We start from the raw sequence: 57,671 nt of genomic DNA, 5'->3' as shown, positions 1-57,671 counted from the left end.
CAGGAATTTCGGCGGCATCAGCTTGTCCTGCACGCCTTTTTCCATCTGTGCGCGGGTCTCGTCGAACAGCTTGGGCAGCGTGTGCAGGCGGACGATGTAGTCCTCATAGTCCTTGACGGTCTCGAACGGCAGCGCCGACACCAGCTGCGGCGCATCGATGTGGATGCCGGAGTTTTGCGCCAGCGGCATCTCCCATTCCTTGAAGCGGCCGCCGTCGACGTTCTGGCGCAGCTGGCGCACCATCAGGTCGCGGTTCAGCTGTTCCTGCAGCGGGAAGCCGCTGGTGTCCACCGCTTCGAAACGCTTGAGGAAATCGGCGGTGATTTTCAGATCGCTGTCGATGCCGGCCTGCGAGAAGTCGGACCATTTGTCGTTGTAGCGCTTGTCGCCCAGCAGCGACGCCCATTCCGGGCTGGAGCGCATCGTGTATTCCCACTGCTCCTTGATCAGGCTGTTCAACGCTTCGCGGCGGCCGGCCAGGTCGGGCGCGGCGCCGCCGGACTGGGCTTGGGCCGTGCCCAGGATCAGGGAAAACAACAGGGCGCTGGCGACGCCGATACGGGTGGTTGCGGTTGTCATGTTCTAGGCCTATCAGGAAAAATGGTGAGCATGCACTGTAGGCCGGCGCCCGCCCCGGCGCGTGCGAATTGCGCTGGAATGTTGAAACAAGGGCATGAAATGCATTTTCCCGCGACAGACGAAATCAGTGCTCCAGCAAGTCCCCGGCGGCGCGGAACATCCGGCAGGGGTTTTGCGCCATCAGCGCGTCGACCGTATTGAAGCCCCAGGCCACGGCGCCGAAATCGATGCCGGCTTCGGCCGAGACCTTGGCGTCGCGGATTTCGTCACCGACCAGCAGCGTGTGCTCGCGGGCGACGCCGGCGCAGCGCCTGCGTGCGGCTGCGGTCCATGCGCTTGAAGCCATATTTGTCGGCGGCCTGGTCGAACACGTCGACGAATACCGGCAGGGTGTCGGCCAGCGTGCCGTCGAAATCGAAGATGATCAGTTTGCGGTTCAAGCGGTCCTCAGAACAGTACGAAATCCTCGTTGCAGCTGGGGAGCGAACGCAGGATGCACCACAGCGGGCTGCGGTAGGCGAAGTATAGTCCGATCGGTATCAACATCAGCAAGGCGGCCATCATATTCTCCTTTTCGCACATGTGTGCGAAATTAGTTTCAAGAAAACCGCAGACGCGCTGCGGCCGGGTTTATTCCATGTCGTTGAAGCTTTTGTAGGTCGAGATCAGCCGGCTGAAGGCGCGCTGCATATGGCGCCCGGCCTGCTCGTCGCGCAGGAATCGGGTATCGTGCATCAGCCCCACGATCAGGCTGTAGATTTCGTAGACCAGCTGGCCGGCGTCGGTGTCGGGCCGCAGGTGGCCCAGCTCCATCGCCTGCAGGATGGTCTTGCGCAGCGATGCGCGCCAGGCCATCACGCCCTGCTGCAGCCGGTCGCGCAGCGGTCCGTCCTGGTCGTCGAACTCGAACGCGCCGGCGCTGTACAGGCAGGCGTTGTTCAAGCCTTCGTTGCAGGCGCGCCGCGACCAGGCGCTGACCATGGCCATCAGGCGCGGCAAGCCCTTGGGCTGCTGCAGCGAGGGCAGGAAGATGTCTTGCGAAAAGCGGCGGTCGTATTCGTCGAGCACGGCGGCCTGCAAGGTCTCCAGCGAGCCGACGCGGGAAAACACGCCGCTCTTGCTGATGCCGGTGCGCTTGGCCAGCTCGCCGAGCGACAGCTTGCCGATGCCGTCGGCCGCCGCCATGTCCAGCGCGGCGTCGATGATGGTGGCGAAAGTCGCTTCGCTTTTTGCGGTCAGGGTGTCCATGGACTGCACTTTAGCACACCCGTGCGAAACTGCAAGCAAAAAGACGGCGCGCAATGGGATCACCCACGCGCGCCGCTTTCGGTCTCCTCCGGCCGGCTTATCGTGCCAGGCGCTTCTCCAACTCAGCCTTGACGGCGGTCAGTTCGGTAGGCAGATGGTAGGCCAGCTTGGCGAACAGTTCATCGTGCAGTTTCAGCTCTTCGCGCCAGGCGTCCTTGTCGATCGAGGTGATCGTTTCGAACTCTTCCGGCGAGAACGGGATGCCATCCCACTTCAGGTCGCCGAAGCGCGGGGTGGTGCCGAAGATGTTCTCGACGCCGCCGGCCGTGCCTTCGATGCGCTCCAGCATCCACTTCAGCACGCGCATATTGTCGCCGAAGCCAGGCCAGACGAAGTGGCCCTGCTCGTCGGTGCGGAACCAGTTGACGCAGTAGATCTTCGGCAGCGTGGCGGCGTTGACCTTGCCCAGCTTCTCGCCCAGGTTCAGCCAGTGCTGGAAGTAGTCGCTCATGTTGTAGCCGATGAAAGGCAGCATCGCGAACGGATCGCGGCGCACGATGCCCATCTGGCCGGCGGCGGCGGCGGTGGTTTCCGAACCCATGGTCGCGGCCATGTAGACGCCTTCCACCCAGTTGCGCGCTTCAGTGACCAGCGGCACGGTGGTCGAACGGCGGCCGCCGAAGATGAAGGCCGAGATCGGCACGCCGGCTGGATCGTCCCAGGCCGGATCGATCACCGGGTTCTGGGTCGCGGCCACGGTGAAGCGGGCGTTCGGGTGGGCGGCCTTGGTGCCGGAGGCCGGCGTCCAGTCCTTGCCCTGCCAGTCGATCAGGTGCGCAGGCGCTTCCTTGGTCAAGCCTTCCCACCAGATGTCGCCGTCGTCGGTCAGCGCGACGTTGGTGAAGATGGTGTCCGAACCCAGCGATGCCATGCAGTTCGAGTTGGTGCGGGTGTTGGTGCCCGGCGCCACGCCGAAGTAGCCGGCTTCCGGATTGATCGCGTACAGGCGGCCGTCGGCGCCCGGCTTGATCCAGGCGATGTCGTCGCCGATGGTGGTGACTTTCCAGCCATCGAAGGTGGTCGGCGGGATCAGCATGGCGAAGTTGGTCTTGCCGCAGGCCGAAGGGAAGGCCGCCGCGACGTAGTGCTTCTTGCCCTCTGGCGATTCGACGCCCAGGATCAGCATGTGTTCAGCCAGCCAGCCGGTGCCGCCCGCTTGCGCGTCCTGGTGGCCCATGTTGGAAGCGATGCGCAGCGCGAAGCACTTCTTGCCCAGCAGCGCGTTGCCGCCGTAGCCCGAACCGTAGGACCAGATTTCGCGGGTCTCAGGGAAGTGCACGATGTATTTGGTGGCGTTGCACGGCCAGGCGACGTCCTTCTGGCCGGCGGCCAGCGGTGCGCCGACGGTGTGCACGCACGGCACGAACTCGCCGTCGGTGCCCAGCACGTCGTACACGGCCTTGCCCATGCGGGTCATGATGCGCATGTTGACGGCCACGTATGGCGAATCCGACAGTTCCACGCCGATGTGGGCGATCGGCGAACCCAGCGGGCCCATCGAGAACGGCACCACGTACATCGTGCGGCCGGCCATGCAGCCGTCGAACAGCGGGTTCAGGGTGGCGCGCATTTCCGACGGCGCCATCCAGTTGTTGGTCGGGCCGGCTTCTTCCTTGGTGTTGGAGCAGATGTAGGTGCGGTCTTCGACGCGCGCGACGTCGGTCGGGTCGGAGCAGGCCAGGTAGGAATTCGGACGCAGTTCCTGGTTCAGCTTTTTCATGGTGCCGGCGGCAACCATTTCGCCGCACAGGCGGTCGTACTCTTCCTGGGAACCGTCGCACCAGTAGATGCGTTCCGGTTTGGTCAGGGCCGCGATTTCCGCTACCCAGTTGATCAGCTTTTGCTGCTTGATGTAAGCTGGGACGTTGAGCAGTGCTGCAACGCCACCCATGACGGGTTGATTCATACTACCTCCAATGCTAATTAAAATTCTGCTCTGCATGCGGCAGGATCGTCGTCAGCTTTTGGCTTGCGCTCAGATGCCCATTCGAAATGGGTCGGCGGTATCACGGCGGTCTTGCGCGGCCCGGATTCATGATCGACAGGCCTGTTTTTTGAGGCGATTGTACACCCGTCAATAGCTGTTTCAGTCAAAAATGTAGGAGAATTAGTTGAGTAAAGTAGTAAGCTATTCAGGTTCTTTTGCTAGCCGTTATTTCCCTACGAAATTCCTCATAAAATCGGTTATCTCCCATGAAAATTGCGATTCTTGACGATTATCAGAATGCCACGACCACGCTGGCCTGCCTTGATCTATTGCGCGGACACGACGTCAAAGTGTTCAATAACTCGACCCGGGGGCTGGGCCAGTTGGCGATCCGGCTGGCGCCTTTCGAGGCCCTGGTGCTGATCCGCGAACGCACCGCGCTGAACCGGGCGCTGCTGTCCAAGCTGCCCAATCTGAAGCTGATTTCGCAGACCGGCAAGCTGGCCGGCCACGTCGACGTCGAGGCCGCGACCGAGCTGGGCATTGCCATCGCCGAGGGCGTCGGTTCGCCGACCGCGCCGGCCGAGCTGACCTGGGCGCTGATCATGGCGGCGGCGCGCAAGATCGTGCCCTACGCGTCCAACCTGAAGGATGGCCTGTGGCAGACCGCGTCCATCAATCCGCAGTTGAACGGGCTGGGCGTGGCGCTCAAGGGGCGCACGCTGGGCATCTGGGGTTACGGCAAGATCGGCCAGATCATCGCCGGCTACGGCCGCGCTTTCGGCATGCAAGTGGTGGTGTGGGGCAGCCAGTCCAGCCGCGACAAGGCGCTGGCCGACGGCCATGCAGCGGCGGCCTCGCGCGAGGCGCTGTTCGAACAGGCCGATGTGCTGAGCCTGCACCTGCGCTTGCATCCGGACACGCGCGGCATCGTCAACGCCGAGGATCTGGCGCGCATGAAGCCGACTGCGCTGTTCGTCAACACCAGCCGCGCGGAGCTGGTGCAGCCGGGCGCGCTGGAGCAGGCGCTGCCGCAGGGCCGGCCCGGCTACGCGGCGCTGGATGTGTTCGAATCCGAACCGCTGGCGGCCGACAGCCCGCTGCTGCGCATGCCGACCGTGCTGGCCACGCCGCACCTCGGTTATGTGGAGCAGGATAGTTACGAGCTGTATTTCCGCCATGCGTTCCAGAACATCGTCGACTTCGCCGCCGGCAGCTGCGACAAGATCAACAACCCCGGCTACCAGGCCAACGCCCGCTAGCCCCTAGTCGGCCTGTTCGGGGATTTCCGGCAAGCCGGTCAGGTTGATGCGCGGCGCGGGCATGGCGTGCACCTTGCTCCACAGGCCAGCCCAGCCGGGCGGCCAGGTGATGTCCGGCCCGGCGTACGGCGCCAGGCTGGCGCGCACCGGCACCACCGGCACCGGCGGCATGTCGACCAGCGGGCCGCCGTCCGGACGCTGCATGTCCAGGCTGTACATATACCCCGGCAGCAGGGCGTCGCACACGCTGGCGAACCAGGCGGTGTGGTCTTCGTCGCGCCCCAGCGCCTGCGCCAGGCCCTGCGGATCGAAGCGCGCCAGCGCGTGGATCAGCTCCTCGGTGCTGGCGCCCGGCGTGTCGCCCCAGCCCATCACCGGATTGACGTTGTAGTCGGCGCCCGAGCCATACCAGCCCTCGCGCCACGAACGCTGCATCCAGTCGCGCCGGCCGGTGAACAGATGCCAGCGCCAGTGCAGCCCGGACGGCTTGGGCCAGGAATACAGGTAGAGCCGCTCGTAACCGGCCCGGTGCAACTCGCGCACCACCGCCATCAGGCGCGCGTGCGGCATGCGGTCGGGCGGGGCGCGGCGGAACAGGATGGCTTCGCCGTCGGCGAACTGCACCTCGTCGGTGGACAGGTTCAAGTCCAGCGTCCTCGCCTCGCTGCCGAAACGGGCCGAAATCCAGCCGGTCAGCAAATTGACCGACGTGATGACGCCGTAGCCGCGATGGCGGTGGAAAATGACGGTTCCGGGGGCGAGGGCTTTCATGGTATCGAAACGAACAAAGAAACCAGTGTAGCCATAGTATGCCCAAGTTTCCAGCCCGCCGACGGACTGTTTTCGCGTTCTTGGGCGGCTGCGGTTTGGGTTATGATGCAGATCATTTTAATCTGCCTGAGCTTTCATCATGACCCTGCGCATCCTCGCCACCGGCGGCACCTTCGACAAACACTACAACGAACTGAACGGCACCCTGGGCTTCGCCGACAGCCACCTGCCGGCCGTGCTGGCGCGCTGCCGCCTGACGGTGGACGTGGCGCTGGAACAGTTGCCGCTGATGGATTCGCTGGACATGGTGGACGCCGACCGCGAGCGCATCCTGGCCTCGTGCCGCGCCGCCGGCGAAAAGGCGATCGTCATCATCCACGGCACCGACACCATGCCGCAGACCGCCGCCGTGCTGGGCCCTGCCGGCCTGGGCCAGACCATCGTGCTGACCGGCGCCATGATCCCCTACGAGATCGCCAATTCGGACGCGATGTTCAACCTGGGCTTTGCCGCCGGCGTGGCGCAAACCCTGCCGCCTGGCGTGTACGTGGCCATGAACGGCAAGATTTTCGCGTGGGATAACGTGCAGAAAAACAAAGCGGCCGGAGTGTTCCAGCCGCTGTAACGCCAGCCCCTTACTTGCGCGGGGGCGCCAGCAAGTCTTTCGCCTCCGGCAAGAGGGTAGTCAAACGCAAGCTGTCCGGTGCGGCCAGCATGCCTGCCGCCTCCTTCAGCGCGCCCGGCATGGCCAGCGACGACGAGCCCGCCGCCTCCGGCTGCCCGGCCGCGTTGAAGGCCGCCAGCGCCTCCACCATGCCGCCCACCTTGATCCGCAACGACGACGGCCCGCCCTGCGCCACCAGGTGCGGCAGCTTGGCCGCGGCCAGCGCCGCCATCTGCGCCGTGCTCAGGCCGGCCGTCTGCGCCGTCGTGAACACCACCGCCTGCGCCGTCGTCAGCGCGCTGATCTGCGCGGTCGACAGCACCGCCAGCTGCGCGCTGCCCAGCGCCAGCAGATCGCGCGTCTCGATCGCCGCCAGGTCGTCCGAACCCAGCGCCGCCAGCAGCGGCTTGCTCAACGCCCCCACCTGGCTGGACGTCAGCGCCACGATCTGATCGGTGGTCAGCACGTCGAAGCCGGCCAGGTGCGCCGTCGGCAGCGCGCCGATCTGGCGCAGCGTCAGCGCGGCGATCTGCGCCGTGCCGAACGCTTGCAATTGTCCCGGCAGCAGCTGGGCGATGGTGGCGGTGGTCAGGCCGATCACCGCCGATGTGTTCAACGCCGCCAGCCCGTCGCTGCCCAGGCCGCGCAACTGCGACGCCACCAGCGCGGCAGCCTGCGCCGCGCTCAGGGCGCCGACCTGGGTGGTCGACCAGGCCGCCAGTTGCGCCGTGTTCAGGCTGGCAATCACCTGCGACGACAGCGCCGCCAGCTGGCCGGTGCCGATCGCCGCCACCTCATCCGCGGTCAGGGCCAGGTACTGGCGCGAGCTGAGCACGCCGAACTGCTGCGCGCTCAGGCCGAGGAATTGCTCGATGCTCAGGCCGGCGAGCGCGGCAGTGGTCAATGCCGCCACCTGGCGGCCGGCCAGCGCGCCGATCTGGCGGGTGGTCAGGGCCGCCAGCGTGGCCGGCGACAGCGCCGCGATCACCGACGTGTTCAACGCCGCCAGGTCGCTCAGTTGCAGGTTGGCCACCACGTCGGCCGACAGCGCGGCGAACTGCCTGCTGCTCAGCGTGGAGATCTGCAGGGGGCTCATGGCATTGATCTGGTCGCTGCTCATGGCTTGCAGCTGGTCGGTGCGCAGGCCGCCGATGGCCGCCGGATTGAGCGCGGCGATTTCCGCCGTCAGCATGTGGCCCAGCACGTCGGCGGACAGGGCGGCGATGTGCTGGCTGCCCAGGCCGGAAGCCTGGGTGGTGGTCAGGCCGAGGATCTGGTCGCTGCCCAGCACCGCCAGCTGCTCGGTGCGCAAGCCGTAGATCGCCACCGCGCGCAGGGCGGCGAAGTCCTGCGACTCCAGCGCCGCCACCGCTTGCAACGACAACGCGGCGATCTGCGCGCCGTTCAGCGTGGCCGCCTGCAGCGTGGTCAGGGCGATCGCCTGCTCCACCGTCATGCCGGCCAGCGCGGCCGGCTTCAGCTGGGCGATCTGCGTGGTGTTCAGGGTGCCGATCTGGTGTTCCGCTCCGCCCAGCACGGCAAACTGCGCCGAGTTCAGCGCGCCGTACACCAGCGCCGGCAAGGCCGCCAGCGCGGCCGGCGTCAACGCCGCCAGGTTGGTGGTCGACAGGCCGCCGGCCGCCGCCGGGTTGAGCTTGGCGATCTGCGCCGTGCTCAGCGCCTGGAACTGCTCCGCGCTCAGCGCGTTCAGGCTGGCCGAGGTCAGCGCCGCGACCTGGCGCGTCGACAGCGCGGCGATGCGGTCCGGATCCAGCACCGCCAGCAGGCGGGTCGCCAGGCCCGCGATGGCGTTCAGGCTCAGCGCGGCCAGGTCGGTGGTCTCGATGACGGCAAAGGTATCGTTGCTCAGCGCATTGATCTGGCTGCTGCTCAGCGTCGCCACCTGCGCCGTGCTCAGCGCGGCGAACTGTTCGCCGTTCAGCACCGCGATCTGGCGCGTCTTCAGCGCGGCGACGGTGGCCGGCTTCAGCGCCGCCAGGTCGCCGGCGTCGAGCTGGGCGATCGCCTGGGTCGACAGCGCGCCCACTTGCAGCGCGCTCAGCGCGGCGGCCTGGGCGGCGGTCAGTTGCGACGCCTGCTCCACCGTCAGGCCGGTCAGCGCGGCGCTGCTCAGCGCGGCCACCTGCGCCGTCGTGAACTTGCCGAAATCGCCGTCGCCGCCGGCGCCCAGGGCCGCCAGCTGGGCCGAGTTCAGCGCCGCCATCACCGCCACCCGCAGCGCCGCCAGGCTGGCGCCGTCGAGCGCCTTGATGTCATCGGTCGACAGCACGCCGAACTGGCGCGCGTTCAGGGCGCCCAGCTGGGCGCTGCTCAGCGCGTGCAGCTGCCCGGCCTGCAGCGCGTTGATCTGCGCCGTGCTCAGGCCGGCGATCACGCCGGTGCCCAGCACGTGCAGGCGATCCGCGTCCAGCGCCTGGATCTGGGCGCTGCCCAGCGCCGCGATCTGGCGGCTCTGCAGCGCGTGCAACTGGTCCAGGCTCAGGGCCAGCAATTGCGCCACGCTCAGCACGCCCATCTGGCGCGACGTCAGCGCCGCGATGTCGGCCGTTTCGATGGCGCCCAGTTCGGTGGCGCTCAGCTGCTTGATCAGCGCCGTGCTCAGCGACGCCATCTGCCCGGTGGTGAACGCCGCCAGCTGTGCGGCGCTGAACATGTCCTCGCCTGGCCGGCGCGTCAGCGGCAGCGCCGCCACCTGGCCGGCCTTGAGCGCGGCGATCTGCCCGGCGCCCAGCATGTGCACCTGGTCCAGCGACAGGTTGCCGATCACCGACACCGCCAGCCGGCTGACCTGCTGCGTGCGCAGCGCCGCCAGCGCCTCGGGCGACAGCCCGCGGATGCCGTTGGCGCTCAGCATGGAGGCTTGCGCCGGCGTCATCGCCGCCAGCTGCGCCGGCGACAGCGCCGCCATGAATCCGCTCGACTTCGACACCAGGTTGATCGCGTACGCCTGCAGGGCCGCGAAGTCCTGGGTTTCCAGCGCGGCGATGCTGGCGGCCGGCAGCGCCGACAGCTGCGCGCCGGTCAAGGCCTGGGCCTGGGCGGTGGTCATCGCCGCGACGTATTCGACGCCCAGGCGGGCGATGTCGGCCGTGGTCAGTCTGGTGATCAAACGCGTGCCGCCGGCGGCAAACTGCGCCGTGGTCAGGCTGCTGTCGAAGGTCATGATGTTTCCTTTTTGATGAAGTGGTCACGCATATGAGTTGAGGGTAAAGGAAATATTGAGGAAATGCTATCTCGCACCAGCAAAAAAAGCCCGCAAGCTGCGGGCTTTCCTGGCGCGGTGGCCTGAACTATTTGGGCACCGCCAGCATGCCGTGGCCGGCGGACGCCTGCAGCGCCTTCAGGCGCAGCGTGTCGCAATCGGCCTGGCCGGCGGCGGCCTGCTGGCCCGTGTCATGGAACTGCTGCAGCACATCGGCCATGCGCGCGGCCCTGGCCGCCAGCGGACCGGCCGGCGGCTGGCCGCCGCCGAGGTCCTGGCCAATACGCGGCGCCTGCTGCGCGGCCGCGTCGAACGCGGACAGCGCCTGCGCCATGCCGCTGACCTGGGCGCTCAAGCCCTGCTGGAACCAGACGTCGGCGGCCGCGTGCTGCCCGCCGTCGGTGCTGGTGTAGCTGGACGTCAGGCCGATGATGTTGCCGTGGTCAACCGCGCCGTCCTGCCGCACATCCAGGTTCAGGCTGGCGATATGCAGTTCGGCCAGCGTCTTGAGCTCGCCGGCCTGGCTGACGCCGTCGGCATTCGCATCGACCCACACGCGCAGGTCGCCAAAGCCGGCGTCGAGCGCGCTGACCATGCCGTCGTGGTTGCTGTCGAGTTCCGCCAGCGCCTGGTAGCCGTTGTCGGCGGTGCCGCCGCCGGCCAGCCTGGTGGCCGAGCCGAACAGTTCGCTGCCGTCGTTGATGACGCCGTCGTGGTTGCGGTCCAGCGCCAGCAAGCCGTCGCCCGGTCCGACCCAGCCGGTGGCGCGTTTCTGCCCGCTGGCCGCCAGGTCGAACTGCACGCCGGCCTCCAGCCCCAGCGTGCGGATGCCGTTGCCGTCGAGGTCCAGCACCAGCGGCGTGACGAAGGGCATGGCATGCAGCTGGGCCGTGCTGAAGGCGTCCTTCTGGGCCTGGCTCATGCCGTTGTACTGGGCCGACGACATCGCATGCGTCTGCGTGGTGGTCAGCGCCGACAGCTGGGCCGGCAGCATGGCCTGCATCTGCGTCGGCGACAGCGCGACGATCTGGCGCGTGCTCAGGCCGGCGATGTCGCGGGTTTCGATGGCGGTCAGGTTGGCCGCCGTCAGGTCGGCGATCAGCGTGGTGCTCAGCGCGCCCACCTGGGCCGACGACAGCGCCGCCATCTGCGCCGCCGTGAACTGGTCGGCGCCGGAAGCGCTCGCCCGCAAGGCCGCCACCTGCGCCAGCGTCAGCGCGGCGATCTGGCCGGTGCCCAGCGCCAGCAACTGGTCGTCCTGCAGCGCGCGGATCGCGGCGGTGGACAGCGCGGCGATATCGGCCGTTTCCAGCAGGCCGATGACCGAAGCCTGGATCTGCACCAGCGCCGCCGAATTCAGCGCCGCATACTGCGCCGTCGTCAGCGCGCGCAGCTGGGCGGTGTTCATCGCCGCCAGCAGATTGCCTTCGCGCGCGGCGGCGTTCAGCAGCAGCGGATTGATCGCGGCCAGATCGACCGGACTCAGCGCCGCCACCTGGCTGGCGCCGAGGATGCTCAACTGGTTGCTGCTGAACGCGGCCATCTGGCCGGTGCTCAGCGCCGCCAGCTGGCCGGGCGTCAGGGCCAATACCTGCTGGGTCTTGAGGCCGGCGATGGCCGAGGTTTTCAGGGCCGCCACGTCCGCCGTTTCCAGCGCCGCCACCACCGTCAGCTGCAGCGCGCCGAGCTGGGTGCTGCTCAGCGTTGCGGCCTGGGCCGTGGTCAGCGCGATCGCCTGCGCCGCGCTCAAGCCCTGCAGGGCGGCGGTGCGCAAGGCGGCGATCTGCGCCGTGCTCAGCACGGAGATCAGCTGCGCCGCGCTGCCCAGCGGGTCGGCGCCGAGCGCCGTCATTTGATCCGACGTCAGGCCGCTCAGCGCGGCCGTGCTCAGCGCGCCGAGGTTGGCGCTGCGGATGGCGCCGATATCGTCCACCGACAGGCGGGCCACTTGCTGGGACGTCAGCGCGTGGATCTGCAGCGAGCTGAAGCCGTAAATCTGTTGCGTGACCAGTCCGTCGATCTGGGCGCTGCGCAGCGACGCCACCTGGGCCGAGGTCAGGCCGGCCAGCTGCGCCGTCGTCAGGGCGCCGATATCGTCGCTCGACAGGCCGCCCAGCGCATTGGTGCTCAAGGCGCCGAGGTCGGCGCTCTCCAGGCCGGCCAGCGCCGCGGCGCTGAGCGCCGCCACCTGGGCGCTGTTCAGTACAGCGGCCTGGGCCGTGGTGAGCGCGGCCAGCTGGCTGCTGCCCAGCACCGCGGCCTGGGCCGTCTTGAGGCCGGCGATGGCGGCCGTGCGCAACGCCGCCACATCCGCCGTCGACAAGCTGGTCAGCAATGCCGGCGACAGCGCCGCCAGTTGCGCGCTGCTCAGCGCGCCCGCCTGCTGGGTAGCCAGCATCATCACCTGCGCGCTGGACAAGCCCTGCAGCGCGCTGGTGCCCAGCGCCGCGATCTGCGCCGTGGTCAGCGCGGCAAAGCGCGACGGGAAGCCGAAGAGGTCCATGCCCAGCAAAGGCAGCTGGTCCGAGCTCAGGCTGGCGATCGCCGCCGTGTTGAAGGCGCTGACGCGGGCCGAGTCGAAGGCGCCGAAGTCCGCCGCCGACAGGCCGGCCATCTGGCGCGAACCGAAGGCGCCGATCTGCGCCACCGTCAGGCCGCCCAGCTGGTCGCTGCCGAGGGCGGCGATCTGCTGGCTCAGCAGGGCCGTCACCTGGCGCGTGCTCAGGCTGTTGAGCTGGACCTGGGTCAGGTGGGCCAGCAGTGTTTCATCGAGGCCGGCAATCGCTTGCGGACTCAGGGCCGCCAGGTTGGCGGTGGTCAGGCCGGCCACGGTCTGGCTGCTGAGGGCGGCGATTTGCCGGCTGCTCAGTGCGGCGAACTGGGCCGTCGTCAGCGCGGCGAACTGGGTGCTGGTCAGCGCGGCGATCTGGTCGCTGCCCAGGCCGGCGATGGCGGCGGTCTTCAGCGCGGCCAGGTCGGCCGTTTCGATGGCGGCGATATTCTGGGTCGACAGCGCGGCCACCTGCTGGCTGGACAATACGGCAGCCTGCAGGGTGCTCAGCGCGGCCACCTGGCGCGTGCTCAGGCCGGCCAGCGCGGCGCTGCGCAGCGCGGCCACCTGGGCCGTCGTCAACACATCGATATGGCTGGCGCCGGCGGCATCGTTGCCCAGCGCGGCCAACTGGTCGGAGCTGAGCGCGGCGATGGCGGCGGTGCGCAGCGCGGCCAGGTCTTCCCCTTCCAGCGCGGCGATCTGGGCGCTGCTGAACGCGGCCAGCTGGCGGCTGCTCAACGCGGCGGCCTGGGCGGTGGTCAGGGCGATCACTTGCGGACGGGTCAGGCCCTGCAGGGCGTCGGTGCTCAGCGCGGCGATCTGCGCGGTGCGCAGCGAGGCGAACTGGGCGCTGGCGACGCCGGCGCCGAGGGCGGCCAGCTGGGCCGACGTCAGCGCGGCGATGACGGCCGTGCTCAAGCCCGGCAAGCCGCGGCTGTCGAGCGCGGCCAGGTCGCTGGTCGACAGGCCGGCGATGTGTTTGGAACCGAGCGCGGCCAGCTGCGCCGAACTGAGGGCGACCAGCTGCAGGGTGCTCAGCGCGACCAGCTGGTCGCTGCTCAAGGCCGCCACCTGCTGCGATTTCAGCGCCGCCAGTTGCGACGGCGTCAGCTGCGAGATCACGCGCGTGCTCAGGCCGGCGATCGCGGCCGTGGTCAGCGCCGACAAATTCGCGGTCGACAGGCCGGCCAGCGTATCGCTGGACAGCGCGCCCAGCTGCTGGCTGTTGAGGGCGGCCAATTGCTGGGTGGTCAGCGCGGTCAGCTGCGTGGCGGTCAGCGCCCGCATCTGGTCGGTCGACAGGCCGGCCAGCGCGGCCGTGCGCAGCGCCGTCACGTCGGCGCCTTCGAGCGCGGCGATATCGGCGGTGCCGAGCGCGGCGATCTGCGCGCTGCTCAGCGCGGCCGCCTGGGCCGTGCTGAGGGCGACGATCTGGCGCGTGCTCAGGCCGCTGAAGGCGGCGGCGCGCAGCGCGGCGATCTGCTGCGTGGACAACAGGTCGATATGGCTGGCGCCGGCGGCGTCGTTGCCCAGCTGCGCCAGCTGGGCGGCGCTCAGCGCGGCCAGCGCGGCGGTTTTCAGGCCGGCCACGGCGGCGGCGTCAAGCGCGTCGATGCCGGACGGCGACAGCGCGACGATCTGGCGCGAGCCGAAGGCGCCCAGCTGCGCCGAGCCCAGCGCGGCCAATTGCTGCGCGCTCAGGCCGGTCAACTGGTCGGTGCTCAGCGTGGCGATCTGGCGCGTGCTCAGCGCCGCCACTTGCGCGCTGCTCAGGCCGGCGAGCACGCTGACCGGCATGGCGGCGATCACCGCCGTGCTCAGCGCGCCGATGTCGTTGGTCTGCAGGCCGGCGATGGCCGACGATTGCAGCGCCAGGATCTGGCTGCTGTTCAGCGCGGCGACCTGGGCGCTGGTCAGCGCCGTCACCTGGTCGCTATTGAGCGCGGCCACTTGCTGGTTGCTCAAGCCGGTCAGCGCATTGGTCTTGAGCGCGGCCAGGTCGGCCGTTTCCAGCGCGGCGATATCGTTGGTGGACAGCGCGGCCAGCTGGCTGCTGCTCAGCACGGCCGCCTGCGCGGTGCTCAGCGCCACCGTCTGGCTGCTGGTCAGGCCGGCCAGGCTGGCCGGACGCAGCGCGGCGATCTGCGCCGTGCCCAGGCTGCCGAAGGCGCTGCCGGCCGGATCGTTGGCCAGCGCGGCCAGCTGGTCGGCGCGCAGCGCGGCCAGCGCCGAGGTGCTCAGCGAGCGCAGCGTGGCGGAGTTCAGCACGGCCACGTCGGCGCTCGACAGGCCGGCGATGTTGCGCGAGCTCAGGCCCAGCACCTGCGGCGCGGCCAGGCCGGCGACCTGCACCGTGCGCAGCGCCGCCAGCTGGTCGCTCGACAGCACGGCGAATTGTTGCGAGGTCAGGCTGGACAATTGCAGCACGCTGAGGTTGGCGACTGCGGCCGGGCTCAGCGCGGCGATATAGGCGGTGCCGAAGGCGGCCATATTGGCGCTGGAAAAGCCGGCGATGGTGTCGGACGACAGCGCGCCCAGCTGCGCGGCATTCATCGCCAGGAATTGGCCCATCGTCAGCGCGGCCAGCTGGCTGCTCGACAGCGCGGCCACCTGGGCCGGGCTGAGGCCGGGGATGGCGGCGGTGCGGATCGCGGCCAGGTCCAGCGGTTCCATGGCGGCGATGGCCTGCGTGCTCAGCGCGCGCAACTGGCTGCTGCTCAGGGCGGCGACCTGGCCGGCGGTCAGCGCGACCGCTTCGGCGGTGCTCAGGCCGCTCAGCGCGGCGCTGCGCAGCGCGGCGACCTGCGCGGTGGTCAGCAGCTGCACCATGCCGCTGCCGCCGTCGGCGGCGCCCAGCACGGCCAGCTGGTCGGAATTGAGCGCGGCAATCGCGGCCGTGCGCAGCGACGACAGCGTGGCCGACGCCAGGCCGGCGATGTCCGCGGTCGTCAGGCTACCCACCTGGAGCGAGCTCAACGCGGCGACCTGGCCGGAAGTCAGGCTGTGGATTTGCGCGCTGCTGAGCGCGTTCAACTGGGCGGTGCTCAGCGCGGCGATCTGGCGCGTGCCCAGGCCGGACAGCTGGGCCGTGGTCAGGCCGGCAATGCTGGCGGTATCGAGCACGGCGATCGCGCCGGCGCCCAGCGCGGCGAAGTCGGCGAATTCCAGGCCGGCCAGGCCGTCGCTGGTGAGGGCGTCGAACTGGCGGCTGCTCAGCGCGGCGATCTGGGACGTCGTCATGGCGCGCACTTGGGCGCTGCTCAGCACGGCGACCTGCTGGGTGGTCAGCGCGGCGATGGCGTTAGTTTTCAGGACCGGCACGTCGTCCGTAATGAACCAGGAGATTTGATCCGTGGACAGGCTGCTCAACTGCGCGGCGCTCAGCGCGGCGGCCTGCGCGGTGGTGAGGTACTGCAAGTGCGAAAAATTCAGGCCGGTCAGGGCGGCCGTACGCAAGGCCGCGATCTGGGCCGTCGTGACGTTCTGGAATTGCGCTCCGCCTGCGTTGGTGAGAGCGCTCAGCTGTGCCGACGACAAGGTGGAGAACGTCGCAGTGCTGATTGCCTGGCCGTTTACCGGGGAAACGCCTGCCTTGAAGAACACCGCAAAGACATCGCCCGGCGACATTGCCGCGAGCTGTGCCGTGCTGAGGACGCCGAGCTGCGCGCTGGTGAGGCTTTCAGCCTGGTCGGTGGACAGCGCCGCGATCTGGGCCGTGGTCAGGCTGGCGAACTGGCGGGTGCTCAAGCTGCTGAGCTGAGTCGTCGTCAGCATGGCCAGCACGGCCGGACTCAGCGCCGCGATGGCGCCGCCGCTCATGGCCAGCAAGTCGGCCGCCGGCAAGGCGGCGATCGCATCGCTGGACAGCGCGCCGATCTGGCGGCTGTTCAATGCGGCGAACTGGGCGGTGGTCAGCGCGCCCAGCTGGTTGTTGTCGAGCGCCGCCATCTGCTGCGTCGTCAGGCCGGCGATGGCGGCGGTCTTGATCGCCTTCAGATCGGCCGTGCCCAGCGCCGCGATCAGCGCCGTCGACAGGCTGGCCAGCTGCGCGCTGCTCAGCGCGGCGGCCTGGGCGGTCGACAGATGGGCCAGCTGCGCCGTGTTCATGCCCGCCAGCGCGGCGGTGCGCAGCGCGGCGATCTGCGCCGTGCCCAGGTCGGAAAACACCTGGTCGGTATTCTGGATGGAGCCGGTGCCCAGCTCGGCGAACTGGTCCGACGACAGCGCCGCCATGAACGCAGTGCTCAGGCCGGCCAGCGCGGCATAACTGAGGTCGGCGATATCCTGCGCCGACAAGCCCGCCACCTGGCGCGAGCCGAAGCCGGCGATGCGCACCGCGCTCAGCGAGTGGATCTGGTCGGAGGTCAGCGCCGCCACCTGGTTGCTGCTCAGCGCGCCCAACTGGCCCGAACCGAAGCCGGCCAGTTGCGCGGTGCTCAGTGTCGACAACAGGCCGGTGCCCAGCGCCGGCAGCGCGTTCAGGCTCAGCGCGGCCAGATCGCGGCTCTCCAGCCCGGCGATGCCGGCCGCCGACAGCGCGCCCAGCTGGGCGCTGCTCAAGGCGGCGAAATCGGCGGTGGTGAAAGCGGTCAACTGGGCCTGGCCCAGCGCGGCCACCTGGCGCGTCGACAACGCGGCGATGGCGGCGGTTTTCAGGGCGGCGATATCGGCCGTTTCCATCGCCGCGATGGCGTCGGTGGAAAAGGCGTTCAACTGCGCGCCGCTCAATGCGGCGGCCTGGGCCGTGCTCAGCGCCACGACCTGGTCGGAACTCAGCGCGGCCAGCTGCGCCGTGGCCAGCGCAGTGACGCCGCGCGTGCCCAGCGCGGCGATGCCGCCGGTGCCGATCGCCAGGATTTCATCAGCCGTGAAGGTCGCCAGCTGGCGCGTGCTCAAGGCGCTCAATTGACCCGTGCCCATCAGGGCCACCTGGTCGGACGACAGGCTGGCGATATTGGCGGTGCTCAAGGCGGCCAGGTCGGCCGTTTCAAACGCGGCGATGGCCTGGCTGCTGAGACTGGTGAAGGCTTTGGTGCCCAATGCGGCGGCCTGGGCGGTGGTCAGCGCGGCGACCTGGGCGCTGTTCAGCGCGCCCATGAAGCCGGACGGCAGCGCGCCGACGGCGTTCAGGATGGCCGGCTTGATCGCGGCCAGGTCTTGCGTGGTCAGTACCGCGACATTGCTGGCGGCCAGGTAGGCCAGCTGCTGGCTGGTCATGACGGCCAGGTGGTCGGTGCGCAGGGCGGGAACTTGGAGCGAACTCAACGCCGCGATATCTTCGCTGGTCCAGCTCAAGACATCCTGCGTGGAGAGGATGTTGGCGATCTGGTCAGTGGAAAGAATGGGGACGAAGGTGCTCATGACGAGTTCCTAATTTGATAACATCTTTCACTATAGCAGAAATCGCGCTAATTTCTACAGAGCAACGAAACTATTTTCCCTGGTTTTTATCAAAAATTACATGAAAAAAGCCGCAAAATCAAAGACTTTGCGGCATCTTTAACCAACAGGCAACGGCTTTGTTGTAGTCCGATTAAGCCTTCGCTTCGCCGCCCAGGGCCTCGACCACATCGGTCATCAGCTTGGCCAGTTCGCCGGTCATCAGCATGAAATCGCCGTCGAAACGCTCGTCGTCGTTCTTGGTGCTCGATTCCTTTTCAGCGATCACGTCCAGCGGCTTGATGCCCTTGATCGCCAGCGATTCGGTCAGCACGAAGGAAATCTTGCTGTCCCAGGTCATCGCCAGGCGGGTGCACTGCTTGCCGGCCGCGATGTGGCGGCGCACTTCGTCCGCTTCCAGCGTGTGGCGCACGTAGCGCACGGCCGCCTTGCTCTCGCCGGTGGCGCGCAGTTCGGTGTCCATGTCGACCGTGAAACCGGCCGGCGCATCGTCGGCCTGCAGCCATTCGGTCATCACGCCCACCGGCGAGCGCTGCACGCGCAGGCTTTCCAGCGGCAGCTTGTCGACCGCCTTGAGCAGCAGCTTGATCACTTCGTCGGCCTTGGCCGGGCTGGCGGCATCGACCACCAGCCAGCCGTTGACCGGATCGATCCAGGTCCAGACATTGCTGCGGATCGAGAAGGCGCGCGGCAGCAGCTCGTCGGCGACGCGCTCCTTCAATTCCTTCATGGCCTTCTTGCCGGGTGCGAAGCCTTGCGCCTCTTCCATTTCGGCGGCGCGGGCCTTGGCGACCTGGTTGATGACGGTGTTCGGCAGCAGTTTTTTCTCGGTGCCCAGCAGGATCAGCATTTGTTTGTTGACCACGTGCACCAGGCCACCGTTCGGGCGCGGCGTGTCCCAACCCTGGCGCAGCAGCTCATTGCTGCTGGCCGGGACGAAGGCGTGAGGAGCCAGCGCTGCTTCCAGTTGTTCGGGGGTGAAGGCCCAAGGGGCCGGCAGACGGTAAATCTGTAGATTCTTGAACCACATGTATTGAGCCTTGTTTCAGTAATGCCAGGGGAGCGCCATTTTACACGGTGATGGCGGCGCCGGACCGAATCTGTTGCTGACCTAGGCGAACAATTCGCCTTGCCGGGGCAACGCCGGCTGCGGGCCCGAGCCGGGCGGCTCCAGCGTGCTGGCGCGCACGCCCAACAGGCGCAGGCGGCGTTGCAGCGGCACCCGCTTCAGGCACTCGCGCGCGGCGTGCAGGATGCCGGTGGTGTCGGCCACCGGCTGCGGCAGGGTGACGTTGCGGCTGACGATCTGGAAATCGTCGTAGCGCAGCTTGATGCTGATGGTGCGGCTGACGTAGCCCTTGCGTTTGAGGTCGTCCGCCAGCCGCGCGCACAGCTGGGTCAGGATGCCGGACAGCGTGTCGCGGTCCTGGCGCGCATGCAGGTCGCGCTCGAAAGTGGTTTCGCGGCTGATCGACTTGCTCTCCGAGCTGGTGGAGATTTCGCGCCGGTCGATGCCGCGCGCAGCCTCGGCCAGCCAGGCCGAATAATGCGCGCCGAAATGGTCCTGCAACAGGCCGGCGTCGGCCGCCGCCAGCTGGCCTATGGTCGCTATGCCCAGCGCCGCCAGTTTCTCGGTGGCCTTGGGGCCGATGCCGTTAATCTTGCGCACGCCCAGCGGCCAGATGCGCGCCGGGATGTCGTCGTAGCCGAGGATGGTCAGGCCGTTGGGTTTTTCCAGGTCCGAGCTGATCTTCGACAGCAGCTTGTTGGGCGTGATGCCGATCGAGCACGACAGCCCGGTGGCGTCGCGCACGGCCTGCTTGATGCGCTGCGCCAGCTCGCGCGTCTCGCCTTCGACATGGGTCAGGTCGATATAGATTTCATCGATGCCGCGGTCCTCGAAATCCGGCGCGATGGCGGCCACGGCGTTCTTGAACAGCCGCGAGTAATGGCGGTAGGAGTCGAAATTGACCGGCAGCAGGATGGCGTCCGGCGCCAGCTTGGCCGCCTTCATCATGCCCATGGCCGAGCCCACGCCCAGCGCGCGCGCCTCGTAGGTGGCGGTGGTGATGACGCCGCGGCCGACATAGTCGCGCAGCCGCGAGAAGCTGTGGCTGCCGTCCGCCTGCGCCACCGGCTGGGCGTCGCGGCCGCCGCCTATGACCACCGGCAAGCCGCGCAATTCCGGGTAGCGCAGCAGCTCGACGGACGCGTAAAACGCGTCCATGTCGAGGTGGGCGATGCGGCGCAGGTCTTCAGCCATGGTGCGGGAACGATTACTGTGAATACATACAGTATCTACGGAAATCCCGCCGCCTGCAAGCATGCACTTTTCCGCGTGACCAAGTGTTACACTGAGACAACTACACCGACACCGCATCGCCGCCATGACCGAAAGACTGAGCACCGTTTTGCTGGCCATCCTGCTGCTGGCCGCGCCTGCGGCCCGGGCGGCGGCCGCGCCATGCGCGCCGGCGCGGGCCGGCCTCAGCGACCTGGGCTACTCGGCCTACCGCGAGGGCGGCGTCATCCACGGCAGCACGGCCGACGTGCTGGAAGAAATGCACCGGCGCAGCGGCTGCGCCTTCCAACTGGCGTGGTATCCGCACGGCCGGCTGTACGCGCAGTTCTTCAACGGCAGCCTGGACATCACCGGCGCCTCGCTGCGCACGCCCGAGCGCGACCGCCATGGCCTGTGGCTGCCCTACACCTACACCCACTTCGAACTGCTGCTGCTCAACAAAGACGCCGGCAAGTTCCGCAGCCTGGCCGATTTCGTCGACCACAGCAGCGCGCACCTGAACGTCACGCGCGGCATCTCGTATTCGGCCGCGACGATGGTGCAGATGGAGCGCCTGCAAAAGCTGGGACGGCTGGAATACGTCAACGACTACGGCGTGGTGTTCCGCAAGATCCTGGCTGGACGGGCCGAAGGCACGCTGGCGCCGCCCGCCATCCACGTGCTGCACCAGCGCCAGTTCCACATGCTGGGCAAGATGACCGGCACGCCGTTCGCGGAATCGCCGCGCGCGATGGTGGGCATGTATGTGTCGAAGCAGGTGCCGGCGGCGGCGCGGCGCCGTTACATCGACGCGCTGCGCGCCATCGTCGGCGACGGCACGGTGCAGAAAATCTACGAGCGCTACCTGGGCGAGGAAATCACCCGCCGCATCTTCAGTGGCGGCGTGCGCGACATCCTGGAGGCGATGCCGGACAGCTAGCAATGCCGGGCGCGGAACCACGCCGCGCTGGCTTCGTCTGCCGGGAAAAACGATTCGACCCGCAACTCGTGCACGGTCACGTCATGCGGCGTGCCCAGCGTGGCGATGGTGGTGAACAGATTCAGTTCGACGCCATCCTTGCGTATCGTCACCGGCAGAAAGGGCAAGGCGCGGCGGTCCAGGTTGGGCGCCAGATGGCCGACGCCCTGCATGCCGGCGACGCCGGGCAGCGCCAGCAGTTCGCCCAGCAGCACGGTGGCCGCGCTGCCGGGGCCGTCGCCCATCGCTTCGCGCTGTATCCAGTGCAGCAGGTCGGCGCCCACCTCTTCCCAGTTGTGCAGGTACTGGCGCACGCCGTGCGGATCCAGCATCAGCTTGAGCACGTTAACGGAGCCGTCGGTCGGCAGGGCCGCATCGTCGGGCAGGCCCAGCAGCCAGCGCATCATGCCGGCCGCCGGCGCGTTGGCCATCGCCAGGTTCCACAGGCGGTCCACCACCAGCGCGGGATACGGCGCCTGCTGCGCCAGCATGAAATCCAGCGCCTGCCGCACCGCGCCCAGTTCGGGATCGGACAGCTTGCGCTCCTGGTAGGCCGGCGCGTAGCCGGCCGACAGCAGCATGACGTTGCGTTGCCGCAGCGGGATCTCCAGCACCATGCCCAGCTTCAGTATCAAGTCCTTGCTGGGCTGCGAGCGGCCGCTTTCCAGGAAGCTGATGTGGCGCTGCGAAATCTCGCTCTCGGTCGACAGGCGCAGCTGGCTGTAGCCGCGCTTGCCGCGCCAGTACTTCAGCGCGGCGGCGAAGTCGCTGAAGTAATCGGCCGCGCCGCTCATGGGCATTCCGCCAGGCCGAGGCCATCGTTGGTTGTGCTGGGTGCAGGCATGATGATCTCCTTGAACGGCAATGATAGCCCGGCTGTGATCAAGGCGCGTTCAGGAAGCCGGTGACGCGGGTCAGGCGGCCGTCGGCGCCGAGTTCGGCGACATCGGTGCCGTGCGCCACCGGCGCGCTGCCGGGCACGGCCAGCGTCCACGAAAAGCGCACCACGTCGTTGTGGCCGTCCGGCGTGCCGTCCAGTTCGAAACGGTAGCCGGGGAACTGGCCTTGCGCGCCGGCGATCATGGCGTCGATGCCGTCGTGGCCGGCGCCGCGCATCATCGGATCGAGGTAGCTGGCGTCCAGCGCAAAGGCACGCGCCACCAGCGCGCGGCGGGCAGCGGCGTCGCGTTCGTTCCAGACGGCCAGGTATTGGGTAGCGATGTGGGATGGGGTGGTCATGGCGATCTCCTTGAGTGGGTTATGTCGTAGCGACAGAAACCATTCTCCGGATATCGCTGTGCGGCGGCGATTACGTCCCAGGTAATCGTCGCGTGACCACCAGCACGGCGCCGGCCACCAGGCTGGCGGCCAGCAGGTAGATGCCGTTGGCGGTGCTGCCGCTGGCGTCCTTGATGGCGCCCACCAGATACGGGCTGGCGAAGCCGGCCAGGTTGCCGACCGAGTTGATCAGCGCGATGCCAGCCGCCGCCGCCGTGCCGCCCAGCAGCGCGGTCGGCAGGCTCCAGAAGATCGGGAAGGTGGTGAGGATGCCGGCCGTGGCCACGCTCAGCGCGGCCATCGCCAGCACCGTGTTGTCGCTGTAAATGGTGGCGGCCACCAGGCCCAGCGCACCGGCCACGGCGGCAGCCGCCGCATGCCAGCGCCGCTCGCCGCTGCGGTCGGAATGGCGCGCGGCCAGCACCATCACCACCGCCGCCACCGAATACGGGATCGCCGTCAGCAGGCCGATATCGAGCACGTCCTTCACGCCGCTGTTCCTGATCAGCTGCGGCAGCCAGAAGCTCACGCCATACAAGCCCATCACGAACAAAAAGTACACCAGCGCCAGCAGCCACACCGTGCCGCTGCGGAACACCTGCGCCAGCGGCAGGCGTTGCTGGTGTTGGCCGTCGTCGGCGATGGCGCGTTCCAGTTGCAGCTTGTCGTCCTCGCTGAGCCACTTGGCGGCGCGGATGCCGTCGTCCAGGTAGAACAGCGTCCAGACGCCGATCAGCACCGACGGCAAGCCCTCCAGCAGGAACAGCCACTGCCATCCGCTCAGGCCGTAGCGTCCGCCAAAGGCTTGCATGATCCAGCCCGACAGCGGCCCGCCCACCACGCCTGCCACCGCCACGCCGCTCATGAACAGCGCCACCATGCGCGCGCGGCGCCGCGCCGGATACCAGTAGGTCAGATACAGGATGATGCCGGGGAAGAAGCCGGCCTCCGCCGCGCCGAGCAGGAAGCGCAGCAGATAGAAGCTCGCCACGCTGTCGGCGAACATCAGCGCCGACGAGATCAAGCCCCAGCTGATCATGATGCGGGCGATCCAGATGCGGGCGCCGGTGCGCGTCATCAGCAGGTTGGACGGCACCTCGAACAGGAAGTAGCCGATGAAGAAGATGCCGGCGCCGAGGCCGTACACGGTATCGCTGAAGCGCAGCTCGGCCAGCATCTGCAACTTGGCGAAGCCGACGTTGACCCGGTCCAGGTAGGCGGCCACGTAGCACAGGAACAGAAATGGCATCAGCCGCCAGCTGACGCGGCGGTACAAGGGGTCGAGCATGGCGTCGGAAATAGTTGTTTTCATTTGCTTAATTTGCAATACAATTTGCGGCTGACAATCAGCCCGGATTACCCATGATACGCATCCTGCCCGCTTTGCTTGCCCTGCCCGCCGTTCTGGCGCTGGCCAACCCCGCCGTGCCACCGGTCGCGGCGCAGAAGCCGTGGAGCGATCGCTATCACGGACAAGCGCTGGCCGACGAATACCACTGGCTGCAAAACCGCAACGATCCTGCGGTGCTCAGCTACCTGAAGGCGGAGAACGCCTACACCGAGGCCGCCACCGCCGCCATCGCGCCGCTGGCGAAAAGCCTGGCGGCCGAACTCACCGCCCGCACCACGGCCAGCGACCTGACGGTGCCGTGGCGCCAGGGCGATTTCTACTACTACGCGCGCATCGTCGCCGGCCAGCAATACGCGCTCAACTGCCGCCGCCGCGCGGCAGCCGACGGCAGCTACGACGACAGCGCGCCGGAAGATATCCTGCTGGACCAGAACCGCTTGGCGCAAGGCAAGAAATTCTTCGCGCTGGAAGGCATGATGCCCAGCCCCGACGGCCAGCTGCTGGCCTATCGCGCCGACACCAGCGGCAATCACCAGTTCCAGCTGCACATCAAGGACTTGCGCAGCGGCCGCGAGCTGCCCCTCAGCGTAGCGCGCGTGACATCGATGGAATGGGCCGCCGACAACCGCACCATCCTGCTGACGCAAGCCCATCCGTCCACGCTGCGCCCCGACCGCCTGCTGCGCGTGTCGACGGCGGGCGGCAAGCCGGTGGAAGTGTACCGCGAGCGCGACGGCAATTTCCTGCTCGGCGTCGGCCGCACGCACGACGGCCGCTTTCTCCAGCTGATGGCCCTCAGCTCCGACACCAGCGATACCTGGCTGCTGCCGCGCGACCAGCCGGCCGGCGCGCTGCGCCTGCTGATGCCGCGCACCACCGGCCACCGCTACGACGCCGACACGCGCGGCGACCGGCTCTACCTGCGCACCAACAAGGACGCGCCCAACTTCCGCGTGGTCAGCGCACCGCTGGCCGCGCCGCAGGAGTGGACCGAGGTGATGCGCCCCGAGGCCGGCACGCTGATCGAATCGATGGATGTGTTCCGCGATTTCCTCTTGCTCAGCGAACGCGCCAGCGCGCTCAGCCGCCCGCGCATCCTCGACTTCGCCACCGGACAATGGCGCAGCGTGCAGTTCGATGACGAGGTCTACCTGCTCCAGCAGACCGGCAACGCCGGCTACGACGACCGCAGCTACCGTCTGCAATACCAGTCGCCGGTGGCGCCGCCGATGGTGCTGGAAATCGACATGGTCAGCGGCGCGCGCAAGGTGCTCAAGCGCCAGCCGCTGGCCGGCGTCGACCTGGAGCGCTTTGTCACGCGCCGCATCTGGATCACCGCGCGCGACGGCGTCAAGGTGCCGGTGTGGCTGGCCTACCGCAAGGACGTCAAGCTCGACGGCAGCGCGCCGCTGCTGCTGTACGGCTACGGCGGCTGGGGCTTCCCCAGCGAAGCCCACTTCAGCCTGCGTCAGCTGAGCCTGATGGAACGCGGCGTCATCTACGCCGAAGCGCAGATCCGCGGCGGCAACGACCTGGGCGAACAATGGCACGACGACGGCAAGCTGATGAAGCGGAAAAATGTGTTCAACGATTTCATCGACAGCGCCGAGCACCTGGTGCGCGAGGGCTACACGCGGCCGGAGCGGCTCATCGCCGAGGGCGGCAGTTTCGGCGGCATGGTGATGGGCGTGGTGGCCAACGAGCGGCCCGAGATGTTCCATGCGGTGCTGGCGGGCGTGCCGCAGGCCGACCTGGTGCACGAGATCACCGATCCGACGCTGCCGATGGTGACCTACGAATACCTGGAGTCGGGCGACCCGAAGCAGAAGGCCGCCTTCGAATACATGAAAAGCTACTCGCCGTATGACAACATCAAGCGCCAGGCCTATCCGGCGATGCTGGTGACGGCCGGCTTCAAGGACACCCAGGCGCAGTACTGGCCGGCCGCCAAGTACGTGGCGCGGCTGCGCGCGCGCAAGACCGACAGCCGGCCGCTGCTGCTCAAGACCGACTTCACGTCCGGCCATTACGGCGCTTCCGGGCGCTATGACGCCATCGACGGCACGGCGTTTGAGCTGGCCTGGATGCTGTCGCAATGGGGCATCAACGAATAATTTTCTAAATTATTTTCAAAAACCCTTGCGGAACGGATAAACCACCTTGTAGAATACGGCCTCGTTCAGCAGTTGTGACAAAGTAGTGAAGCAAAGCTGATATGTTTTCTGGGTGCTTAGCTCAGTTGGTAGAGCGGCGCCCTTACAAGGCGTAGGTCGGGAGTTCGACCCTCTCAGCACCCACCAAGAAAACAGAGAAAACGAAATTTGGAGCGGTAGTTCAGTTGGTTAGAATACCGGCCTGTCACGCCGGGGGTCGCGGGTTCGAGTCCCGTCCGCTCCGCCAAATTCCTTTAAGGGCCCGATTCGTCGGGCCCTTAATCATTTCTGCGCCGCTTTTATCCCAGCTCGTACCAGACGCCGCGCCCGCTGCCGAACTGCCGCAACTGGCCATGTTCGACCAGATTGCGAAAATGCGGCTTCAAGGTATTTCGGTTGCGGCCGGAAACCCGCAAGATATCCGCCATCGTCACCCGCCCATGTTCCCGTGCAAACTGCACGATTTGCAGCGACAGTTCAGGCAAGGCCGCCAACACCACGCGTTCCAACTCGACCTTTTTCTCAAGCCGGCGTATCTGCTCCGCCAGCGAGCGCAGAAAAAACAGCAGCCACGGTTGCCAATCCGGCGCATTGCTGCGGATCGTGGCCTGTGTTTGTCTGAGCGCCAGGTAGTACGCCTCTTTGCTTGCTTCAATCACGCTTTCCAGCGAGCTGTAAGGTACGAACGCATAACCGGAGCGGAGCAATAGCAGGGTCGTCAAAATGCGGCTCAAGCGGCCATTGCCATCCTGGAATGGATGAATCGCCAGGAAGACGACCGTGAAAATGGCGATCACCAGCAGGGGATGGAGCCGCCCGCCACGCAGCTCGCGCACGCTCCAATCCACAAGCTCAGTCATGAGGCGCGGCGTATCAAACGGCGATGCTGTTTCGAAAACCACACCTAGCTGCCGGCCGTCGGCGTCGAAAGCGACCACGCTGTTGACGCTGGTCTTGTACTTGCCGCGATGCCGCTCGTCCTTGTCGCTATGACGCAGCAACATCTGGTGCAGTTGCTTGATATGGTTCTCCGTCACGAGAATATCCGGCCAGGAGTGGAACACCACCTCCATCAACTCCGCATAGCCCGCCACTTCCTGTTCGTCGCGCGTGGCAAACGATCTAACCTTGAGATTGGAAAGCAAACGCGCCACCTCGCGATCGGACAGGCTGGCGCCTTCAATGCGGGTGGAAGAGCCTATACTTTCAATGGTGGCGACGCGGCGCAACGCGGACAGCCGATCCGGCGCAAGCCTGCCCAACGCCCGCCAGGCGCCTTTGAATTCATCAATCCCGGCAATAAGATTCAGGATCTCAGGGGTGATATGCAGAGTATCGGTGCGCAGCATACAACCAATAATACACCCATTAACAACCAATTAAGTCCGACCTAATTCACCGGATGTTATCCTTCCGGCATGCGTATTCCGACACCTTTCCAGCCCCCCTATCTGCGTTTCCGCGTCCGCATGGCGCACCAGGCGATGGTGCAGTTCGTGGCCAGTTTCGCTTCTTCGCTGGGATACATCATGCTCGGCTTCGGCCAGGTGCTGGTGGGCCTGATCGCCTGCCTGGCCTTGCCGGGATTGTTCGCGGCGACGCGGCCGTGGCCGCAGGCGCTGGGCCTGTTCGCCGGCCAGGCGCTGGTGGCCAGCGCACCGGTCTGGCTGCTGCGCAAGCGCCTGCTGCCGGAACAGGTGCTGCTGTGGTGCCGCCCTCTGCCGATACCCGCGCGCGCGCAGTGGACCGCCAACATCGCCGTGGCCGCCATCATCATCGTCCCGCTCAGCATGGCTTACGCGCTATCCACCGCGATCTGGCTGTACCAGTGGCCGGACTGGCTGCGCCCGGTCGCGCCGCAAGCCGTGCTGCTGACCGCCGGCTCGCTGCTGCTGGGCTGGATCGTCTCGACACTGGTGCTGGCCCGACGCTGCCGCATGCCGGCCGCCGCCAAACTCAACGCCCACCGTCCGCCTCCCGCGCCGTATGTGCCGCGCGTGCCCAGCCTGCCGCGCCGCGCCTGGACCGCGCTGCATCACTGGCGCCAGCTGTTCTGGCTGCCGTTCTGGCGGGCCGAGAACGTGGTCGGCATCCAGCAGACCGTGCTGCTGCTGGGCGCGCTGCTGAGCATCGCCGTGTGGCTGTGGCGCCCGCCCGCAGTGCCGCCGACGCTGTGGGCCGCCAACGCCGCGCTGCTGTTGATGCTGCTGACCGACCGCGGCGACAAGGCCGTGACCGAGCAGATCGCCCTGCTGCGCCCCGTCGCTGCGGCGTGGCCGGTCCCCATTGAAAACCTGTTCCGCTTTGCCCGCATCTCCGCGCTGCTGCCCGGCCTGGCCGTGATGGCCTGGTTCGCCTTGCTGACGCTGGGCCACCTGGGCCGCGCCAGCAGCGCCGGCTACAGCACCACCGTCGCCACCGTCTGGCTGTGCTTTGCCGGCGTCGCCCAGGTCGCCGTCATCTCGCTGCGCCGCCTGAGCGTGAACGGCCGCGTGGGGCTGGTCATCAGCTCCATCATCATCCTGATTGCCATTGGAAGCGAACTATGGAATTGAACCCCGTGCTGCGCATCGACCAGCTGACCTTTGAATTCGCCAGCCATCCGCTGTTCCGCCGTTTCGACCTGCACCTGGGCGCAGGCATCACCTGGCTGCGCGGCGAAAACGGCGCCGGCAAGACCACGCTGCTGAAGCTGGCCGGCGGCGCGCTGACGCCGCACGGCGGCAGCATCGCGCTGGACGGCGTCGACCTGCACGCCCAGCCGCTGGCCTACCGCCTGCAATGCTGCTACTGCGGCGGCGACACGCCGCAACTGCCGTGGCTGACCGTGCGCGAAATCCTCGACCTGCACCTGTCGCTGTATCCCCACACCGACCCGGCGCTACTGAACGCCGAGCTGGAAGCCTTCCACCTGCTGCATACGCTGGACCAGCCCGTCACCACGCTGTCGCTGGGCCAGCACAAGAAGATGCAGCTGGCGCTGGCGCTGGCGCTGCCGGTGCGGCTGCTGCTGATCGACGAACCGTTCAACGGCCTCGACGCCGACGCCATGGCCTATCTGCGCCGGCAACTGTCGGCGCCGGAGCGGCTGGCGCGCCAGTGCATCCTGCTCACCAGCCATCTCGACCCGGCCTTGCCGCTGGCCGGTACCGTGCAACTTTAAGTTATCATTGGAACGATAAGCCGAGCCGGCCCGGCCGGCCTGCCTTGTCCTGCACGGAGTTCCCTTGATCTTTGGTTTCCTCAAATCGCCCGCATTGTCGCCGCGCCTGCTGCGCCTGAAGGAATCGGCGCTGTTCGCCACGCTGACCCCGCTCGAACTGAAGATCGTCGACGGCCTGATGCACGAGCGCCGCTACCTGGCCGATGAAATCATCTTCGACGAGGGCGAGGAAGGCCAGGCGCTGTACCTGGTGATGTCGGGCCGCGTGATCATCAGCCGCAAGCTGGGCGCCACGCGCGAGGTGGTGGCCGAACTGTCTGCCGGTTCCTTCTTCGGCGACCTGGCCCTGCTGGACAACACGCCGCGCAACGCGCAGACGCGCGCGCTGGACAACTGCGAACTGGCGGTCTTCTTCCGCGCCGACTTCATGGGCCTGATGGAGACCGACGCCGTGATCGGCTACAAGATCTCGCTGGCCCTGGCCCGCCACATCGGCAGCCGCTTGCGCGACTGGATGACCGGCAAGCCGCAAGTCGAGGCCTTATGAACCTGCTGCCCACCCAGCAGCGCGCCGGGCCGGTGGTCTGGAGCGGTATCATCGCCGCCACCTGCGTGCTCTTGTTCCTGCTGCAGCAGATGCTGTTCCTGGCCATTCCCTTCCTGCTGGGGATCGTGCTGTACTACATCCTGCAGCCGCCCATGCAGCGCCTGATCCGCATGGGCGTGAGCCACAACGCCGCCACGCTGATCGTCGGCAGCGTGTTCCTGTTGCTGCTGGTGGCCGCTTGCCTGGTCTTCATCTACTGGGATGCCGGCCCGTCCGACTCGTGGCAGGACATGCTGGGCAAGTACCTCAGCGGCGGCCTGGAGTTCGTGCGCCACACGATGCTGTCGCTGGAGCAGCAATTCCCCATCCTCAAGCAGATCAAGCTGGCGCGCACGGTCAACAGCCGCGTCAGCGCCTTCACCGGCACCTTCGTGCAAAAGCACCTGACCGACATCCTGGTGTCGGTGGCGGCGTGGCTGCCGTCGCTGCTGCTGGCGCCCTTCCTGACCTTCTTCTTCCTGCGCGACGGCCTGCGCTTCAAGAAGTTTTTGGCGCGCGCCGTGCCGAACGCTTTCTTCGAACGCACGCTGTACCTGCTGCACGAAGTCGACCAGACCGCGCACCGCTACTTCCAGGGCCTGATCAAGCTGACCGTGCTCGACACGGCGGTGCTGGCCTTCGGGCTGTGGGCGATCGGCGTGTCGTCGCCGCTGGTGCTGGGCCTGATCGCGGCCATGCTGGCGTGGGTGCCGTACGTGGGGTCGATAGTCGGCTGCGTGCTGGTGGTGATGGTGGCCTCGACCGACGCGCCGGCCGATCCATCCGTGGCCTACATGGCGATCGGCGTGTTCATCACGGTGCGGCTGCTGGACGACTTCGTCTTCATGCCGCTGACGCTGGGGCGCAGCCTGCACATCCATCCCTTGATCACGGTGCTGATGATCTTCATCGGCGGCTCGGTGGCCGGCGTGGCGGGGCTGATGCTGGTGCTGCCGCTGCTGGGCGTGGTGATGGTGATCGGCGAAACGCTGGGCCGCCTGATCACCGACCCGCGCCTGCGCGCGCGCCACCGCAACGCCATGGAACTGCGCACCAGGCAGGCCAGCGCCGACCTGGCCACATAAAAAAGGGCCGCTGTCGTAGCGGCCCTTATGCTTTGCTGCGAACGCTTACGCAGTCATCGCCTGCTTGCCGGCGGACTCGGTAACGACTTCCTCATCGTCCGAGCGGATCAGGTGATCGAAGGCCGACAGTGCCGCCTTCGCGCCGTCGCCGGTGGCGATGATGATCTGCTTGAACGGCACCGTGGTGACGTCGCCCGCCGCAAACACGCCGGGGATCGAGGTCTGGCCACGCGCATCGACTTCGATCTCGCCATGACGCGACAGCGCCACCGTGCCCTTGAGCCACTCGGTGTTCGGCACCAGGCCGATCTGCACGAACACGCCTTCCAGCTCAACCTTCTTCGCCTCGCCCGACACGCGGTCGTTGTAGCTCAGGCCGTTGACGATCTTGCCGTCGCCGTGGATCTCGGTGGTCTGCGCCGAGACGATCACGGTCACGTTGGCCAGGCTGCGCAGCTTACGCTGCAACACCGCGTCGGCGCGCAGCTCGGCGCCGAACTCGATCAGCGTCACGTGCTTGACCAGGCCGGCCAGGTCGATCGCCGCTTCCACGCCGGAGTTGCCGCCGCCGATCACCGCCACGCGCTTGCCCTTGAACAGCGGACCGTCGCAGTGCGGGCAGTAGGCCACGCCGTGGTTGCGATATTCCTTCTCGCCCGGCACGTTGATCTCGCGCCAGCGGGCGCCGGTCGCCAGGATCACCGACTTGGCTTTCAAGGTCGCGCCGGTGGCGGTCTGCACTTCGATCAGCTTGCCCGGCACCAGCTTGGCGGCGCGCTGGGTGTTCATGATGTCGACTTCGTATTCCTTGACGTGCTGCTCCAGCGCCACGGCGAATTTCGGGCCGTCGGTGGCCGTGACCGAGATGAAGTTCTCGATCGCCAAGGTGTCCAGCACCTGGCCGCCGAAACGCTCGGCCAGCACGCCGGTCTTGATGCCCTTGCGGGCGGCGTAGATGGCCGCTGCCGCGCCGGCAGGACCGCCGCCGACGATCAGCACGTCGAACACGTCTTTCTTGCTCAGCTCGGCTGCCTGACGGGCGCCGGCGTTCTTGTCCAGCTTGGACAGAATCTCTTCGACATTGGTGCGGCCCTGGCCGAAGTGCTCGCCGTTCAGGAACATCATCGGCACCGCCATGATCTGGCGCGCCTCGACTTCTTGCGGGAACACGCCGCCATCGATGGTGGTCACTTTGATGCGCGGGTTGATCACCGACATCGCGTTCAGCGCCTGCACCACTTCCGGGCAGTTGTGGCAGCTCAGCGAGATAAAGGTTTCGAATTCGTAATCGCCATCCAGGTTGCGGATCTGCTCGATCACGGCCTCGTCGAACTTGATGGTGTGGCCGCCCACTTGCAGCAGCGCCAGCACCAGCGAGGTGAATTCATGGCCCATCGGCACGCCGGCGAAACGCACGCCGATATCGGTGCCGGGGCGGTTGATGCTGAACGACGGTTTGCGTTCGGCATCGTCGGTGCGCTTGACCAGCGTGATCTTGTCGCTCAACAGGACGATTTCCTGGAGCAGTTCTTCCATCTCGCGGGCCTTGGCGCTGTCATCGAGAGAAGCGACGATCTCAATCGGTTGCACCACTTTTTCCAAGTAGGCTTTCAACTGGGTTTTGAGAGTTGCATCTAACATGATTTTTCTTCCTTTTTACAAATATTTAGGCGTATGCCGGGCCGGACGCCCGGACCGGCATCGCGGTATTACTTGTGTGCTGCGGTCTCTTTCAAGACGTGCTCGGACTTAGATCTTGCCGACCAGGTCCAGCGATGGGGTCAGGGTCGCTGCGCCTTCGGTCCATTTAGCTGGGCAAACTTCGCCTGGGTGCGATGCCACGTACAGAGCGGCTTTCACTTTGCGCAGCAGTTCGGAAGCGTCGCGGCCGATGCCGTTGTCGTGCACTTCCAGCACTTTGATGAAGCCTTCCGGATTGATGACGAAGGTACCGCGCAGTGCCAGGCCTTCTTCTTCGATCATGACTTCGAAGTTGCGCGACAGGGTGCCGGTTGGGTCGCCGATCAGCGGGTAGTTAACTTTTTTGATTGCATCCGAGGTGTCGTGCCATGCTTTGTGCGCGAAGTGGGTGTCGGTCGACACGCCGTACACGTCCACGCCCAGTTTGGCGAATTCAGGCTGGTGATCGGCCAGGTCTTCCAGTTCGGTAGGGCAGACGAAGGTGAAGTCGGCTGGGTAGAACATCAGGACGGACCACTTGCCTTTCAGGGATTCGTTGCTGACGTCGATGAATTTGCCGTTAGCGTAAGCGGTTGCCTTGAATGGTTTGATTTGGGTATTGATCAGGGACATTGTGGTTTCCTCGTTGGGTTGTGAATCATTGAGACGCCAGTTTAAGGGCTTTCGCCTCATTTGCAAAATTGATTGTTCCAATAGTTTCAATAGCTACTAGCTATAGAACAAGCAAAGCGAATAGCTATTATCCCTGTTTCGGAGCAGTCAGTAGGGCGATCAGCTGAGCGGGGCAGCCAATGATGAAAGGAAAGATTGCAGAAGGGCTGACAAACGCGCCGCCGATGCCGCTTCGCCGCGCTGCTCATACAAGTCATCGCCGGATTCGACGTCAATGATTTCTGCATAAAAATCACCGCTATCCCAGCAGGTGATGCGGCCCAGACGCTCGCGGGTGTCGAAATCAATTCTCGCCGAAGGATTGTCGGAGTTCGGGGCGATGGTCAGCTCCGCCTGTATTCCGGCTGGCAGGCGTCCCATTATTTCTTTCGCCAGATCATAAAAAGTGTTCAACATGGCGATCATCCATTAAACCGATTTACTGGCAACCAGCCGAATGTTGGAGGCTGCTGGCATCTGGGGAACCATTTGTTTTTTGCGCGCAGCATTTCGGCCTTGCAGCGATTGCGGTCCTACTATTTTCGCCCAACCAGTACTGGTGCGCTTCAAACAATCGGATGGAACCTCGAATTCGACATATACCTGGCCCCTCTTCGCTCGCCGTTGAAAGGATAGCCTGTCTGGCGGCACCAGCACGTGCGTGGTGCCGCTAAAGCTCTCCTGAACCATACCGGTAGCGAGCATTGCGAGGTATTCCGCCATGCACATCCAACGTCCGACTGTCACCGTCTGCATTGTAGTACTTGTGGCCATATTGGACAGTGCTGAGAGCAAACGAGTATCGACCACTCTAAAGCCGATGCCTATCTGACATAGTGAGATAGCGCAGTATCTTCGCGTCTTTGCCATGAAAAATATTGTGGAAACGTTACCACTCATCCCTTTATTCCGATTGCGCCATGGGGGAAGAATTGGATAACATTGCCGGAATAACACGAGGAGCCCTTCCCCCCATGAACACCACCGAAATCTTCCTGATCGCGATGCTGCTGATCTTTACCGTGCCCTACCTGGTATGGCGGATCTTCAAGACCGACTATTACGCGCCGCTGGTCATCATCCAGATCATCGGCGGCATCTTGCTGGGGCCCGGCGTGCTGGGCGCGGCCTTTCCCGAGTACCACAAATTTGTCTTCGCGCCGGACGTGGTGAAGGCGCTGAACGGCATCGCCTGGTGGGGCGTGATGCTGTTCGTGATGATCGCCGGCATCGAGCTGGACCTGAAAAAAGTCTGGCAATACCGCCGCGAAAGCGCGACCACGGCCAGCTTCGCGCTCGGCATGCCGCTGGTGTGCGGCTGCGCCGCAGCGCTGCTGCTGCTGGGCTACCAGGGCTGGAAGGGCGCCAAGGGCCTGGACTGGCAATTCACGCTGGGCGTGGGCATGGCCTGCGCCGTGACCGCGCTGCCGGTGCTGGTGCTGCTGCTGGAAAAACTCGACATCCTGCGCCAGCCGATGGGCCAGCGCATCCTGCGTTACGCCAGCCTCGACGACGTGGCGATCTGGGGCGTGCTGGCGCTGATCCTGCTCGATTGGGAACGCGTGGGCCGCCAGCTCGGCTTCATCCTGGCGTTCGGCGTGCTGACCTTCGTATTCCGCCGCATCATGGCGCGCCTGCAAGAGAACGACCGCTGGTACGCGGCACTGATCTGGCTGGTGATCTGCAGCTTCGGTTCCGACTGGGCCGGCCTGCACTTCATGGTGGGCGCCTTCCTGGCCGGCGTGGTGATGGACGCGGACTGGTTCGACCGCGCCACGCTCGATACGCTGTTCAAGCATGTGCTGCTGATCCTGATGCCGGTGTTCTTCCTCAGCACCGGCCTGCGCACCAAGTGGGAGCTGGGCGGCTATTCGGTGTTCTTCGTCGGCGGCTTATTGCTGCTGGCCTCGGTCGGCGGCAAGCTGGTCGGCGTTCACATCGCCGGCAGGATATTGAAGTGGAAATCGGGCGAGGCGTCCATCATCGGCTGGCTGTTGCAGACCAAGGGCCTGATTGAAATCATCTTCGCCAACATCCTGCTCGACAAGCAGATCATCACCAACGAAACCTTCACGGCCCTGCTGCTGATGGCGGCCACCAGCACCATGCTGACCATCCCGGTCGTGCATCCCAAGCTGAACCGCTCGGCCCATGCGGGGCTGGTGCAGCAGGCCAGCTCCTGAGCCGGCATCAATAGCGGTAGCTCCAGGGTTCCAGCAATGGCGGCAGCGTGTTCGTTGACGCGGCCATTGCTTTTTGCGCCGCCTTGTGGCGAACCCACAAATCGACCTGTTCCGGGTGATCGTAGCCAAGTACACGCATCACCTCGGTTGTCTCCACAGCGAACGCCCTGAAACGCGACCGTATCCACACGGTGATGATCAGGGTGAGCACGAAGCACATGGAATAAAACCAGGCATCGGCAGCGAGGCCGTCCTCGCCAAAATTCCTGCCCATCAAAAATTCGGATATTCCGATCAGAACGATCGCCAGCGTGGGAAAGAAAAAACTCCACCTGATATCGCAGATCTTTTGTATCGCGTGTCCGCGCACGCGGTGCGGTGGCATCCACAGGATGCGCAGGCGGGGGCTTCTGGCGGCATGGGCGGCCGCATAGCCGGTGTCAAAGCCGACGGCAAATTCGATGAAGTCGCCGTTGCGGAATTCGACCTGATGAAATCCCCCTCTCAGCACCTCGCCGCCAATTCAGCAGAGCTTCCATAGCCGATCATGCCGGAAATATGACCAAGACAACAACTCTATTGTCCCGTAGGCTGGTGGTCAACAGAACAGGCCCTAAAAGTTATTGATGAGATAATTGTTCAGACTGAGTCCGCCTGCGTTCGCAATATGCCGGGTAACTCACCGACCAATTGCATTCGACTTGCTAGCGACTGATCATGGCATGCACAAACCCTCAAAATCCAAACTGCGTTAACTGCAACAAGTCCGGACTGGCGATACTGCCGGTGCGCTACGCCGTGGTACCCAATCATGTAGACGCAACCCTGCCAGCCCCCCTGGGCAACAAGGTCAGCGACGTGAAGCTGGGCCAGCACAAATATGCGCTGCGCGCGCTGCGCCAGGGATACATCTACGTGTTCCACGAGAAGCATCCGCGCGGCAGCCAGATCACCTGGGAAGTCTACAGCGTCACCGAAGCAGGCACGCTGTGGAAGCAGTTGTCGCCGAGCGCGATCACGCCGGCGCTGGAGGAGCCTAGCTGCTCGCGCAGCGGCCATAACATCCCCGCCTCGGTGATCACTATCGAGGCGCCGGAGAAATGCAAGCGCGTCTGGATCGCTTTTTCCGAACACGCATGGAGTGCGGAGACCTTCAAAGACTTCGCCAGCGACAGCAAGCTGCGCGACCGCCGCATGCAAACCTTCCTGCCGGCGACCTGGATCACGGCCGGTGGCTATCGCCACGGCCTGCCCGCCACGCAGGCCAACATCGAGCAGGTGCTTGAATACAAGCCGGGCTTTAATCCAGCCAGCTTGAATGGCGCGGCCCTGCCCGCCATCAGCGAAGCCAGCGGCGTGCACAAGCAGTCACGCTTGGCAATGCAGTCCACCCGATACAAAGCGGTGGCGCGCACCAAGCAAAGCGAGCCGCTGGTGAAGCTGATGCAGCAGATCAGTCAAAACAAGGGCAAGGACCACCCGCCGGTCATGATCGCGCTGTGGGATGCGGTCGGCATCACCCATGAGCTGAACGGCTTCCGCAATGACACGGCGGGCTGGGTCGAAAAATACAATGCCGAACGCGACCAGCAAGTCTCGGCCATGATGTCCATCGTCGGCCTGAAGCAGGCGCTGGCAAAACGCGCCGGCGACAGCGTCGACGATTTTCAAAAGCAGGCGATAGACAACAGCACGTTCAAGGGCGACACCCAGCAACGACGCCTGAACGCGGCCAAGCTGCCGCCGGACCAGCGCGCAAGGGAGCTGGAGGTCTGCAATATCTTCGACGACTGGAAAGCGCGCAAGGTGCCGACCTCGCTGTTCGCCATGCGCCTGAACGAAGCCAATTTCATGAAGGAGCCGCAGCGCAGTATCGAGATCGGCCGCATCAAGCAGGAAGCCAACGACATGCTGGCCCGGCGCGACAAGAACGCCGCGCAGAATATCGACGATGCGCGCAACGGCGCATGGGGACGTTACGAAGATCAGCTGGCCGACGCGGGAGCGGGGCAGAAGCAGTACCAGGTCTTCAAGGAACGTTACGACACGTTCCTGGCCGCGGTCGACAAACTGATGAATGAACGCACGATAGATCTGGTGGCGTGGCTGGAGTCGAAATATCTGATTAACGCCTTTACCGAATTCCACGGCAACAGCGTCGAGGACGGGATTGTTTTCGACGATCAGATCGGTTGCGCGGTGTTCGGCATCAATTCCAGCCAGTCCGGCCAGGCCAAGCTCGATGCCTGGGTGAAGGAAATCAAGGCGACCGAAACCAATCTGCTGTGGCGGGCGATCGCGTTGAACCAGACCGAGGGCATGCAGGAGATCACTGCCTTCCTTCAGGAAGTTCAAAAGCACGCCGAGGAGAAAACGCCGGGGGGCAAGCTCGACTGGACAACCACGGTGCCCAAGACGCTGAAGGCGTTCGTCGACACGCACAAGAAGTTTGCCAGCATGAACAGCTCGAATACCGACGCGGCGTCGGCCAGCGGCAGCAAGGCGTTCGGCATCAAGCTCAAGTCGATCAATGCGCGCGGCTCCGATCTGTTGATGATGACTATCGGCGACAAGATCTTCAAGCAATTCCGCCTTTTTGGGCTGGCGGATTTTGCGGCTGAAAAGATGATGCAATACCTCTTCAGCATCCGCGCCTTGGTGCCGTCAACAGTCGCGGTCGAACTTATCAGGGCACAGGTGGCAGGAGACCCACAGCTTCGTCGTGAACAATTGCAAGCGCTGCGTGAGTCCAGGCGATTAGTTGCCCAAGGCACGCCGCCGAAAGTGACCAAAGAAACGGAAACATTGCGCAACGCGTGGAAAAAGTTCAACGAGACCAGCGCCAAAGCTCCCAACGCGATGCGCGACAGCAGATTGGCATTGCTTATCATGCTGATCGAAGGCGTAAACTTCAGCAAACTACTAAACGATTGTATCGAAAAAAACGATGGAAAAAGTTGGTGGTCCCTGGCAGCTTCGGGTATGACAATTAGCAGCGCGTTGTTTGATGTAGCGAGCGTAGGAGTTAAAGCCATTGCGAAAGGTGGAGGCGATAATCTCACATATCAACAACTAAAGCTGTATGGAGGGGTACTGAGTTCGGCCGCCGCAGCAATCACGGTTGGCATTGACGGGTATACGGCAAAAGCAAAAAGTGCTCAGGGAGAAAAATTCTTAGCTCTTCTGTACGGAGCAAAAGCCCTTGTAGGGGGAGCAGGTGTTGCACTCACAGCGGCAACTACCTTTACTTACTCAGCACCGTTAATAGCCCGGCTAACCGGAACGGCAGCATTAAGTACAGGCGCTAAAGTCATTGGTGAAAGAGCCGCCGCTATCATAGCAACAAGAATTTTGTTTATGTCGGCCGGAGGGTGGATTACGGTGGCTGGATTTACCATTCAAATAATTATATGGATATATAGCAAAGATGATTTGCAAATATGGTGTGAGCTATGTGTTTTTGGAAAAAACACAGCCGCCAAAGATGCATATAAGTCAACAAAAGAACAAACCACCGCACTGGAGAAAGCTCTAGTAGGAATGGGTATGGCACAAGAAAAAATTAAAAGTAAAGAAGAAATAGAACTCGAAACAAAGAAAATATTGGCTTTGCCCCGCCCTACCGTAGAAGAAATGCTATTACATGATTAAAATGGAAATCCGATGACAGATTTTTTACCCCACCCTGCTCCACTAGGATTGATTAAACTAACTGGAAAAATATCCGACTATAAAGTAGTTCGTGAAAGTGCCAGCTTTGTTTTTACGAAGAATGATCAATCCAAGTTAGGCGTAGTAGCGATAGCAGCCTCATTGGTAGGAATGGGAGGCCAAGCAATTTCTATGGCTAGCAACACTACTTCAATGGAAGAGAATGCTGATCACATTCAATTTAAACTTAACGATAAAATTTTGAAGGGATGGCTGTGGCGTAGTCCATTTCGTGATGGGGATGAGGTTGAAGTTGCGGCTGAATGGCAAACCGATCATTATGAAATATTTGGAGTTACCCGGCCAAATGACAAAACAATAGCACTTTATCCGCATTGTTCGAGATCCATATCTCTACATATAAAAAATGCAATAAAATGGTGGTTAATTATTTCCATAGGTTTGCAAATAGGAATTTCTATTCTCTTCGGCACTAATGGATGGCAGGAACTTAGGGATTTCTGGGTTGGTGCAATAGACCAAGGAGGCGGTTGGTTTGTCGCCGGAATAACAGTATTCATAGCTATTGCAATATGGAGTATGACTAAGCAATGGATGCCATTTGCAAAGTTGGCTGAAAAAGTCTTTACTACGCTTGACCTTCCTAACCCCCGTAATATAGACCTGGTAAAATCATCAAGAAATCAAAGAAAAAATCAAGATAACGTTGAATTCGGCTCGATGTACTTTCGATATTAACCAATATAGATAGATTCGTGCTTACTCAGAGGGATCGGGTGTGAAAAAACTAAGCGGTAACATATCGAATTATTCTGTACGAAGAGAAAGAGCTAGCTTTATTTTTAGCGAAAATGATCAAAACAAGCTTGGCGTTATTGCAATTACGGCATCTTTGGCTGGAATGGGCGGCAAGCAATGTCGGTGGCAAGCAACGCCAGCGCAGCCGATGAAGAAGCGGACTATGTCGAATTTGAGTTGGAAGGAAATCTCATCAAAGGTTGGTTGTGGCGCAGTCCGTTTGCGAACGGTGATTATGTAGAGGTCGCTGTTGAATGGCAAACAGGCCACTACGAAGTCTTCGGCGTTGCACGTCCCTTTGATAAAACGATTGCTATGTATCCTCATTGTTCCAGAGCGAAGATAAGACACATAAAAAACTCCGTTAAATGGTGGTTAGTTATCGCTGTCGGAATGCAAGTAATAATTTCCGCGGGTCTTTTGAGCATCAGCTGGGAAACCTTTATAGAAATATGGCATTACATGCTTTTTGAAGGCGCATGGTGGCTTCCTGCGGGTTTAACGGCGGCTTTGGCTATTGCCGCTGGCAGCATGACCAAACAATGGATGCCATTTGTGAAGGTTGCCGAAAAGGTTTTTTCAGTCTTGGAGCTACCTAATTCTAAAAATATTGATCTGGTAAAGTCCTCGAAAAAACAAAGGTTAACTCAGGACACACCCGAATTCGGTTCAATGTACTTCCGTTATTGACCCGTGAATGCACTAATTTCACGAACTTCAGCGTCCGGCTTGATTAAACTAACCGGTAGGATTTCTGACTATCGTGTGTCACGAGAAAGTGCAAGCTTTGTATTTACTGAAAGCGATCAGACTAAATTAGGTGTGGTTGCTATCGCCGCAGCGCTCGCCGGCATGGGAGGGCAGGCTATGTCCACCACTAGCAATGCAACTGCTTTGGAAGAGGAGGCAGATTACGTTGAATTTAACCTGGGCGAAAAGATAGTTAAAGGCTGGCTATGGCGTAGCCCATTTAAAAATGGTGACTATGTAGAGGTTGCAGCCGAATGGCAAATAGATCATTACGAAACGTTCGGTGTTTGCCGGCCGGAAGACAAGATACTGGCATTATACCCTCACTGTTCTAGAGCAAAAACTCGACACATAAAAAACGCTTTAAAATGGTGGTTGATCATAACCGTAATATTTGAGACAACTCTTATTTTGAGTTTCGCAACTGATGGCTGGGACGATTTTTTACGATTCTGGACAAAATCATTTGAAGAAGATGGTGCTTGGTTCCTAAGCGGAATGGCTGTTGCATTTGGCATCGCCATATTCAGCATGGCAAAAAAATGGATGCCTTTTGTCAACCTGGCGGAAAAGGTTTTTAAAATATTAAATTTGCCGAATGCGTCTAATTTAGACTTGGTTAAGTCGTCAAAAAATCAGCGTAAAAATAACGATCTTCCAGAATTCGGCTCCATGTACTTCCGATACTGACATGATGGAATTTTCCGCCAACTCGAAGGCCAGCGGCTTGATCAAGCTGAGCGGACAAATCTCGCACTATAAAAAATCGCGTCAGCGTGCCAGTTTTGTGTTTTCCCCAAGCGATCGAACCAAGATGGAGGTCATCGCTGTCGCTGCAGCCCTCGTGGGAATGGGAGGTCAAGCGATGTCCGTCGCCAGCAATGCCACCTCGATGGAGGAGGAGGCCGACTTCGTCCAATTCAAGCTGAATGGAAATGTTGTGGGGGGGGGCTGGTTGTGGCGGAGTCCTTTTGCCGATGGCGATGAGGTGGTAGTAGCGGCCGAGTGGCAAAGCGATCACTACGAATTATTCGGCGTCGCCCGCCCCACAGACAGAACAATAGCGTTGTACCCCCATTGTTCCCGCGCACGCACCAAACATATTCGCAATGCCGTGAAGTGGTGGCTCATTGTTTCCATCGCCATAGAAGTCGGGATCTCTACGATTTTCTTGATGGGTGGTTGGGACGGATTGGTATATTTCTGGCGCGGCTTGTTTGCAGAGGGTGGATGGTGGCTCCCTGTCGGACTCACTGCATTCTGTGCTGTCGCAATCACCAGCATGACCAGGCAATGGATGCCTTTCGTCACCCTCGCCGAACGCGTTTTTCAAACTCTGGAATTGCCCGACGCACGCAACATCGATCTCGTGCAATCTTCAAAAAACCGGCGGACCGATCTGGATACCCCCGAGTTCGGCGCGATGTACTTCCGTTACTGACGCTCGCGCGCCAGACTTAAACCGGCGCCAGATAACGCGGCAAACAATCGACCGCTTGCCCCGTCACCGCCTCCAAAGCACCGCCATAAAAATCCCCGCCGCGCGTCAGTGCCCAGACAGCCAGCAAGCGCTCGTCGCGGTGGAAATCGGGGCCGATTCGCAGTGCGTGGCCGGCAAACACCTCGCGGTCCTGCGGGTCATGGATACCGTACTGCGTCGCCTGCTTCAGTGCCTGAAAGACCTCGCGCTCGCGAAGGGAGCGGCCGCCATCCAGCACGGGCAGCGCATTGAGCCAGGCCGCATGCACGGTCGCGTAATCATCGATCTGCTCCCATAGCAGCGGGCTGAGCGCCAGCTTGCCGGTGGCGCCGCTCTCCACTTGTGCCGCGCCGCGATCGTGATACATGAGCTGGCGGTTGCGATCAAAGCCGATGAGGGTACGCGCCGGTCCAAGCAGTTGCTGCTGTTGAGCAGGGCTCAACGCCCGCCACAGCCATTCGCGCACGCCCGGATCGTGGAAGCGCAACAGCTTGTGCAGTTGCTTGTCCACGTGCAGATGACAGTTGCTCGCCCAGTGTCGCGCCAGACTGGCCGGCTCGGCGTCGGCAATCACCCAACCGGCTATCGCTTGCCCGTTGGCGGCTTGCAGACTCTCCACGCTCCAGGCATCCCACGCCATCTGCACGCTGCTTTTGAAGACATCGGCGTCGGCGTGGCGATGCAATGCCAATGGCACCAGATACGGCGCAAATTTCAAGTCGAAGCGCGGATGGGCGATCGGCACCCGTACCTTGCATTCGTCCACAAGCTCATTGTCGGCAAACGGATCGCCCTGCGCCGGATTCACCCACAGCAGGCAACTGTCGCGGGCCGATTCGTAGAGCAGCCGGTGCAGCGCTTGCAGGTGCGGTTCCCAATGCTCCATTACAGCACCTGCGCGCCGGCCTGGGTGGCGCTGGCGTCCTTGCTGGCCTGCTCGCATCCTTTCAGCTCGCCCTTCGGCAATTCCTGCGCGGCACTCGAACTGGCCGGCCCGGTCAACTCCTTCATGCTGGCCTTGAACGTCATCGTGCCCGGCCCGTGCAGCATGATGTTGCCGCCTTCGAGCTTGAGGAAGGCGCCCTGCGCCGTCAGCATCACATGCTCCTTGGCGCCAACCGTGACACTCTTGCCGACGCTGGCCACGGTGATCAGCTTGTCGGCCGTGAGCCTGGTCTCGTCCGCCTGGCTCTGCACGCTGACCTTGCCGCTGGCAGCGTGCAGCTTGATGCCGGTTTCCTGGTTGGGCTTGCCGGCGCTGCTGGCCTTGCCGTAGGTGAACAGGCTGATGCCCTTGCCCACCAGGTGCAGCGCATTGCCCTGCGCGGCGAAGTTGATGTCCTGTCCTGCGCTCAGGCTGCTGGTGCCGCCCGCCGCCAGGATCGCGCTGGCCGGCGTGACGGCCGCGATGCCGGCCGGGCTGGACAGCTGCAGATGCTGCTCGCTGTAGGCCGTCACATCGCCGTCGCCGCCCTGGTCGCCGCCGCCGGCAGCGGTGGCCTGCAGCACCTTGCCGCTGCCCGCCATCTGCGCCAGCGCCTCCAGCTTGGCCGGTTCCGCCTCGTCCTTGAGCTTGGCGTTGTGCTTTTGCGCGGTCTCGGCCAGCGACAGCTGCAACTCCCGGCTCTGGTCAATCTGCGCCTGCGCCTCGCGCGAGTCGAGCTGGCTGCCGCTGGCGCCGTTGCGGGCGTCGGCCGACAGCAGCAAGCCCTGGCCGGCGCGCAGCGCGGCGCTGTGCGCGGTCTTCAGCTCGGCGCCGAAGCCGGCCGTCTGCAAGCGCTGGTTGTCGCTCTGGTGGCGCAGATGGCCCAGGTTCAGCTCGTCCGTGCCGGCGTGCGGCGACGCGTGCCGCTGCAGCGCCACGCGCGGTTCGCCCGGATGGTCGTCGAACACCAGCTGGCTGTAGGCGCCGGCGCCGCTCTGGCTGGCGTTCATGGCCTGCGACTTGATGCCCGACAGCGCGGCCGGATGCGCGTGCGCGCCGCCCTCGCCGGGGAACCAGGCCGGGGCGTTGCCGGTCGCCGCGCCGGCGCCCTGGCCGACCTGGTTGCTCTGCGCATCGCGCGCGCCGCTGCCGTTGTAAACGCTGCCGATCACCACCGGCCGGTCGATGTCGCCGTCGATGAAGTCGATCAGCACTTCGCTGCCCACGCGCGGCACCGCCACCGCGCCCCAGTTGGCGCCGGCCACCGCCGCCATCGAGGTGGCGATGCGTACCCAGGTGCCGGCCTGGTCGTCGGCCGGCGCGCCGCTGTGGCCGTCCGGGGCCGGATGCGTCAGGCGGCTGTGGCTCTGCTCGCCGCGCTGCCAGTGGAACTGCACCTTGATGCGGTGGTCGCGGTCGGTGTGGATCACCGATCCGGCCGGGCCGACCACGATGGCGGTCTGCTGGCCGCGCACGGTCGGCTTGGGATGCAGCAGCAGGCCGTGGCCGTCCGCATCGCTGCTGCGGTAAGGCAGCTTGCTGCGGATGGCGTCGATGCGGTTGCGGTACAGCGGCCGCTGGCCCTTGTCCGCGCCGACCGCGTGCAGGCTGCCGCCCTGTTCGCGCGCGATCGCCTCGGCCAGCGCGCTGACGCCCAGCGCCTGCGTGGCCGCGTGCTGGATGTCGGTGCTGAGGTTGTTGTGCGCCAGGTGCAGCACGCGGGTGATGGCGAAGCTGCGCTCGCCGGCCTCGTCGGCGTCGAGCACGGCCTGGCCTTCCAGCGTGAAGGTGGTGCCGGGGCTGAGCGTGCGCACGGTGCCGGCGCCGGTGTAGATTTCGCGGCTAGCCTCCAGCGCCTCGACCTGGCGCTCGGCGATGCGCTGGCCGTGCTCGCGCGAGGTGTAGGCGTAGGCGCCCGGCGCGTCGCGGCTGACCGGCGCGGCCGGGTCGGCGCTGACGCTGGCGGCCGACACCGGCCGCGTGCCATTGCTGCGGTAATCCCAGCTGGCGAGGTCGGCGCCGCCGGCGGTCCAGCGCAGCTCGCTGCGCCAGCGGTCGATGGCGTCTTCCTTCATCACCGCGCCCGGCTGGGTGTAGCGCACCGTGGCCTGGGCGTTGGGCTGGAAGCTGCCGTTGTGGTCGGCGATCACCATGGTGTGGCTGCCCAGGCCGGGGCTGGCGGCGTCGCCGCTGTGCTCGAAGTAGTAGAACAGTCCCTCCTCGCGCATCAGCCGCTCGGCGAAGGCCAGGTTCGATTCCTGGTACTGGCAGGTCAGCGAGCGCTTGGCATAGATGGCGCGGTCGGCGATATCGTAGCGCCACTGCGGCACCAGCTTGCCGGCGTCCTGCCAGCCGTTGAAGACGGCGTCGAGGATGTCGAACACGGTCTGGTCCTGGAACACCCGGCTGTCGCGCCCGGCCGCCAGGAAGGCGTACCAGGGGCCGATGCTCAGCTCGTAGCGCGCCAGGCCGCCGTCGGCGCCCAGCATGCGCAGCGCCGTCACGTGGCCGTGGAAGGGCCGCAGCTGGTCGCGGCTGGCGGCCGTCATCAGCTCCAGCAGCACCGGCTGGCCCAGCAGCGATTTCAGCGGGATCGCCGCGTCGCCGGACAAGGCCGTCACCGTCAGCCGGTAGGGCTGGCTCAGCGCCTCCTCGCCGCGCAGGCATTCGGCCACCAGGGTGTCGGCCCCCAGCGGCGTGGTCAGCCGGAGGATACGGTTGTCCTGGGTCAAACTGTCTAACAGCGCAAACATGGATCGCAGCCCTTCAAATGTGATGCCGGAATTAGTAAATTACTATGATTTATCCGGCATTACACCTGAGTTAGCTCAGTTGGGCAAGAGTGATACGATTGAAATCAGACGGCTTGCTGGCGCAGCAGCTCGTCGAACTGCTCGGCAGGCATGGGGCGGGCGAACAAATAGCCCTGGCCGTAGTCGCAGCCGGCGGCGGCCAGCAGGTCGCGCTGCTCCGGCGTTTCCACGCCCTCGGCGATGACCCGCAGTCCCAGCTTGTGGGCCATGACGATGATCGCGTCCGACAGCGCCATGTCGCTGGAATCGGGCGCCAGGTTGCGGGTGAAGGAGCGGTCGATCTTCAAATAATCGATGTCGAACTTCTTCAGGTAGGACAGCGACGAGTAGCCGGTGCCGAAATCGTCCAGCGCCACCTGGATGCCGGCGTCGCGCAGCTGCAGCAGCTTGTTGCTGACCGTGGCGTTGGCGTCAAGCAACAATCCCTCGGTGATTTCCACCACCACCGACTGCCCCGGCAGGTTCAGCGACTGCAGATAGCGCAGCCAGGCATCGTAGGCGCCGTCCTCGCGCTGGAATTCCAGCGGCGACTGGTTGACGCTGACCTGGAATTCCGGATGGTGCTGCTGGCGCCAGCGCTGCACGCAGCGCGCCGATTCGCGGAACACCCATTCGCCGATGTCGACGATCAGGCCGCTGGCCTCGGCCAGCGGGATGAATTCCAGCGGGCTGACCACGCCGCGCTGCGGATGGTTCCAGCGTATCAGCGCCTCGGCCTTGTGGATGCGGCCGCTTTTGAGGTGGACGATGGGCTGGAAGTACAGCTCGAACTGCTCGGCCTTGAGCGCGCCGCGCAAGTCGTTGGTCAGGCGCATGCGGTTGAGCGCGGCCACCTGCAGCGTCGGCGTGAAATAGCTGTAGCGGTTGCGGCCGGCGCCCTTGGCGGCGTACATGGCCTGGTCGGCGTGCTTGAGCAGGTCGTCGATGTCGAGCGCGTCGTCCGGGTACAGCGTGATGCCGATGCTGGCCGAGACGAAGGCTTGCTCCTGGCCCAGCGGGAAGGGCAGGCGCAGGCTGTCGATGATGTGCTGGGCGATGTGCTCGACCCGCTCGGTGCCCTCCAGCTCGGACAGGATGACGGTGAACTCGTCGCCGCCCAGCCGCGCCACCGTGTCCGACTTGCGCACGCAGGCGCTGATGCGGCGGGCGGCGTCGACCAGCAGGATGTCGCCCTGGTGGTGGCCGAGCGTGTCGTTGACTTCCTTGAAGTGGTCGAGGTCGATGAACAGGATGGCGATGCAGGAGCGGTCGCGCTGGCTCTTGAGCATGTCGTGCGCCAGGCGGTCGTGGAACATGCGGCGGTTGGGCAGCTGCGTCAGCGGGTCGAAGTTGGCCTGCTGCCAGATCAGCGCCTCGCTCTGCTTCTTGTCGGTCACGTCCTCGATCATGCACAGGTGGTGCGGATGGCTGCCGGCCTCGGTCTCGATGGCCGTCACCGACACTTCGATCCACACCAGCTCGCCGTCCGGACGGAACAGCCGGTTGGTGACTTTGAAGCTGCCGATCTCGTGCGCGGTGAGGCGGCCCATCTGCAGCTTGACCTGGGCCACGTCCTCCGGATGGCCGGCCTCCAGCCAGCGCATGGCGTTCAGCTCGACCTGCGAGCGGCCGACGATTTCCTGGTAGCGCGGGTTGATGTCGCGGTATTCGTAGGTGATCGAATCGACCAGCGCGATGCCCAGCGGCGAGGCTTCGAACATGGTGCGGAAGCGCTGCTCGCCGGTGCGGATGGCGGCGCTGGCGCGGCGCCGCACGCGCGCCAGCAGGCTGAAGTGGATGGCCGCGCCCAGCACCAGCGCCAGCGCCGCGCCGCCCAGCACGCGGTACAGCCACAGCAGGCTGGTGCCGCTGGACTCGACGCGGTACATGAAGCCGTCGAAATTGGCGTGCTTGGGCACCATGCCCAGGCCGGCGTAGACGTCGGCGATGTGGCGCCAGCGCTCCGGGTTCTGGTAGCCGATCTCGACCAGCACCGGCTGCACCAGCGGCACCATCTGGCGCGCTTCGTACAGCAGGTGGGCGCGGTCGCTGCGGCGCGAATACTTGTTGAGGATGATGTCGGCCATCTCCTCCTGGTGGCTCATCGCCCATTGCCAGCCGCGCATGCTGGCGGCGCGGAAGGCTTGCACCCGGGCCGGATGGTTGGCGATCTCGCGCTCGCTGGTGAACAGGTTGTCGCCGTAAAAATCGATGCCGACCGCGCGCGGGCTGTAGATGTCGTAGGGGAAGCCGAGGCGGTCGAAGGTGTCCGGCTCGTTGGTGGTGTAGACCGCGATGGCGTCCACCTTGCCGCTGATCAGGTCGGCCGTGTTGTAGGTCGGCTCGACCCGCTCGAAACTGCTGGCGGGGATGCCTTCCTTGATCAGGTAGGCCAGCAGCTCGTCGGCGCTGCCCAGTTCGTCGGTCAGCGAACCGATCATCGCGCGCTTGCCGATGATGCGGCGGATGTCGGGCTCGGCGCTGGTCTGGCGCATCGCCAGCGCGTACGGCGAATGCTGGAACACCACGCCCAGCACCACCACCGGCTTGCCGGCCAGCCGCGCCAGCATCAGGCTGCTGGCGCCGACGCCGTACTCGGCCTTGCCGGACACGACGTCGCGCTCCGGCTCGTTGCCGTCCGAGCCTTCGAGGATGGTCACGTCCAGCCCCGCCTCGCGGTAATAGCCCTGCTCGACGGCGGCATAGTAGCCGGCGAACTGGAACTGGTGGCTGTGCTTGAGCTGCAGCGTGACCGGATCCTGGGCGGCGGCGGGCGCCAGCCAGCAGGCCGGCAGCAAGGCGGCGATGACGCAGCAGCGGCGCAGCAGGCGAACGGAGAGGAAGACGGAGGCGCGTGAAGGCACTAGGGTTCCAGAGGGGAAACGAACTATTTCAAATTGTAGCCGCTTCGGGGGCGGATATCGTCGCAATCTGACAATAATCAGGCAGAAAAAGCAACGGACGGCCGGGCTTGCGCCCGCCGTCCGTTGCAGTGGCCGCGAACGGCGCCTGGTTCTGCGCTTAGTTCGGCACGTTGACCGGGATCGGCGCGTAGGCCGCGGTCTGGCCGTTGCCCAGCTGGCCTTCCTGGTTGCGGCCCCAGCCCCACAGCGTATCGTCGGTCTTCAGGCCGAAGCTGTGCGCCTTGCCGGCCGCCACGAATTTCCAGTTCTTGTCGCTGCCCACCTGCTGCGGAATGACGACATCGGTGCCGCCCGTGCCCAGCTGGCCTTCGGTGTTGGCGCCCCAGCTCCACAGCGTGCCGTCGTTGCGCACGCCGATGGTGTGCTGGGTGCCGGCCGCGACCTGCGACCAGTTGCTGTCGGTGCCGATCTGCGCCGGCGAGGTCAGGTCGAGCGAACCGTTGTTGCCCAGCTGGCCGTAGGTGTTCTGGCCCCAGGCGTACAGCGTGCCCGAGTTGGTGATGGCCATGGTGTGGAAGGCGCCGGCCGACAGCGAGGTCCATTTCAGCGTGCCGATCTTGACCGGCGCCGGCACGTCGACCTTGAGCAGGTTGCCGACCTGGCCGTAAGTGTTGCCGCCCCAGCCGTACAAATCATTGGTGTCGCGCTGGATCGCCATGGTATGGGTTTCGCCGGCCGAGATCGCCGACCACAGCAGCGTGCCGATCTTCAGCGGCGCGGTGCGGTTGATCGCGGTGCCGTCGCCCAGCTGGCCGCGGTCGTTGCGGCCCCAGGCGTACAGGGCGCCGCTGGTCTTGATGGCCAGCGCGTGCGCCTTGCCGGCCGCGACCAGGTTCCAATCCTTGTCCTTGCCGATCTGCGTCGGCGCCGTGTGGTTGATCTGGGTGCCGTCGCCCAGCTGGCCGTCCTGGTTGTAGCCCCAGGCCCACAGCGTGCCGTCGTTGCGGACTGCCACCGCGAACTGGTCGCCCAGCGCCACTTGTTTCCAGCTGGTGCCGCCGCCGGACACCAGCACCGGCGCGCTGCGGTTGATGGTGGTGCTGTCGCCCAGCTGGCCCTTGATGTTCTCGCCCCAGCTGTACAGATTGCCGTCGGCCTTGCGGGCGATGGTCTGGTAGCCGCCGGCCACCACGCTGCCCCAAGGCGCCGTGACGGTGATGGCCAGCTTGCCGGTCACGCCGTCCTGGGTGGCGGTGATGGTGTCGGTGCCGACCAGCTTGCCGGTCACCGTGCCGTTGGTGGCGATCTGCAGCACCGTCGAATTCGACGGTCCCCACACCAGGCCGCCGGTCGAGGCCAGCGCCTTGCTGCTGCCGTCCGAATAGCGGCCGGTGGCGATCAGCTGCTTGGCGGCCGCGCCGATGGCGATGGTGGTGGCGTTGTCGGAGCTGGTGATGGTGATGCTCTGCAGCGTGGCGGTGCCGGTGGACGAGCCACCGCCGCCGCCGCCGCAGGCCGCCAGCACGGCCAGCACGGGGATCATCAACAGGGTCGAGAATTTAAAATTTTTCATGATCTTCCAGTTCACAGAATGAGGTCTGCGGAGCAATCAGTGTAGCCGCAAGCGGACTGCGCACATCGCCGGAGCAGGACTGAATTATCCATGTAATTGCACCGATAGGGGTATTTAACAACATTTCTTTGGAGGAATTGGCGAAAAAAAAGCAGCGCCGGTGAGGGTCGCTGCTTTTTTTGGCGGAGCGGACGGCTTACTTGCCGCTGCGCGAAGGCCTGCCGGCCTTGGCCTTGACCAGCGCCATCGCGGCCGGCTTCTTGATCTTGATGGTGTCAAGAATGGAGGCGCGCGGCTTGGTGTCGAGCGAGGCGCGCGCCGTCAGCGAACCGGTCAGTGCATTGGCCTTGCCGCGGCCGGCGCCGGCCGGCGGCGCCAGCTTGCCGCCGCGCTTGTCGGCACCCGGGGCCAGCATCGGCATCGCGCGCTTGCCCTGCGAGGACTTGAAGTTTTCCTCGCCCACCACGTACGGCGGGATCAGGTGGCGCTCGCCGGTGCCGATCAGGTCGCCGCGTCCCATGCGGCGCAGCGTTTCGCGCAGGATGGGCCAGTTCTTCGGATCGTAATAGCGCAGGAAAGCCTTGTGCGACTGGCGCTGCTTCAGGCTGCGCGGGGTTTCCACCGCTTCCGAATCCTCGGTCACCTTCTTCAGCGGGTTCTTGCGCGAGTGGTACATGGCGCTGGCCATGGCCATCGGCGTCGGCATGAAGGTCTGCACCTGGTCGAGGCGGAAGTTGTTTTTCTTCAGCCACAGCGCCAGGTTCAGCATGTCCTCGTCGGTGGTGCCCGGGTGGGCCGCGATGAAGTAGGGGATCAGGTACTGCTTCTTGCCCGCTTCCAGCGAATACTTCTCGAACATCGCCTTGAACTCGTCGTAGGCGCCGATGCCCGGCTTCATCATCTTGCTCAGCACATCGGGTTCGGTGTGCTCGGGCGCGATCTTCAGCAGGCCGCCGACGTGGTGCGTGACCAGTTCCTTGACGTACTCGGGCGACCGCACGGCCAGGTCGTAGCGCAGACCGGACTGGATCAGGATCTTTTTCACGCCGGGGATAGAGCGCGCCTTGCGGTACAGCTTGATCAGCGGGTTGTGGTTGGTGCCCAGGTTGACGCAGATCGACGGGTAGACGCACGACAGGCGGCGGCAGGTGGTCTCGATTTCCTTGTCCTTGCAGGCCAGGCGGTACATATTCGCGGTCGGGCCGCCGAGGTCGGAGATGATGCCGGTGAAGCCCTTGGTCTTGTCGCGGATGTGCTCGATCTCGCGCAGGATGGACGGCTCCGAGCGGCTCTGGATGATGCGGCCTTCGTGCTCGGTGATCGAGCAGAAAGTGCAGCCGCCGAAGCAGCCGCGCATGATGTTGACCGAGAACCGTATCATTTCCCACGCCGGGATATTGGCGTTGCCGTAGCTCGGGTGCGGGCCGCGTGCGTAGTTCATGTCGTAGACGTTGTCCATCTCGTCCATCTGCAGCGGCAGCGGCGGCGGGTTCATCCAGACGTCGCGGTCGCCGTGGCCCTGCACCAGCGCGCGCGCGTTGCCGGGATTGGACTCCAGGTGGAACACGCGCGAGGCGTGCGCGTACATCACCGGATCGGCGCTGACGGTTTCGAACGACGGCAGGCGCACCACGGTCTTGTGGTGCTTTTCCAGCTCCATGGCGCGGCGTTCTTCGCGGCTCATGATGCGGATCGGCTTGTACACCTCGGCCGGCGCAGGCGCCGGCTCGGCCATGAGGGCGGCCTTGGTCGGCTCGACCATGGCCGGATTCACATCGTCGGCCGGTTTGTTACCGGTCGCGCAGGTCGTCGGCGAACTCTTGTCGACCATCAGGTAAGGATCGATATGCTTGTCGATCTTGCCCGGCATGTCGACGCGGGTGCTGTTGTGCACGCCCCACTCTTCGCTCGGCATCCAGCCGGCCGGCACCAGGAAGGCGGTGCCGCGCAGGTCGCGGATGGCCTTGATGCTTTCGCCGTCGGCCATGCGGCGGGTCAGGTCGACCAGCGCGCGCTCGGCGTTACCGAAGATCAGCATGTCGGCCTTGGATTCGAACAGCACCGAACGGCGCACCTTGTCCGACCAGTAATCGTAGTGGGCGATGCGGCGCAGCGACGCTTCGATCGAGCCGATCACCACCGGGATGCCGGGGAAGGCTTCGCGGCAGCGCTGGGCGTAGACCGACACGGCGCGGTCGGGGCGCTTGTTCGGTTCGCCGTTGGGCGTGTAGGCGTCGTCGGAACGCGGCTTGCGGTCGGCCGTGTAGCGGTTGACCATCGAGTCCATGTTGCCGGCGGTGACGCCGTAGTACAGGCGCGGCTTGCCGAGCGTGCGGAAGGCGTCGGCCGAGTGCCAGTCCGGCTGGGCGATGATGCCGACGCGGAAGCCTTGCGCCTCCAGCAGGCGGCCGACCAGGGCCATGCCGAAACTCGGATGGTCGATGTAGGCGTCGCCGGTGATCAGGATGACGTCGCACTGATCCCAGCCCAGCACGTCCATCTCGGCACGGGACATGGGAAGGAAAGGCGCTGTGGCAGCGCGGGCAGACCGCTTGGGGACGGCCGCAAATAAATTGGTAGGGGTGTTCATATCGGACAGCATTGTACCGGAAATGCCCCCGCTTCGCTCATGACAGAAAGAAAAATTCTTTTAGTATTCAAACACTTGTGCGTAAATGATGACGGATTTACATTGCTTTGCCCGGCAGCTTTGCTATAACGGAGAGATACCCATCGTCAGGAGACCATCATGCGCCGTCGATTGTATTTCATGCTGCCGGACGTACCGAGTGCCCGTTCGATGCTGGACGAGCTGCTGCTGGCCCGTATCGAAATCGGCCACATGCGCTTCATGGCCAGGGACTCGCTGCCGTCGGACATGCCGGACGTCAGCTTCATGCAGAAAACCGATCTGGTGCACGGCGCCCAGCTGGGCGTGGTGATAGGCGCCATCGTCGGCCTCGGGGCGGGCATCTTCCTGACCATGTTCCCGGTGGACGGCATGACCTTGCGCACCGCCGCCATCCTGCTGGTGGCGCTGGGCGGGGCGATTTTCGGCGGCTGGGCTTCCGGCATGAACGCGGCGGCCGTGCCGAACACGCGGCTCAAACCGTTCGCCGAACGCATCGAGCAGGGCCAGGTTTTATTGATCGTCGACGTGCCGGTCGGGCGCGTCGAGGAAATCGAAGAGATGATCGCCAAGCGTCATCCCGAAATCAGCTTTGGCGGTATGGAACCGCCGATGCTGGCGTTTCCGTAACGCCGGCTGCCCGGGGACCTAGGTTCCCCGGGTCCTCGAACACTTGCTGTGCCGCATGGCGGGTTCAGATGCCCATGCTGGACAGGATATTGCCCAATTCGCGCAAGGCCGGCTCCAGTTTTGGATGCTGGGCCGCGAATTTGGCGGAAATTTCCTGGGTACGCTCGGCCAGGCCGTAGGTGGTGCTCTCGCCCGGCGCGGCCTCGGCTGCGGCGCGGCGCTCCAGCAGCTGCCTGATATCGCCGTCGAGCTGTTTCAGCAAATCCTGCAATTCCTCATCGATCGGCCCGGCGCTGGCCAGGTTGGAGCGCAGAGAACTCAGTGATGCCTTCAGGTTGCTGTCCATAATAGTCCCCTAGTCGGTAAATTTCGTGGCGACGTAAAGTTCTTCGACTTTAGCGCGGGCCCACGGCGTCTTGCGCAAAAATTTCAGGCTGGACTTGACGCTCGGATCGCTGATGAAGCAGTTGATGTCGATCCGCTGGCCCAGCTGTTCCCAGCCGTAATGCGCGTACAAACGGGTCACGATGGCTTCCAGCGTCACGCCGTGCAGTTCGTTACTCATAGTTCTATCTTACTCACAAAATGAAAGGGCCGGACTCGATTCTTACACAAATCGAGCCCGGCCCCGTGTTCGTTGCTGAACGGTTGCTTACTTTTCAGTCAGGCCACGGCGTTCCAGCAATGGCTCGATCTGCGCATCGCGGCCGCGGAAGTTGCGGAACATCTGCATCGCATCCATGGTGCCGCCGCGCGACAGCAGCATCTTGCGGAACCAGTCGCCGTTCTTGCGCAGCATGCCGCCGTTTTCGGTGAACCAGTTGACGGTGTCGGCGTCCAGCTTCTCCGACCACAGGTAGCCGTAGTAGCCGGCCGAGTAGCCGCCCGCGAACACGTGCGAGAAGTAGGTGGTGCGGTAGCGCGGCGGCACCGGCGCGTAATCGACGCCGGCAGCCTTCAGCGATGCCGCCTCGAAGCCCAGCACATCGGCCGGGATCTGCTTCGCGCCCAGCTGGTGCCATTTCTGGTCCAGGATGGAAGCGGCCAGGTACTCGGTGGTGCGGTAGCCTTCGTTGAATTTCTTCGACGCGATCACCTTGTCCAGCAACTCCTGCGGCATCGGCGCGCCGGTCTGGTAGTGCCTGGCGTAGTTGGCCAGAACTTCCGGCCATACCGACCACATTTCGTTGACCTGCGACGGGAACTCGACGAAGTCGCGCGGCACGCGGGTGCCGGCGAAGCGCGGATAGTTCACGTCGGAGAACATGCCGTGCAGCGCATGGCCGAACTCGTGGAAGGCGGTGCGCAGCTCGTCGTAGGTCAACAGCGTCGGCTCGCCGGCGTTCGGCTTCGGAATGTTGAGGTGATTGGCGATCACAGGCTGCGTGCCCATCAGCTTGGACTGCGACACGTAGGCATTCATCCAGGCACCGCCGCGCTTGTTGCTGCGCGCGTAGTAATCGCCGATGAAAATGGCCAGCTGCTTGCCGTCGGCATCGAACACGTCCCACACGCGCACGTCCGGATCGTAGACCGGCAAGTCCTTGCGCTCCTTGAACGTCAGGCCGTAGACCTTGTTGGCGGCGAAGAACACGCCGTTGACCAGCACGTTGTTCAACTCAAAATATGGCTTGAGCTGGTTCTGGTCGAAGTTGAAGCGCTCGGCGCGCACCTTGTCGCTGTAGAACGACCAGTCCTGCGCGGCCAATTGGAAGCCGCCTTTTTCCTTGTCGATCACAGCCTGGATCTCGGCGCCTTCCTTCTTCGCGTTGGCGACGGCCGGACGGGCGAACTCGGACAGCATCTTGTTGACCGCTTCCGGCGTATGCGCGGTCTGGTCTTCCAGCGAGTAGGCGGCGAAGTTGGCATAACCCAGCAACGCGGCCTTGTCGGCGCGCAGCTTGGCCGTCTTCAGCACGACTTGCGTGTTGTCGAACTTGCCGCCGTGGCTGCCGCGCGCCAGCGACGCGGCCATCAGCCGTTCGCGCACGGCGCGGTTGGTCAGCACCGACAGGTTGGCCTGGCCGGTCGTGTTGACCACCGGAATGGCGAACTTGCCTTCCAGTCCGCGCGCCTTGGCGGCCACGGCGGCGGCGTCGATCGCCTTGTCCGACATGCCGGCCAGCTCTTCGCGGGTGTCGACGATCAGCGCCGAAGCGTTGGCTTCTTCCAGCACGTTCTGGGCGAAGCTGGTGGACAGCTTGGCCAGCTCGCCGTTGAGCGCCTTCAGCTTTTCCTTGTTGGCGTTGGACAGCTTGGCGCCGGCGCGCACGAAGTCGGTGTTGTAGCGTTCCAGCAGATACAGCGACTCGGCGTCCAGGTGCAGCTTGGCGCGCTTGTCGTACAGTGACTTGATGCGCGCATACAGCTTGGCGTTCAGGCGGATGGCGTCGCTGTGGGCCGCCAGCTTGGGCGAGAGCTCGCGCTCCAGCGCCTTGAAGCTGTCGTTGGTGTTGGCGCCGGACAGGTTGCCGAACACGCTGGACACGCGCGACAGCAGCTGGCCCGATTTCTCCATCGCGACGATGGTGTTCTCGAACGTGGCCGGCTGCTTGTTGTTGGCGATGGCTTCGATCTCGGCGGCGTTGATGCGCATGCCTTCGGCGAAGGCCGGGCCGTAGTCTTCGTTCTTGATCTGGTCGAACGGCGGGTAGCCGAACGGCAGCGTGCTGGCCTTGGCGAAGGCATTGCTGGCCGGCAGCATGGAAGCCGGCTCGGCCGCGTGCGCGACGCTGCAAATGGCCGCCACGCCGGCGGCGATAATCATATTGGTATTCATCTGTTTTCTTATAAACGGTTTATCTTATTTCAGGCCACGACGGTCCAGCAGCGGCTCGATGATAGGATCGCGGCCGCGGAAGTTGCGGAACAAATTCATCGCATCGTCGGTACCGCCGCGCGACAGCAGCTTGGCGCGGAACCAGTCGCCGTTTTCGCGTTTCAGGCCGCCTTTTTCCTTGAACCATTCGACGGTGTCGGCGTCCAGTTTCTCGGACCACAGGTAGGCGTAGTAGCCGGCCGAGTAGCCGCCGGAGAAGCTGTGCGAGAAGTAGGTGGTGCGGTAGCGCGGCGGCACCGGCGCGAAGTCCACGCCCATGTCCTTCAGCGACGCCGCTTCAAAGCCCAGCACGTCGGTCGGGATTTGCGACGGGGTCAGCTGGTGCCAGCGCTGGTCCAGCAGCGAAGCCGACAGGTATTCGGTGGTCAGGAAGCCCTGGTTGAATTTCTTCGAGGCGATGACCTTGTCCAGCAGTTCCTTAGGCATAGGCGCGCCGGTCTTGTAGTGCTTGGCGTAGTTGGCCAGCACTTCCGGCCACACGGCCCACATCTCGTTCACTTGCGACGGGTACTCGACGAAGTCGCGCGGCACGCTGGTGCCGGAGAAGCGCGGGTACTTCACGTTGGAGAACATGCCGTGCAGCGCGTGACCGAACTCGTGGAAGGCGGTCTTGACTTCATCGTAGGTCAGCAGCGTAGGCTCGCCTGCCGGCGGCTTAGGAATGTTGAGGTGGTTGGCCACTACCGAGTGCGTGCCCAGCAGCGTCGACTGCGAGCTGTACTCGTTCATCCAGGCGCCGCCCTGCTTGTTGCTGCGGGCGTACATGTCGGCCAGGAAGATGGCCAGTTGCTTGCCGTCGGCGTCGAACACGTCGAACACGCGCACGTCCGGGTTGTACACCGGCAGATCCTTGCGTTCCTTGAACGACAGGCCGTACAGCTTGCCGGCGGCGTAGAACACGCCGTTGATCAGCACGTTGTCCAGCTCGAAGTAAGGCTTGAGCTGGTTCTCGTCGAAGGCGAAGCGCTGGGCGCGCACCTTGTCGGTGTAGAAGGCCCAGTCGGAGGCGTCGATCTGGAAGCCGCCCTTGTCGGCGTCGACCACGGCTTGCAGGTCGGCCGCTTCTTTTTTCGCATTGTTGACGGCAGGCTTGGCCAGCTCGCCCAGCAGCTTGTTGACGGCGGTGGTGTCGTGCGCGGTCTGGTCTTCCAGCGAGTAGGCGGCGAAGTTGGCGTAGCCCAGCAGCGTGGCTTTCTCGGCGCGCGCCTTGGCGATTTTCAGCACAGTTTCACGGCTGTCGAATTCGCCGCCGTGGCTGCCGCGCGTCAGCGACGCGGCCATCAGGCGCTCGCGCACGGCGCGGTTGGTCAGCACGGCCAGCGGCGGCTGGCCGCTGGTGTTGACGATGGCGACCAGGAACTTGCCGTCCAGGCCCTTGGCCTTGGCGGCCGCAGCGGCGGCGTCGATGGCGGCGTCGGTCATGCCGGCCAGTTCTTCGCGGGTGTCGACCACCAGCGCCGAAGCGTTGGTTTCCTTCAGCACGTTCTGGGTGAAGGTGGTTTGCAGCGTGGCGATGACGCCGTTGATGGCCTTCAGTTTTTCCTTGTCGGCGGCGGACAGCTTGGCGCCGGCGCGGACGAAATCGGTGTGGTAGCGTTCCAGCAGGTGCTTGGACTCGGC

The 57,671-nt window shown here is 64.4% G+C and carries 43 protein-coding genes and 2 tRNA genes (2 of these 45 cut by a window edge); 17 read left to right on the top strand and 28 right to left on the bottom strand.

Annotated elements, in window-relative coordinates; genetic code table 11:
• The 5 genes from GEV01_RS25290 to GEV01_RS25275 all read right to left on the bottom strand — a co-directional run.
• Positions 1–579: the 5' portion of a DUF885 domain-containing protein gene (locus tag GEV01_RS25290; RefSeq protein ID WP_152808294.1), read on the bottom strand. It extends 1,239 nt beyond the left edge of the window; the window shows 579 of its 1,818 coding nt (coding positions 1–579); it begins with the start codon at positions 577–579; its stop codon lies off the left edge, out of view.
• A 124-nt stretch (positions 580–703) separates the two neighbouring features.
• On the bottom strand, positions 704–925 hold the full coding sequence (locus GEV01_RS25285; RefSeq protein WP_235914570.1) for an HAD hydrolase-like protein: 222 nt from the start codon (positions 923–925) through the stop codon (positions 704–706).
• Complete coding sequence (locus tag GEV01_RS31220; protein WP_235914568.1) at positions 846–1,019, bottom strand: HAD hydrolase-like protein; 174 nt, start codon at positions 1,017–1,019, stop codon at positions 846–848. Before GEV01_RS31220 ends, GEV01_RS25285 begins: the two co-directional genes overlap by 80 nt.
• Before the next feature lie 190 nt (positions 1,020–1,209).
• Complete coding sequence (locus GEV01_RS25280; protein ID WP_152808292.1) at positions 1,210–1,827, bottom strand: TetR/AcrR family transcriptional regulator; 618 nt, start codon at positions 1,825–1,827, stop codon at positions 1,210–1,212.
• Positions 1,828–1,924: 97 nt separating this feature from the next.
• Complete coding sequence (locus GEV01_RS25275; RefSeq protein WP_152808290.1) at positions 1,925–3,793, bottom strand: phosphoenolpyruvate carboxykinase (GTP); 1,869 nt, start codon at positions 3,791–3,793, stop codon at positions 1,925–1,927.
• 287 nt (positions 3,794–4,080) lie between these two features.
• On the opposite strand from GEV01_RS25275, the gene GEV01_RS25270 reads away from it, so the two are divergent.
• Positions 4,081–5,076 (top strand): D-2-hydroxyacid dehydrogenase family protein, encoded by a 996-nt coding sequence (locus GEV01_RS25270; RefSeq protein WP_152808288.1) that lies wholly within the window; start codon positions 4,081–4,083, stop codon positions 5,074–5,076.
• A gap of 3 nt (positions 5,077–5,079) precedes the next feature.
• Here the strand turns inward: GEV01_RS25270 and GEV01_RS25265 are convergent, their stop codons facing one another.
• On the bottom strand, positions 5,080–5,847 hold the full coding sequence (locus GEV01_RS25265) for an L-asparaginase (protein ID WP_152808286.1): 768 nt from the start codon (positions 5,845–5,847) through the stop codon (positions 5,080–5,082).
• A 139-nt stretch (positions 5,848–5,986) separates the two neighbouring features.
• Here GEV01_RS25265 and GEV01_RS25260 point away from each other — a divergent pair, with 139 nt between their 5' ends.
• Positions 5,987–6,472 (top strand): asparaginase domain-containing protein, encoded by a 486-nt coding sequence (locus GEV01_RS25260; RefSeq protein ID WP_152808284.1) that lies wholly within the window; start codon positions 5,987–5,989, stop codon positions 6,470–6,472.
• Between the two features lie 10 nt (positions 6,473–6,482).
• Here GEV01_RS25260 and GEV01_RS25255 read toward each other — a convergent pair whose 3' ends face one another.
• The 4 genes from GEV01_RS25255 to dinB all read right to left on the bottom strand — a co-directional run bounded on the left by GEV01_RS25255 (position 6,483) and on the right by dinB (position 19,951).
• Complete coding sequence (locus GEV01_RS25255) at positions 6,483–9,695, bottom strand: hypothetical protein (RefSeq protein WP_152808282.1); 3,213 nt, start codon at positions 9,693–9,695, stop codon at positions 6,483–6,485.
• A 127-nt stretch (positions 9,696–9,822) separates the two neighbouring features.
• Positions 9,823–17,649 (bottom strand): hypothetical protein, encoded by a 7,827-nt coding sequence (locus tag GEV01_RS25250; protein ID WP_152808280.1) that lies wholly within the window; start codon positions 17,647–17,649, stop codon positions 9,823–9,825.
• Positions 17,650–17,821: 172 nt separating this feature from the next.
• On the bottom strand, positions 17,822–18,718 hold the full coding sequence (locus GEV01_RS25245) for a recombination-associated protein RdgC (RefSeq protein ID WP_070267724.1): 897 nt from the start codon (positions 18,716–18,718) through the stop codon (positions 17,822–17,824).
• An 81-nt stretch (positions 18,719–18,799) separates the two neighbouring features.
• Entirely contained in the window at positions 18,800–19,951 is a 1,152-nt protein-coding gene (gene dinB / locus GEV01_RS25240) for a DNA polymerase IV (protein ID WP_152808278.1), read from the bottom strand.
• Between the two features lie 124 nt (positions 19,952–20,075).
• On the opposite strand from dinB, the gene GEV01_RS25235 reads away from it, so the two are divergent.
• Entirely contained in the window at positions 20,076–20,909 is an 834-nt protein-coding gene (locus tag GEV01_RS25235; protein ID WP_152808276.1) for a substrate-binding periplasmic protein, read from the top strand.
• Here the strand turns inward: GEV01_RS25235 and GEV01_RS25230 are convergent.
• The 3 genes from GEV01_RS25230 to GEV01_RS25220 form a co-directional block, all read right to left on the bottom strand.
• The gene (locus tag GEV01_RS25230) at positions 20,906–21,742 is read right to left on the bottom strand and encodes a helix-turn-helix domain-containing protein (RefSeq protein WP_152808274.1); all 837 of its coding nucleotides are present in this window, start codon (positions 21,740–21,742) and stop codon (positions 20,906–20,908) included. The two genes, GEV01_RS25235 and GEV01_RS25230, sit on opposite strands and share 4 nt — an antisense overlap.
• An 88-nt stretch (positions 21,743–21,830) precedes the next feature.
• Complete coding sequence (locus tag GEV01_RS25225) at positions 21,831–22,187, bottom strand: nuclear transport factor 2 family protein (protein WP_070267730.1); 357 nt, start codon at positions 22,185–22,187, stop codon at positions 21,831–21,833.
• A 70-nt stretch (positions 22,188–22,257) separates the two neighbouring features.
• Positions 22,258–23,538, bottom strand: coding sequence for an MFS transporter (locus GEV01_RS25220; RefSeq protein WP_235914566.1), 1,281 nt, complete (start codon positions 23,536–23,538; stop codon positions 22,258–22,260).
• Positions 23,539–23,588: 50 nt separating this feature from the next.
• Between GEV01_RS25220 and GEV01_RS25215 the strand changes: the two genes are divergently transcribed.
• The 3 genes from GEV01_RS25215 (at position 23,589) to GEV01_RS25205 (ending at position 25,977) form a co-directional block, all read left to right on the top strand.
• Positions 23,589–25,691 (top strand): S9 family peptidase, encoded by a 2,103-nt coding sequence (locus GEV01_RS25215; protein ID WP_152808272.1) that lies wholly within the window; start codon positions 23,589–23,591, stop codon positions 25,689–25,691.
• A 110-nt stretch (positions 25,692–25,801) separates the two neighbouring features.
• Positions 25,802–25,877, top strand: a tRNA-Val gene (locus GEV01_RS25210).
• A gap of 23 nt (positions 25,878–25,900) precedes the next feature.
• A tRNA-Asp gene (locus tag GEV01_RS25205) sits at positions 25,901–25,977 on the top strand.
• Between the two features lie 52 nt (positions 25,978–26,029).
• Here GEV01_RS25205 and GEV01_RS25200 read toward each other — a convergent pair.
• Complete coding sequence (locus GEV01_RS25200) at positions 26,030–27,079, bottom strand: Fic family protein (RefSeq protein WP_152808270.1); 1,050 nt, start codon at positions 27,077–27,079, stop codon at positions 26,030–26,032.
• 69 nt (positions 27,080–27,148) lie between these two features.
• On the opposite strand from GEV01_RS25200, the gene GEV01_RS25195 reads away from it, so the two are divergent.
• From GEV01_RS25195 to GEV01_RS25180, 4 genes are all read left to right on the top strand, one after another.
• Positions 27,149–28,285 (top strand): hypothetical protein, encoded by a 1,137-nt coding sequence (locus GEV01_RS25195; protein WP_235914565.1) that lies wholly within the window; start codon positions 27,149–27,151, stop codon positions 28,283–28,285.
• Entirely contained in the window at positions 28,276–28,893 is a 618-nt protein-coding gene (locus tag GEV01_RS25190; protein ID WP_152808268.1) for an ABC transporter ATP-binding protein, read from the top strand. The genes GEV01_RS25195 and GEV01_RS25190 overlap by 10 nt, the downstream gene beginning before the upstream one ends.
• 64 nt (positions 28,894–28,957) lie before the next feature.
• Complete coding sequence (locus tag GEV01_RS25185; RefSeq protein ID WP_008442934.1) at positions 28,958–29,440, top strand: cyclic nucleotide-binding domain-containing protein; 483 nt, start codon at positions 28,958–28,960, stop codon at positions 29,438–29,440.
• Entirely contained in the window at positions 29,437–30,564 is a 1,128-nt protein-coding gene (locus GEV01_RS25180; protein WP_070267736.1) for an AI-2E family transporter, read from the top strand. The genes GEV01_RS25185 and GEV01_RS25180 overlap by 4 nt, the downstream gene beginning before the upstream one ends.
• Before the next feature lie 45 nt (positions 30,565–30,609).
• On the opposite strand, the gene ahpF is transcribed toward GEV01_RS25180, so the two are convergent.
• The 4 genes from ahpF to GEV01_RS30975 all read right to left on the bottom strand — a co-directional run bounded on the left by ahpF (position 30,610) and on the right by GEV01_RS30975 (position 33,672).
• On the bottom strand, positions 30,610–32,205 hold the full coding sequence (ahpF, locus tag GEV01_RS25175) for an alkyl hydroperoxide reductase subunit F (protein ID WP_152808266.1): 1,596 nt from the start codon (positions 32,203–32,205) through the stop codon (positions 30,610–30,612).
• A 108-nt stretch (positions 32,206–32,313) separates the two neighbouring features.
• Positions 32,314–32,877, bottom strand: a complete 564-nt coding sequence (gene ahpC / locus GEV01_RS25170) for an alkyl hydroperoxide reductase subunit C (RefSeq protein ID WP_008442943.1) — start codon at positions 32,875–32,877, stop codon at positions 32,314–32,316.
• A gap of 159 nt (positions 32,878–33,036) precedes the next feature.
• Complete coding sequence (locus GEV01_RS25165; RefSeq protein WP_152808264.1) at positions 33,037–33,333, bottom strand: immunity protein TriTu family protein; 297 nt, start codon at positions 33,331–33,333, stop codon at positions 33,037–33,039.
• Between the two features lie 12 nt (positions 33,334–33,345).
• A complete protein-coding gene (locus GEV01_RS30975; RefSeq protein ID WP_456239009.1) occupies positions 33,346–33,672 on the bottom strand; it encodes a TreTu family toxin in 327 nt (108 codons plus the stop codon).
• A 218-nt stretch (positions 33,673–33,890) separates the two neighbouring features.
• Between GEV01_RS30975 and GEV01_RS25160 the strand changes: the two genes are divergently transcribed.
• Positions 33,891–35,099, top strand: a complete 1,209-nt coding sequence (locus GEV01_RS25160) for a cation:proton antiporter (RefSeq protein WP_152808262.1) — start codon at positions 33,891–33,893, stop codon at positions 35,097–35,099.
• Between the two features lie 7 nt (positions 35,100–35,106).
• Here GEV01_RS25160 and GEV01_RS25155 read toward each other — a convergent pair whose 3' ends face one another.
• Entirely contained in the window at positions 35,107–35,610 is a 504-nt protein-coding gene (locus GEV01_RS25155; protein ID WP_152808261.1) for a hypothetical protein, read from the bottom strand.
• A 206-nt stretch (positions 35,611–35,816) separates the two neighbouring features.
• Between GEV01_RS25155 and GEV01_RS25150 the strand changes: the two genes are divergently transcribed.
• The 5 genes from GEV01_RS25150 (at position 35,817) to GEV01_RS25130 (ending at position 41,760) form a co-directional block, all read left to right on the top strand.
• A complete protein-coding gene (locus GEV01_RS25150; protein WP_152808259.1) occupies positions 35,817–38,750 on the top strand; it encodes a T6SS effector BTH_I2691 family protein in 2,934 nt (977 codons plus the stop codon).
• A 12-nt stretch (positions 38,751–38,762) separates the two neighbouring features.
• Positions 38,763–39,509 carry a putative type VI secretion system effector gene (locus GEV01_RS25145; protein WP_152808256.1) on the top strand — a complete coding sequence of 249 codons (747 nt, stop codon included), beginning with the start codon at positions 38,763–38,765 and terminating at the stop codon, positions 39,507–39,509.
• Positions 39,510–39,692: 183 nt separating this feature from the next.
• A complete protein-coding gene (locus tag GEV01_RS25140) occupies positions 39,693–40,259 on the top strand; it encodes a putative type VI secretion system effector (protein ID WP_175023211.1) in 567 nt (188 codons plus the stop codon).
• Positions 40,260–40,298: 39 nt separating this feature from the next.
• Positions 40,299–41,009: a putative type VI secretion system effector gene (locus GEV01_RS25135; protein ID WP_152808254.1), complete on the top strand. Its 711-nt coding sequence runs from the start codon at positions 40,299–40,301 to the stop codon at positions 41,007–41,009.
• Position 41,010: 1 nt separating this feature from the next.
• Entirely contained in the window at positions 41,011–41,760 is a 750-nt protein-coding gene (locus tag GEV01_RS25130) for a putative type VI secretion system effector (RefSeq protein ID WP_152808252.1), read from the top strand.
• A 16-nt stretch (positions 41,761–41,776) separates the two neighbouring features.
• Here the strand turns inward: GEV01_RS25130 and GEV01_RS25125 are convergent, their stop codons facing one another.
• From GEV01_RS25125 to GEV01_RS25105, 5 genes are all read right to left on the bottom strand, one after another.
• Positions 41,777–42,685, bottom strand: a complete 909-nt coding sequence (locus GEV01_RS25125; protein WP_175023209.1) for a DUF4123 domain-containing protein — start codon at positions 42,683–42,685, stop codon at positions 41,777–41,779.
• Entirely contained in the window at positions 42,685–45,477 is a 2,793-nt protein-coding gene (locus GEV01_RS25120; protein WP_152808248.1) for a type VI secretion system Vgr family protein, read from the bottom strand. The genes GEV01_RS25125 and GEV01_RS25120 overlap by 1 nt, the downstream gene beginning before the upstream one ends.
• Positions 45,478–45,581: 104 nt before the next feature.
• A complete protein-coding gene (locus GEV01_RS25115) occupies positions 45,582–48,380 on the bottom strand; it encodes an EAL domain-containing protein (protein ID WP_328595618.1) in 2,799 nt (932 codons plus the stop codon).
• A 157-nt stretch (positions 48,381–48,537) separates the two neighbouring features.
• Complete coding sequence (locus GEV01_RS25110; protein ID WP_152808246.1) at positions 48,538–49,953, bottom strand: RCC1 domain-containing protein; 1,416 nt, start codon at positions 49,951–49,953, stop codon at positions 48,538–48,540.
• 196 nt (positions 49,954–50,149) lie between these two features.
• Complete coding sequence (locus tag GEV01_RS25105; RefSeq protein WP_217428493.1) at positions 50,150–52,468, bottom strand: YgiQ family radical SAM protein; 2,319 nt, start codon at positions 52,466–52,468, stop codon at positions 50,150–50,152.
• Between the two features lie 234 nt (positions 52,469–52,702).
• On the opposite strand from GEV01_RS25105, the gene GEV01_RS25100 reads away from it, so the two are divergent.
• A complete protein-coding gene (locus tag GEV01_RS25100; RefSeq protein ID WP_152808242.1) occupies positions 52,703–53,212 on the top strand; it encodes a DUF1269 domain-containing protein in 510 nt (169 codons plus the stop codon).
• A 64-nt stretch (positions 53,213–53,276) separates the two neighbouring features.
• Here the strand turns inward: GEV01_RS25100 and GEV01_RS25095 are convergent, their stop codons facing one another.
• The 4 genes from GEV01_RS25095 to GEV01_RS25080 form a co-directional block, all read right to left on the bottom strand.
• Complete coding sequence (locus tag GEV01_RS25095) at positions 53,277–53,558, bottom strand: DUF4404 family protein (RefSeq protein WP_070267750.1); 282 nt, start codon at positions 53,556–53,558, stop codon at positions 53,277–53,279.
• 9 nt (positions 53,559–53,567) lie between these two features.
• A complete protein-coding gene (locus GEV01_RS25090) occupies positions 53,568–53,777 on the bottom strand; it encodes a VF530 family protein (RefSeq protein WP_152808239.1) in 210 nt (69 codons plus the stop codon).
• A gap of 87 nt (positions 53,778–53,864) precedes the next feature.
• Positions 53,865–55,991, bottom strand: coding sequence for a M3 family metallopeptidase (locus GEV01_RS25085; protein WP_235914564.1), 2,127 nt, complete (start codon positions 55,989–55,991; stop codon positions 53,865–53,867).
• Between the two features lie 24 nt (positions 55,992–56,015).
• Positions 56,016–57,671, bottom strand: the 3' portion of a protein-coding gene (locus GEV01_RS25080; RefSeq protein ID WP_235914563.1) for a M3 family metallopeptidase. It continues 468 nt past the right edge of the window; the window shows 1,656 of its 2,124 coding nt (coding positions 469–2,124); the start codon falls outside the window, past its right edge — the gene reads right to left on this strand; the stop codon is at positions 56,016–56,018.

This window comes from Rugamonas rivuli (genome assembly GCF_009380165.1).
Classification (GTDB): domain Bacteria; phylum Pseudomonadota; class Gammaproteobacteria; order Burkholderiales; family Burkholderiaceae_D; genus Rugamonas; species Rugamonas rivuli.
Note: the sequence above shows the minus strand (reverse complement) of the source record. Positions and strands in the feature narration are given on the sequence as shown.

Coding starts and splice junctions, on each gene's coding strand:
- GEV01_RS25285 (WP_235914570.1), bottom strand. CDS start 925: ATGGCTTCAAGCGCATGGACCGCAGCCGCACGCAGGCGCTGCGCCGGC.
- GEV01_RS25280 (WP_152808292.1), bottom strand. CDS start 1,827: ATGGACACCCTGACCGCAAAAAGCGAAGCGACTTTCGCCACCATCATC.
- GEV01_RS25275 (WP_152808290.1), bottom strand. CDS start 3,793: ATGAATCAACCCGTCATGGGTGGCGTTGCAGCACTGCTCAACGTCCCA.
- GEV01_RS25270 (WP_152808288.1), top strand. CDS start 4,081: ATGAAAATTGCGATTCTTGACGATTATCAGAATGCCACGACCACGCTG.
- GEV01_RS25265 (WP_152808286.1), bottom strand. CDS start 5,847: ATGAAAGCCCTCGCCCCCGGAACCGTCATTTTCCACCGCCATCGCGGC.
- GEV01_RS25260 (WP_152808284.1), top strand. CDS start 5,987: ATGACCCTGCGCATCCTCGCCACCGGCGGCACCTTCGACAAACACTAC.
- GEV01_RS25255 (WP_152808282.1), bottom strand. CDS start 9,695: ATGACCTTCGACAGCAGCCTGACCACGGCGCAGTTTGCCGCCGGCGGC.
- GEV01_RS25250 (WP_152808280.1), bottom strand. CDS start 17,649: ATGAGCACCTTCGTCCCCATTCTTTCCACTGACCAGATCGCCAACATC.
- GEV01_RS25245 (WP_070267724.1), bottom strand. CDS start 18,718: ATGTGGTTCAAGAATCTACAGATTTACCGTCTGCCGGCCCCTTGGGCC.
- dinB (WP_152808278.1), bottom strand. CDS start 19,951: ATGGCTGAAGACCTGCGCCGCATCGCCCACCTCGACATGGACGCGTTT.
- GEV01_RS25235 (WP_152808276.1), top strand. CDS start 20,076: ATGACCGAAAGACTGAGCACCGTTTTGCTGGCCATCCTGCTGCTGGCC.
- GEV01_RS25230 (WP_152808274.1), bottom strand. CDS start 21,742: ATGAGCGGCGCGGCCGATTACTTCAGCGACTTCGCCGCCGCGCTGAAG.
- GEV01_RS25225 (WP_070267730.1), bottom strand. CDS start 22,187: ATGACCACCCCATCCCACATCGCTACCCAATACCTGGCCGTCTGGAAC.
- GEV01_RS25220 (WP_235914566.1), bottom strand. CDS start 23,538: ATGAAAACAACTATTTCCGACGCCATGCTCGACCCCTTGTACCGCCGC.
- GEV01_RS25215 (WP_152808272.1), top strand. CDS start 23,589: ATGATACGCATCCTGCCCGCTTTGCTTGCCCTGCCCGCCGTTCTGGCG.
- GEV01_RS25200 (WP_152808270.1), bottom strand. CDS start 27,079: ATGCTGCGCACCGATACTCTGCATATCACCCCTGAGATCCTGAATCTT.
- GEV01_RS25195 (WP_235914565.1), top strand. CDS start 27,149: ATGCGTATTCCGACACCTTTCCAGCCCCCCTATCTGCGTTTCCGCGTC.
- GEV01_RS25190 (WP_152808268.1), top strand. CDS start 28,276: ATGGAATTGAACCCCGTGCTGCGCATCGACCAGCTGACCTTTGAATTC.
- GEV01_RS25180 (WP_070267736.1), top strand. CDS start 29,437: ATGAACCTGCTGCCCACCCAGCAGCGCGCCGGGCCGGTGGTCTGGAGC.
- ahpF (WP_152808266.1), bottom strand. CDS start 32,205: ATGTTAGATGCAACTCTCAAAACCCAGTTGAAAGCCTACTTGGAAAAA.
- ahpC (WP_008442943.1), bottom strand. CDS start 32,877: ATGTCCCTGATCAATACCCAAATCAAACCATTCAAGGCAACCGCTTAC.
- GEV01_RS25165 (WP_152808264.1), bottom strand. CDS start 33,333: ATGTTGAACACTTTTTATGATCTGGCGAAAGAAATAATGGGACGCCTG.
- GEV01_RS30975 (WP_456239009.1), bottom strand. CDS start 33,672: ATGCAGACGGTGACAGTCGGACGTTGGATGTGCATGGCGGAATACCTC.
- GEV01_RS25160 (WP_152808262.1), top strand. CDS start 33,891: ATGAACACCACCGAAATCTTCCTGATCGCGATGCTGCTGATCTTTACC.
- GEV01_RS25150 (WP_152808259.1), top strand. CDS start 35,817: ATGGCATGCACAAACCCTCAAAATCCAAACTGCGTTAACTGCAACAAG.
- GEV01_RS25145 (WP_152808256.1), top strand. CDS start 38,763: ATGACAGATTTTTTACCCCACCCTGCTCCACTAGGATTGATTAAACTA.
- GEV01_RS25130 (WP_152808252.1), top strand. CDS start 41,011: ATGATGGAATTTTCCGCCAACTCGAAGGCCAGCGGCTTGATCAAGCTG.
- GEV01_RS25125 (WP_175023209.1), bottom strand. CDS start 42,685: ATGGAGCATTGGGAACCGCACCTGCAAGCGCTGCACCGGCTGCTCTAC.
- GEV01_RS25120 (WP_152808248.1), bottom strand. CDS start 45,477: ATGTTTGCGCTGTTAGACAGTTTGACCCAGGACAACCGTATCCTCCGG.
- GEV01_RS25110 (WP_152808246.1), bottom strand. CDS start 49,953: ATGAAAAATTTTAAATTCTCGACCCTGTTGATGATCCCCGTGCTGGCC.
- GEV01_RS25105 (WP_217428493.1), bottom strand. CDS start 52,468: ATGTCCCGTGCCGAGATGGACGTGCTGGGCTGGGATCAGTGCGACGTC.
- GEV01_RS25100 (WP_152808242.1), top strand. CDS start 52,703: ATGCGCCGTCGATTGTATTTCATGCTGCCGGACGTACCGAGTGCCCGT.
- GEV01_RS25095 (WP_070267750.1), bottom strand. CDS start 53,558: ATGGACAGCAACCTGAAGGCATCACTGAGTTCTCTGCGCTCCAACCTG.
- GEV01_RS25090 (WP_152808239.1), bottom strand. CDS start 53,777: ATGAGTAACGAACTGCACGGCGTGACGCTGGAAGCCATCGTGACCCGT.
- GEV01_RS25085 (WP_235914564.1), bottom strand. CDS start 55,991: ATGAATACCAATATGATTATCGCCGCCGGCGTGGCGGCCATTTGCAGC.